This is a genomic window from Pseudomonas rossensis, from assembly GCF_039888995.1.
Classification (GTDB): Bacteria; Pseudomonadota; Gammaproteobacteria; order Pseudomonadales; family Pseudomonadaceae; genus Aquipseudomonas; species Aquipseudomonas rossensis.
Window position 1 is genome coordinate 1 of sequence record NZ_JBBWCB010000035.1, and the last position, 50,144, is coordinate 50,144.

32 protein-coding genes and 1 pseudogene are annotated in these 50,144 nt (G+C 58.8%); 18 read left to right on the plus strand and 15 right to left on the minus strand.

What is annotated here, in order from left to right; translation table 11 throughout:
• The 3 genes and pseudogenes from WLY71_RS11950 to WLY71_RS11960 all read left to right on the plus strand — a co-directional run.
• Positions 1–157: pseudogene (locus tag WLY71_RS11950) on the plus strand (ABC transporter permease); the annotation flags it as partial.
• Positions 154–1,002 carry an ABC transporter permease gene (locus WLY71_RS11955; RefSeq protein ID WP_347803701.1) on the plus strand — a complete coding sequence of 283 codons (849 nt, stop codon included), beginning with the start codon at positions 154–156 and terminating at the stop codon, positions 1,000–1,002. The pseudogene WLY71_RS11950 and the gene WLY71_RS11955, both read left to right, overlap by 4 nt.
• Before the next feature lie 15 nt (positions 1,003–1,017).
• Positions 1,018–2,073 carry an ABC transporter ATP-binding protein gene (locus WLY71_RS11960; RefSeq protein WP_347803702.1) on the plus strand — a complete coding sequence of 352 codons (1,056 nt, stop codon included), beginning with the start codon at positions 1,018–1,020 and terminating at the stop codon, positions 2,071–2,073.
• A 131-nt stretch (positions 2,074–2,204) separates the two neighbouring features.
• Here the strand turns inward: WLY71_RS11960 and WLY71_RS11965 are convergent, their stop codons facing one another.
• Positions 2,205–3,134 carry an AraC family transcriptional regulator gene (locus WLY71_RS11965; RefSeq protein WP_347803703.1) on the minus strand — a complete coding sequence of 310 codons (930 nt, stop codon included), beginning with the start codon at positions 3,132–3,134 and terminating at the stop codon, positions 2,205–2,207.
• 335 nt (positions 3,135–3,469) lie between these two features.
• On the opposite strand from WLY71_RS11965, the gene WLY71_RS11970 reads away from it, so the two are divergent.
• Both WLY71_RS11970 and WLY71_RS11975 read left to right on the plus strand, forming a co-directional pair.
• Positions 3,470–3,823 carry a putative quinol monooxygenase gene (locus tag WLY71_RS11970; protein ID WP_046049698.1) on the plus strand — a complete coding sequence of 118 codons (354 nt, stop codon included), beginning with the start codon at positions 3,470–3,472 and terminating at the stop codon, positions 3,821–3,823.
• 41 nt (positions 3,824–3,864) lie between these two features.
• Positions 3,865–4,095 carry a hypothetical protein gene (locus WLY71_RS11975; RefSeq protein WP_347803704.1) on the plus strand — a complete coding sequence of 77 codons (231 nt, stop codon included), beginning with the start codon at positions 3,865–3,867 and terminating at the stop codon, positions 4,093–4,095.
• Here the strand turns inward: WLY71_RS11975 and WLY71_RS11980 are convergent, their stop codons facing one another.
• From WLY71_RS11980 to WLY71_RS12015, 8 genes are all read right to left on the minus strand, one after another.
• A complete protein-coding gene (locus tag WLY71_RS11980; RefSeq protein ID WP_347803705.1) occupies positions 4,096–4,725 on the minus strand; it encodes a flavin reductase family protein in 630 nt (209 codons plus the stop codon). It abuts the gene before it with no gap.
• A 280-nt stretch (positions 4,726–5,005) separates the two neighbouring features.
• Positions 5,006–5,197, minus strand: a complete 192-nt coding sequence (locus tag WLY71_RS11985; protein WP_283181487.1) for a hypothetical protein — start codon at positions 5,195–5,197, stop codon at positions 5,006–5,008.
• Positions 5,198–5,505: 308 nt separating this feature from the next.
• Positions 5,506–6,825, minus strand: coding sequence for an MFS transporter (locus tag WLY71_RS11990; RefSeq protein ID WP_309678085.1), 1,320 nt, complete (start codon positions 6,823–6,825; stop codon positions 5,506–5,508).
• A 309-nt stretch (positions 6,826–7,134) separates the two neighbouring features.
• Positions 7,135–8,460 carry a sigma-54-dependent transcriptional regulator gene (locus WLY71_RS11995; RefSeq protein WP_347803706.1) on the minus strand — a complete coding sequence of 442 codons (1,326 nt, stop codon included), beginning with the start codon at positions 8,458–8,460 and terminating at the stop codon, positions 7,135–7,137.
• Positions 8,454–10,262 (minus strand): sensor histidine kinase, encoded by a 1,809-nt coding sequence (locus WLY71_RS12000; protein ID WP_347803707.1) that lies wholly within the window; start codon positions 10,260–10,262, stop codon positions 8,454–8,456. Before WLY71_RS12000 ends, WLY71_RS11995 begins: the two co-directional genes overlap by 7 nt.
• A gap of 44 nt (positions 10,263–10,306) precedes the next feature.
• Positions 10,307–13,138 (minus strand): RHS repeat domain-containing protein, encoded by a 2,832-nt coding sequence (locus WLY71_RS12005; protein WP_347803708.1) that lies wholly within the window; start codon positions 13,136–13,138, stop codon positions 10,307–10,309.
• On the minus strand, positions 13,135–17,658 hold the full coding sequence (locus WLY71_RS12010; protein ID WP_347803709.1) for a SpvB/TcaC N-terminal domain-containing protein: 4,524 nt from the start codon (positions 17,656–17,658) through the stop codon (positions 13,135–13,137). The genes WLY71_RS12005 and WLY71_RS12010 overlap by 4 nt, the downstream gene beginning before the upstream one ends.
• 235 nt (positions 17,659–17,893) lie before the next feature.
• On the minus strand, positions 17,894–19,417 hold the full coding sequence (locus tag WLY71_RS12015; protein WP_347803710.1) for a fumarate hydratase: 1,524 nt from the start codon (positions 19,415–19,417) through the stop codon (positions 17,894–17,896).
• A gap of 470 nt (positions 19,418–19,887) precedes the next feature.
• On the opposite strand from WLY71_RS12015, the gene WLY71_RS12020 reads away from it, so the two are divergent.
• From WLY71_RS12020 to WLY71_RS12035, 4 genes are all read left to right on the plus strand, one after another.
• On the plus strand, positions 19,888–20,994 hold the full coding sequence (locus WLY71_RS12020) for a GGDEF domain-containing protein (protein ID WP_347803711.1): 1,107 nt from the start codon (positions 19,888–19,890) through the stop codon (positions 20,992–20,994).
• Positions 20,987–21,922, plus strand: coding sequence for an iron-sulfur-binding ferredoxin reductase (locus WLY71_RS12025; protein ID WP_347803712.1), 936 nt, complete (start codon positions 20,987–20,989; stop codon positions 21,920–21,922). The genes WLY71_RS12020 and WLY71_RS12025 overlap by 8 nt, the downstream gene beginning before the upstream one ends.
• A 28-nt stretch (positions 21,923–21,950) precedes the next feature.
• Positions 21,951–22,700: an enoyl-CoA hydratase-related protein gene (locus tag WLY71_RS12030; RefSeq protein WP_347803713.1), complete on the plus strand. Its 750-nt coding sequence runs from the start codon at positions 21,951–21,953 to the stop codon at positions 22,698–22,700.
• Positions 22,701–22,966: 266 nt separating this feature from the next.
• Positions 22,967–24,226: an NHL repeat-containing protein gene (locus tag WLY71_RS12035; RefSeq protein ID WP_347803714.1), complete on the plus strand. Its 1,260-nt coding sequence runs from the start codon at positions 22,967–22,969 to the stop codon at positions 24,224–24,226.
• Positions 24,227–24,423: 197 nt separating this feature from the next.
• On the opposite strand, the gene pyk is transcribed toward WLY71_RS12035, so the two are convergent.
• Positions 24,424–25,875, minus strand: a complete 1,452-nt coding sequence (pyk, locus tag WLY71_RS12040) for a pyruvate kinase (protein WP_347803715.1) — start codon at positions 25,873–25,875, stop codon at positions 24,424–24,426.
• Between the two features lie 246 nt (positions 25,876–26,121).
• On the opposite strand from pyk, the gene WLY71_RS12045 reads away from it, so the two are divergent.
• The 9 genes from WLY71_RS12045 to WLY71_RS12085 all read left to right on the plus strand — a co-directional run bounded on the left by WLY71_RS12045 (position 26,122) and on the right by WLY71_RS12085 (position 44,553).
• Complete coding sequence (locus WLY71_RS12045) at positions 26,122–26,412, plus strand: hypothetical protein (protein WP_347803716.1); 291 nt, start codon at positions 26,122–26,124, stop codon at positions 26,410–26,412.
• Between the two features lie 219 nt (positions 26,413–26,631).
• A complete protein-coding gene (locus WLY71_RS12050; protein WP_140676880.1) occupies positions 26,632–27,018 on the plus strand; it encodes a tetratricopeptide repeat protein in 387 nt (128 codons plus the stop codon).
• A gap of 231 nt (positions 27,019–27,249) precedes the next feature.
• On the plus strand, positions 27,250–27,609 hold the full coding sequence (locus tag WLY71_RS12055; protein ID WP_347803728.1) for a PilZ domain-containing protein: 360 nt from the start codon (positions 27,250–27,252) through the stop codon (positions 27,607–27,609).
• Positions 27,610–28,307: 698 nt separating this feature from the next.
• The gene (locus WLY71_RS12060; protein WP_347803717.1) at positions 28,308–31,049 is read left to right on the plus strand and encodes a hypothetical protein; all 2,742 of its coding nucleotides are present in this window, start codon (positions 28,308–28,310) and stop codon (positions 31,047–31,049) included.
• Positions 31,050–31,342: 293 nt separating this feature from the next.
• On the plus strand, positions 31,343–34,024 hold the full coding sequence (locus WLY71_RS12065) for a Tc toxin subunit A (RefSeq protein WP_347803718.1): 2,682 nt from the start codon (positions 31,343–31,345) through the stop codon (positions 34,022–34,024).
• 57 nt (positions 34,025–34,081) lie between these two features.
• Entirely contained in the window at positions 34,082–35,989 is a 1,908-nt protein-coding gene (locus WLY71_RS12070; protein ID WP_347803719.1) for an Ig-like domain-containing protein, read from the plus strand.
• A 61-nt stretch (positions 35,990–36,050) separates the two neighbouring features.
• Entirely contained in the window at positions 36,051–40,592 is a 4,542-nt protein-coding gene (locus WLY71_RS12075; protein WP_347803720.1) for a Tc toxin subunit A-related protein, read from the plus strand.
• Between the two features lie 58 nt (positions 40,593–40,650).
• A complete protein-coding gene (locus WLY71_RS12080) occupies positions 40,651–43,533 on the plus strand; it encodes a hypothetical protein (RefSeq protein ID WP_347803721.1) in 2,883 nt (960 codons plus the stop codon).
• A 3-nt stretch (positions 43,534–43,536) separates the two neighbouring features.
• Positions 43,537–44,553: a hypothetical protein gene (locus WLY71_RS12085; RefSeq protein ID WP_347803722.1), complete on the plus strand. Its 1,017-nt coding sequence runs from the start codon at positions 43,537–43,539 to the stop codon at positions 44,551–44,553.
• Positions 44,554–44,577: 24 nt separating this feature from the next.
• Here WLY71_RS12085 and WLY71_RS12090 read toward each other — a convergent pair whose 3' ends face one another.
• The 5 genes from WLY71_RS12090 to WLY71_RS12110 all read right to left on the minus strand — a co-directional run.
• A complete protein-coding gene (locus tag WLY71_RS12090; RefSeq protein WP_347803723.1) occupies positions 44,578–45,909 on the minus strand; it encodes a DUF58 domain-containing protein in 1,332 nt (443 codons plus the stop codon).
• Positions 45,910–46,039: 130 nt separating this feature from the next.
• Positions 46,040–47,041 (minus strand): AAA family ATPase, encoded by a 1,002-nt coding sequence (locus tag WLY71_RS12095; RefSeq protein WP_347803724.1) that lies wholly within the window; start codon positions 47,039–47,041, stop codon positions 46,040–46,042.
• Positions 47,038–48,201 (minus strand): DUF4350 domain-containing protein, encoded by a 1,164-nt coding sequence (locus WLY71_RS12100; RefSeq protein ID WP_347803725.1) that lies wholly within the window; start codon positions 48,199–48,201, stop codon positions 47,038–47,040. Before WLY71_RS12100 ends, WLY71_RS12095 begins: the two co-directional genes overlap by 4 nt.
• The gene (locus WLY71_RS12105) at positions 48,198–49,742 is read right to left on the minus strand and encodes a DUF4129 domain-containing protein (protein ID WP_347803726.1); all 1,545 of its coding nucleotides are present in this window, start codon (positions 49,740–49,742) and stop codon (positions 48,198–48,200) included. The genes WLY71_RS12100 and WLY71_RS12105 overlap by 4 nt, the downstream gene beginning before the upstream one ends.
• On the minus strand, positions 49,729–50,144 hold a 416-nt coding region (locus WLY71_RS12110), incomplete at its 5' end, for a stage II sporulation protein M (RefSeq protein WP_347803727.1). The genes WLY71_RS12105 and WLY71_RS12110, both read right to left, overlap by 14 nt.

Genomic DNA, 50,144 nt, shown 5'->3' on the forward strand with positions numbered 1-50,144 from the left:
GCTGGCCGTGATGGTGCACGACCAGATCGCCCCACTGATGAACTGGCCCGCCGCCTCCGCTGCCGGTGTGGTGCTGATTGTCACCACGCTCGCAATCATGACCTTGTCCGAATACATCACTGGCCGTCGTCGGCGCATGCTGGAGGCTTCCCAATGAGCACCCTGATCAAGAAACGTTATGGGCTGCTGCCCGGCGAGACCGGAAAGTTTGCCGGCATCCTGTCGGGCTTCATCCTGCTGCTGGCGGTGTTGCCGATCCTGACCATGATTGTGATGTCGTTCAGTGGTGCGTCGAACCTCGACTTCCCGCCGAACAGCTACAGCCTGCAATGGTACAAGGCTGCCTGGAACACCTTCGTGTCGCCGGATTCCAGCGATGTGCTGAGCCTCGGTAAAGCCATGACCACCAGCCTGATGGTGGCGTGCCTGACCATGGTGTTTGCGACGATTGTCGCGGTGCCGGCCGCCTATGCCCTGACCCGTTGTGAGTTCCGCGGAAAAGCCGTGGCGCTGCAACTGATGTCGCTGCCATTGGTGTTCCCGATGGTGGTGTTGGGGCTGGCGTTATTGCTGGTGTTCGACAGCCTGCCGTTCCAAATGACCACCTCACGGTTGGTGATTGCTCACGTGATCCTGGCGCTGCCGTTCGTGGTGAAAAACTGCACCGCCGCGATGCTCTCCATCGGCAGCGAAGTCGAAGAAGCCGCGCAGATGCTTGGCGCTTCACCGACCCGGGCGATTATCGATGTGGTGGTGCCGTTGATGAAGTCGGGGATTCTGGCGGGGATGCTGCTGGCGTTCATCGTCTCGTTCAACGAATTCACTGTGACCTACTTCCTCTACACCATCGACGTCATGACCGTGCCGATCTGGATGTACAGCCGCACCGTGTCATCGCTCGACCCTACCGTTTTCTCGTTTGCCGTGCTGATCGTGCTGATCGACTTCGTCCTGATCTGGGCGTTGGAGAAGCTGGTCGGTGAAGGTGGCGTTTCGTTCTGATTCTTGAGGTGCAACATGACTGGTCTGATTCTGGAAAACGTCGAGAAACATTACGGCTCGGCCTGCGCGGTAAAGGATGTAAACCTGCATTTGCCTGAGGGCAAACTGGTGTGTTTTCTCGGCCCGTCGGGCTGCGGCAAAACCACGTTGCTGCGGATGATCGCGGGGCTTGAAACCCTGAGCGGCGGCGAGATTCGCCTGGACGGTGAAGACATCGGCCACACGCCGGCGCATCAACGTAATTTCGGCATGGTGTTTCAATCGCTGGCGCTGTTCCCGCACATGACGGTGGGGGAGAACATCGCCTATCCGCTGAAACTGCGTGGCGTCAGCAAGGCTGCTCAGCAGGCGCGGGTGGTGGAGTTGCTGCAACTGATTCAGTTGCAGGAAATGATCGACCGTCCGGTGTCGAAACTCTCTGGCGGTCAACGTCAGCGCGTGGCAATTGCCCGGGCGATTGCCAATCACCCGAAAATTCTGCTGCTCGACGAACCGCTGTCGGCGCTGGACGCCAAGCTGCGTGAGTCGATGCAGGTGGAAATCCGTCAGCTGCAACAACGCTTGAACATCACCACCATCATGGTGACCCACGACCAGCGTGAAGCCATGACCATGGCGGATATCGTCGTGGTATTGGGTGAGCATCGGGTCCAGCAAGTGGGCACGCCGATTGAAATCTATCGTCACCCGGCCAATGAATTTGTTGCGGACTTTATCGGCTCGGGCAATATTTTCCCGGCCACGGCACTGGGCAATGGGAAGATTGGGCTGCCGGGTGGCGATGCGCTGGAAGTGCCGATCTGCAGCAGCATTGTGGTGGGTGAGAAAGTGAAGATGTTGATTCGTCCTGAGGACCTGCAACTGTCGCATCCGCAGGCGACGGCGGGGAATCGGTTGCTCGGTAAGGTGACGTTTGTGCGTGATATTGGCGCGACGATCGAAACGACAGTGGAGTGTTCCGGGGTGTCGTTTACGGCGTTGAGTACGCCGTGTCAGGGGTTTGGGTTGAGCATTGGCAATCCGGTGTCGGTGACGTTGCCGGCTGAGGCTTGCCGCGTACTCGGCGCCTGACATTAGAAACTGGTCGAATTCACTGGCCTCATCGCGGGCAAGCCCGCTCCCACAGGTTATGTGTACACCGCAATACCTGTGGGAGCGGGCTTGCCCGCGATGAGGCCATCAGCCACACAACAAATGCCGGATCAAACCGACAACCGCAACCGCGCCAAATCCCGCAACGGCGGAGCCCCGAACAATCGGCTGTACTCCCGGCTGAATTGCGAAGGGCTTTCATACCCGACCCGATACCCCGCCGCCGAAGCCTCCAAGCCTTCCGCCAGCATCAACCGTCGCGCTTCTTGCAGGCGCAGTTGCTTCTGATACTGCAACGGACTCATCGCCGTCATCGCCTTGAACCGGTGATGCAACGTCGACACACTCAGGTTCACTTCCTTCGCCAGATCATCGATGCGCAACGGCTGTTCATAGTTGCCGTTGAGCCATTTGATCGCCTGACTGATGCGATGGCTCTGGCTGTTGGCGATAGCGATTTCGTACAGCCGATGGCCCTGCTGGCTGCGCAAAAGTCGATACAGGATTTCCCGGCGAATCAGCGGTGCGAGCATGGCGATGTCTTTCGGCGCATCCAGCAAACGTGCCAGACGCAGCACGGCGTCTAGCATCGCGGTGTCGATCCGTTCGACATACAAGCCTCTTCCCGTTGGCCGGGTGGGCACACCGAGAGGGCCGGCGTCGGCAATCAGCGCGGAGATTTCCGCCGGGTCGATATCCAGCCGCACCGCGAGGATCGGTTCTTCAGACGTGACATTCACCACGCGCCCGCTCAGTGGCATCGAAACCGACACCACCAGGTAATTCAGCGGATCGTAATTGAAGTATTCATCGGCCAGCCTGACCTCTTTACGGCCCTGCGCCATGATGCACAGCGCCGGTTGCGCCAGTACCGGGGCAAACTCATGGGACTTGCTATGGCGCGACATGAACAACGAGCCGACGGCAGTCGCATAAGTGCCATCCTCCGCCGTGTTATGGCGAATGATAGCGGCCAGTTCCGCGCGCTGTTTCTCCATTTCGGCGTCCAGCGGGGCTTCAAAGTGATCGAGCGACGACATGCAAGGCATCCTCGGTGGGGCGTCAGTAATGAGGCGAGCTTAAGTTTGTGCAAGACGAAGCGGTAGACACATCCTGCCTCAACCTTGCCTGATTCTGCACGGAGTGAATTAACGGCACCTCTATGACAGGGCAACCCAAGGAAAACTTGCTTGAAAGCCCTGTTTCATTGGCACGAAAGCTTTAACAGGTTGTTACAGGTTTTTCGAGAAGCCGCGCAGGATTGTGCAACAAGCTGGCAGGAATCGACTAACCGCGCTTCTACCTGCGCGCTTAACCTTTGATCCTGTCGCAGCCCGTCCCACGGCTGCCACTCGAGTACCTGGGAGGGTTGAACATGTCTACGCAGATCCCCGTCAGTCATATGGCTTTTGTTCGTGCCCGCGCCGGGCGTTCGGCGGAACTTGGTGCGCGCCTGAGCGCCTTGATCGAGCCGTCCCGCAGCGCCCCGGGTTGCCTGAATTTTGCCCTGCAACATTCGCAGTGCGATCCGGAGTTGTGGCTGGTGTCCGGTTTCTGGATGAACCAGCAGGCCATGACCGCTTACTTCAGCACCCCGGCCATGCAGATTTTTGCCGGGTTGGTGCAAGACCTGGTGGTCAACAGCCTGGATTTTCATACCTTCAAGGACGTGTCGGCTGCCCAGGCGCTGGGGCAGTCCCAGTCGTGGGTACACAAAATGGCGGGTTGAGGGTTTAATGGCTCAACTCTCAATCAGCCAGGATCCGCGACATGGCACGCAAAGCCTTTGAAACCTTCGAAGCCGTATCTGCCGTAGTACCCCGCGAGGGCGGTTATCACGCCGCAATTGCCACCAAAGCCATCGGTGGTTCGGGTGCACCGCGCTTTCACACGCTGCTCGAAGAACAGACCTTCAAAACTGCCCATGAGGCCGATGAGGCCGCAGCCAAAGAACTGACCCGTCTCAGGGACGTCAGCGAAGACGGCGACCTGATCTGGTAATTACTTGACCGCCCCCGGGCGATACATCTTGAACAATGCCTCAGGCCCCAGCTGGAAATAATCCGCTGGCCCGCCGCCGCGCAGGATCGGTTCTGCCGCGGCGGTGTCGTACACCCCATCCTTCAACAGCCACTTGGCGATATGCACGGCGACCACTTCGCCGAGAATCAGCCAGCTCGGCACCACGTTCCCGTCGGCCCGCTGCAACTGAATGATCTGCGTGACCTTGCACTCGAAGGACACCGGGCTTTCGGCGACGCGCGGCACCTGAATGATTTTCGACGCTGCCGGGGTTAGCCCGGACAGCTCGAACTCGTTGACCTCAGGCCCGACCATGGCAGAGCACTGGTTCATCTGCTCGGCCAGCGGACGGGTCGCCAGGTTCCAGGCGAACTCGCCGGTTCGCTCGATGTTATTCAGGCTGTCTTTGCGCCCGACACTGGAAAAACCAATGATCGGCGGAATGTAGTTGAACGCGTTGAAGAAACTGTAAGGCGCCAGGTTCAGGCGGCCATCGGCATCCTGAGAGGAAATCCAGCCAATGGGACGCGGGCCGACGATGGCATTGAACGGGTCATGCGGCAGGCCGTGGCCGTTGGCGGGTTCGTAGAAATGGATGTCGTCGGGCATGGCGTAAATTCCTGGGGGGCTCGGGAGGCGGTCATGGTGCAAGGACGAACGGATAATTTCCAGCGATGAGATCCAAATGTGGGAGCAAGCTTGGTCCGGGCGGCGTTCCGACGATGACGGCAGCACATCCGACATCTATGTGGCTGACAGACCGCAATCGTCGGAACGCCGCCCTGACCAAGCTCGCTCCCACAGGGGTTCTGTGTAGACTCCGGCATTTATGTTCCTCCAGATATAAGTAAGCCCGGCCGAAGCCGGGCTGTGAACCTTCCTCCAACTATTAGCCGATGGATTCTGCGGTACCGGTTTTATCGAAACCGTCAGCGGCATAGGTATCAGAATGAGCGCGTTCGACGGAGGCGCTGGCTTCGGACGCGAAGGAGGCCGAACCGGTTTTGTCATAACCATCAGCGGCAAAGGTGTTGGCAGCCAATACGGAAAGGGTCAGGGCGAGGATCAGTTGGATTTTCATGATGTGTACTCCAGGTTCGTTCGCAGTGAATACGTACAGGCGCTGATTCGGGGGCCTGTAACGGATATACGTGCGTCACGTTGATTTGGATGCGGTCCGCTGCAGAATGCTGCGGGGGCATTAACCGATCGTTATCTGCTGGAGGGGTCGACCTGGAACCGAGGCGCGCCCATCGCGAGCAAGCTCGCTCCCACATTCGACCGCATTCTCCTGAAAGAACTCGGTCAATGTGGGAGCGAGCTTGCTCCGGGCGGTGTTCCGACGATGAGGCCCTGGCAGTCACCCTTGCAGTGACTGCTGAACGCCTGTCAGTCCGTCTCGATCCGCGAATGCTTGCGGGTGTCTTTCATAGTGATGTACACCAGCAACGACACGGCAATACACGCGGTGACATACCAGTAGTAACCGGTTTCCATGCCGATGCTCTTGAACCACAGTGCGATGTATTCAGCGGTGCCGCCGAAGATCGACACGGTCAGCGCGTACGGCAGGCCAACGCCCAGGGCGCGGATTTCGGTCGGGAACAGTTCGGCTTTGACCACCGCATTGATCGAGGTGTAGCCGCTGACGATGATCAGCGCCGCCATGATCAAGAAGAACGCGCCCCACCAGGTCTGCACGGTGTGCAGGGTGGTCAGGATCGGCACGGTGAACAGCGTCCCGAGAATACCGAAGGCAATCAGGATCGGCCGGCGACCGACTTTATCCGAGAGCCCGCCAATGATCGGTTGCAGGCACATGAACAGGAACAGCGTGGCAGCCGAAATAGTGGTGGAGTCGGAGATGCTCATGCCGACGGTGTTCACCAGGTATTTCTGCATGTACGTGGTGTAGGTGTAGAACGCCAGGGTGCCGCCCATGGTCAGGCCGACCACGGTCATCAGTTCCTTCGGATGACGCATCAAGGTGCGCATCGCGCTTTCCTTGGCCTTCTCTTTCTTGGTGAACGACTCGGTTTCTTCCATGCCACGACGCAAGTACAGCGCGACCACGGCACACAGCGCGCCGATGGCGAACGGGATGCGCCAGCCCCAGGCGTACAGCTCTTCAGTGGTCAGGGTCTGTTGCAGCACGATCAACACCGCCAGGGCGATGAGCTGGCCGGAGATCAGGGTCACGTACTGGAAGCTGGAGTAGAAGCCGCGACGTTCCTTGGTCGCCATCTCGCTGAGGTACGTCGCCGAGGTGCCGTACTCGCCACCGACCGACAGGCCTTGCAGCAAACGGGCGAAAATCAGCAGGATCGGTGCGCCAATGCCAATGGTTTCATAACCCGGGCTCAGGGCGATCAGCAGCGAGCCGAAACACATCAGGTACACCGAAGCCATCAGCGCTTTCTTGCGACCGGCCTTGTCGGCGTAGAGGCCCATCAGCCAGCCACCGATCGGGCGCATCAGGAAGCCCACGGCGAAGATCGCGGCGGTGTTCAGCAGTTGTGCGGTGGTGTCGCCTTTGGGGAAAAAGGCCTTGGCGAAGTACAGGGAGAAGGCGGCGTAGACGTACCAGTCGTACCACTCGACCATGTTGCCGACAGAGCCGCTGAAGATCGATTTGATGCGACTGGCAGTGGTTCTTTCTTTGGCAGGCGAAGCTGCCGACCCAAGAGGCAGGGTTTGTGAGTTATCCATGACGGATCCTTCATTTAATTGTTTTTGTGGAGCGCGTTGAAACGCAGCCTGCTTGGGCTATAGCAGGAGATGTGCCAACGGAGGGAGGGGCGGTTTAGAGGGGGTGACGATGATTAGTGAGCGAAAATCCGCTCATTCCGGACAGGGTGTGAGCGGAAAGGCGCTTATCCAGCTTATGGATTTGCTTTGCCTGTACCGGCCTCTTCGCGGGCAAGCCCGCTCCCACAGTGACCGTGTTGAATACAAACTTTGTGTACGACGCTGTCCACTGTGGGAGCGGGCTTGCCCGCGAAGAGGCCCGATCAGACGCTACAAGAACATCTCGCGGGTCAGGCCATGCCGCTGCATCTTCTCATTGAACGTCCGGCGCGGCAGTTGCAGCTCTTCAAGCACCGCTTTCACATCGCCCTTATGCCGGGTCAACGCCGCGCGCAGACAATGCGCTTCAAACGCTTCCTGCTGCGCCGCCAGCGATTGCCCAGGGTCAATCCCCACCGGTTCCGGCTCACCCAGTCCTAATACTTGCCGCTCAGCAACGTTCGCCAATTCGCGCACATTGCCCGGCCAGTCATGGCTCAGCAGATGGCTCAACTGCGGGCCGCTCAGCGGTGGAAACGTCCGTCCCAAGCGCTCGGCGGCATTTTGTGCAAACGACTCGAACAACAGTGGAATGTCTTCACGCCGCTCGCGCAAAGGTGGCAGCCGCAACTCGGCCACGTTCAACCGATAGGCCAGGTCCTCGCGAAAGCGTCCGGCCCGGGCTTCGTCCAGCAAGTCGGGTTTGGTCGCGGCGATGATCCGCAAATCCACGCGGATGCTCTGATTGGAACCCAATCGCTCCAGCTTCTGCTCCTGCAACACCCGCAGCAATTTCACTTGCTGGGCCAGCGGCATGCTTTCGATTTCATCGAGAAACAGCGTGCCGCCATCGGCGTATTCGAGCTTGCCGATGCGTTTGCCCGAGGCGCCGGTGAACGCGCCGCTCTCGTGGCCGAACAATTCGGCCTCGAACAACTGCTCGGGAATCGCCGCACAGTTCAATGCCACAAACGGTTTGTCGGCACGCGGACCGAAGTCGTGCAGGCAACGGGCAACCAATTCCTTGCCGCTGCCGGTTTCACCACGAATCAACACATTGACCGGCAGCGTCGCCAGGTCCAGCACTTGCCGACGCAGCGTCTGCAAACCACGGGACACGCCCAGCAGCGTCGCATCGAGTTTGGCGCGGTTGTCCGCTTGCTCGTGCAGGGCACGGTTCTCCAGCACCAGCCGCCGCTTGTCCAGCGCACGGCGCAGACTGCCGAGCAGGGTTTCGGGGCTGAAGGGTTTTTCAAGGAAGTCGTAGGCACCATCGCGCATCGCTTCGACCGCCATCGGCACATCGCCGTGACCGGTCAGCAGAATCACCGGCAAGTCGGCATCGCGCCGCTGAACCTCGGCCAGCAGTTTCAGGCCGGTCATGCCAGGCATGCGCACGTCGCTGAGGATCACCCCGGGGAAATGCTTCGGCAGCTGCGCCAGGCATTCATCGGCGCGGCTGAACAACTGCACCTCGAACCCCGACAGGCTCAGCCATTGTTCAACGGCACTGCGAATACTGCTTTCGTCGTCGACCACCATCACTGAATTCAGCATGAGCCAGGGGCCTCCAGGTCGATGGGCAAGGTCACGGTGAACACCGCGCCGTTTGCATGATTGTCGGCGCTCAGGCGTCCACCCGATTCGTGAACGATGGCAAAGGATACGGCCAGCCCGAGGCCCAGGCCATCACCCACCGGTTTGGTGGTGAAGAACGGATCAAACACGTTCGCCAAGTGCTCTTCGGCAATGCCGCCACCGTTGTCGGTGACGGTCAGGCGCCAGAGTTGTTCGTCGGCTTCGAGACGGATTTCCAGGCGCTTGCAGGGTTTGTCCTGCATGGCGTCCAGGGCATTGCGCAGCAAATTGATCAGCACCTGTTCCAGACGAATCGCATCGCCACGCACCCAGGCCGGGCGCGTCAGGTGCAGCACCGTGCTGACCTGTTCATCGCGCAACCGTGTGTCGAGCAGCTGCAACGATTGGTCGACCACCGCTGCCAGGTCCAGGCGTTCGCGTAAACCGCTGGGGCTTTTGCGGGCGAAGGTTTTCAGGTGACCGGTGAGTGCGGCCATGCGCGTCAGCATGTCATCCACCGGTTTGAGCGCCTTGTAGGCGTCGTCGACCCGACCGTGATCGAGCAGCAGCCTCAGAGTAGCAAGCTGCATGCGCTGGGCGGTCAGCGGCTGGTTGATTTCATGGGCCAGCGCGGCGGACATCTGGCCGAGGGCGGCGAGTTTGGCCGATTGCACCAGACCGTCCTGAGCGGTGCGCAGGTCGCGGGTGCGCTCTTCCACCAGTTTTTCCAGCTCTTCACGACTGCGCTGGCGCAGCTTGGCCAGACGCCAGCGCTGATTGAGGAACAGCAACAGAAACACCACGGCCAGCCACAACCCGGCAGCGGCAAGCCCGGCGTTGCGGCTGTCTTCGAAAGCGATTTGCGGACGGCGCAGCAGGTGCAGCGTCCAGCCTTCGGTGCTCAGCGACAGCGATTCCCACAGGTAATTGGCCGTCCCGTCAGGACCCACGACCCGCGTCAGATCACTGTTGTCGTCGAAGCGCCGTACCGATTGATACTCGAGCGGTGTCAGCGGTTGTTTGTCGTATTGGCGGGTGGCCTTGAGTTCGGCGTGATCGCTGTCACTCAGCGGTTTCAACAGGCGATAGCGCCAGCCCGGCTGGTTGGCGATGAAGATAATCCCGCGTGCATCACTGACCAGCAGCGTGTCGCTGCCCTGACGCCACTCGCGCTCCAGTTCCGGAAATTCGAGTTTCACCACCATGGCGCCGAGGAACTGGCCGTCGTCGCCGGTGACCGCGCTGGACAGGAAGTAACCGGGAATGCCGCTGGTCACGCCCACCGCGTAAAAGCGCCCGGTGCCCTGGGTGCGGGTCTGGCTGAAGTAGGGGCGAAAGCCATAGTTGTGGCCGACATAACTGCTGGGCAGACGCCAATTGCTGGCGGCCACTGCCAGGCCGGTGTGGTCGAGCAGTTCCAGGGTCGAGGATTGCGCCGCGCCGTTGATCTTTTCCAGTTTGCGATTCAGTGCGTCCTGCTGTTCAGCGGATACCGAGCCATTGAGGGCTGCACGCAATTCCGGATCCAGTGCGAGCACAGCGGGCAGGGCGCGGTAGCGGTCGATCAGGGTGTGCAAAGAGTTGGCGTATAACGCCAGTTGCTGATTGGCGCGGGCGGCGTCTTCGACCAGGGCCTGGCGTTCGGTGTGGCGCATGGCTAAACCGGCCGCCAACGCTGAGCCGGCAACGATCAGCAAGGTGTACAGCATCAGACGTAACGTCCGGGAGGTCGCAAGCATGGCGTAGTAAACAGTCAGCAATACGGGCGCGCACCATAGCATGCACGCCGCGTGTGGACAGAGTTGCCAGTGTAAAGCTCATCCGTTTATGCAGCGGCTTTACCGCTGTTTCTGTGAGTTCGAATAGTATTCACGAAACTGTACAGCATGCCGGTGATTTCACCCGATTCCTTATCCAGACTTTGAATATCGATCCCATTGATACTGGTGACGGAAAGTGCGTCGGCATACTCGTGAATGCTATCCATGCTGGACTCAATAGCGTCTGCGAGCCCGAGAATACCATTTTCGAACTCATCCATTTTTTCGCTTGATTTCTCCTTGCTGGCCCCAATTGTTTCATTAAATATTTCCGGTAACCCCAGTATGACGCCTACGCCACTGCTGATTGCGCTCACTGCTTCCGAAGGAAGTCCTGTCAGCGTTTTCTTCAATATTTGACTGGAGGCAAGAGCAGTGGCTTCTTTTGTAAGTTTCAACCCCGACTTCTGAGAGCGGAAGTTCATGTTCTGATATTTTGCTTTTAAATATTCACCCGGATCCATGTGCTTATATTCAGCTTTCTGTATTATTTTTTCCGGGCTCAGTCTTGTGGTTTTCAAGTTTACTGACGCGCTCAAGCCTGTTCTTTCGGCAACGTAGTCCACGAGGCCGCTGACAGCAATTTTGGCGCCGAACCCTAACCCTGCACCCACCAGGTTACCGACACCAGGGGCCACTATGCCCAAGGACTGGGCCCCGATGCCGACGGCAATCCCCACGCCATAACTGATGGCTTTACCTGCCACCAGCACCATCGCTCTGCGCGTCGCCGCAAGCGCGATGTCTGAACCTGAGCCCATCGTGCTGAGCTGCTGGCCGGCATCTCGCGTCCGGCGTTTGGTAATCCCGAGTATTTCTATATGACGAGTTATTTGCTTGTTAGTTTGCTGTCTTAAACGGCGTGTCGCTGACGCTTGGCCGTTTTTGGCGTAGCTGGCGTTTTCCGACGCGATCATCCTGTCTACCCCCGCGTTGAAGTCAGCCATACTCGGCCATTTGACTTCGCCATTGATGTCGACATAACAGATTGGATTGTTCCCCACAAACCCATACAGATTCAGCCCATCCACATCACCCGCCGGATCAGCACTGACCCAACGCTGCAACCACGGTGCGTAATAGCGCGCGCCGTAGTAATACAGCCCGCTGTCATCCATTTCCTTGCCCGAATAGCGGATGGTTTTGTAATCGACGTCTACCTCGTTACTGCGTGCGTACCAGGCCGTGGCGCCGAACGGGTAATAACCTTCCTGGCTGATCACCTGCGCATCTTGATCGAGTTCAATTGCGCAGGAACCCAAATGATCGTCGAGGCTGTAGCGCAATTGATCAGCGGCGACTTTGCCGGGTTTGCCGATCTTCCAGTGCAGGCAACGCACGCTGCCGTGCCCGCCGGGCAGGGTGATCACGTGCAGTTCTTCGCCATTGTCGCGGGTGCGGATTTCCAGCCCCGGCAGGTAGATCACCTCCTGAAAGTGGGTCAGCAATGGCGTGTGGGTTTCGTGCCGTTTGTACACGCGCACGCCCTGGCTGTAGCGGTAGAACTCCTGGTCATCGGAGCCGTTGGTGCGTTTGACCAGCGTCACCGATTCCAGTTGGTCCAGGCTGTTCCACTGCAAGGCTTTGCCCGGCTGCAAGTCCTGAAGGTTGCCGTGGCGATCAAACAGCTTGTTGAAGTCGGGTTCGTCACCGGGTGTCCAGCGCACACCGCGATTACTGCCAGGGTCGATGAACATCTCGCGGGTGTGACAGGCCCCCTCACGCTCATGGCACAACTTGATCAGGTTGTTACCGGCGTCGTACTTATAGTGTTGCGTGTAGTTGAGCCGATTGTTCGGGTCGCCGGGTGAGGGGCGCCCTGGAATGTCCGATGGCAGCGCATCGTCGTAACCTGTGGCGCTGATCAGCCGGTACAGCGAGTCATAGGTGAAGTCGCGGTGGCCATCGATGAGCTGGTTGGCGAAGTAAGTCGGTTTGAACGCGTGGTCTTCGATGCGGGTGATGTTGCCAACGCGGTCGTAGAAGTACTCGAGGTTTTGCAGCGCCGGCTCGGCGTTTTTTTGTGCGCGTTGCGTGGACAGGCGCCCATCGACCGGGTCGTAGGTCCAGGTGCTCAGCACGTCGTTGCCAGCGCATTGTTCGATGATCTGGCCGGCGGCGTTGTACTGCGCGTCTTTCAGAACCGATTCCCAACTCAAGCCATCTTTAATCCGCAGATGAACCTGCTGGAGCTGCCCGGTAATGTCGTAGCACAACTGTTGCTGGTGATCACCGGCATCGGTCTGGCTCAACAGCGTACCGAGCGGGCCATAACTTCGGCTGCTGCGGTAGGGCTTGCTCTCGACCAGGGTTCGGGTTTCGCGCAGTGGCTGTCCCAGCAGGCTGTAGCTGTCGAGACTCAGGGTGCCGGAGCGGTCGACCTGCGCGGTCAATTGGCCGCGCCGGTTGAAAGCAGGATTGGCGGAGGAATCGGCATAGGTAAAGGTTTCGACGTTGGGCTCGCCGCTTTCCTCGATGGCGAGCGGGCGCAACAGAAGGTCGTAGGTGGTGCACCAATGACTGCCACGTTGATCCCAACGCTGAAGCTCTTCCCCGGCCAGTCCGGCCAGGCTCAAGCGCCAGCCGGCATCTACAGAGGAGACCTTCAGCGGCTCGCCGGACAGGCGGTAGACCGTGGTCAGGTTGGGGACGATACCGAACAATCGCGGGTCCCATTGTTCGAGCAGTCGCCCGGCAGCGTCGTAGTGCTGGCGGGTTATCAGGTTTTCCACGGGGCCGGCAGTAACCTTGCGCAAGTACGCGATCTGGCGAATCGGTAAGCCCCGGCTATCAATGGCCGTCACATTAGGGGTGCGCCAATGAACGGTGGTTGTCATGGCTTGCCTGCCTTCAGCTCACCTTCAAACGGTGCAACATAGGTGTCATTAAAGTCCAGGCTGGTGGTGTACCAGGGATGGATGACTTCGCGCGCGACATCCCCTTTGGCGTTGATGACTTTGGTCAGGCGACCGAGCACGTCGTAGAACTGTTGATCGTGATGGCCGAACTTACGAAAGGAATGGTCGTTGATGTAGTGGTGCACGTTGGCGAAGTAGGGGCGAAACACTCGAACGGGCAAGCCTTTGTTGTTGTACTCCACACGTTCGCTGACGCGCCAGCGTGGGTTGGCCGGCTCCACGCGCGGCTGGCCTTGGTCAAGAATCAGTGAGCGGTCTTCGGCCACGACAAAAGCCGGGCCTTGCTCGACCAACTGTTTGGTCTGCAGTGGCCGGCCAAAACCATCCACAAAGACTTTGACGATCTGGATTTGCTGCAGCTCATCATCCCAATAGCGGTCGGCGGTGAGGACGACGCTGTGCACCGGTTCGCGGGGAACCGTATGGATCAGGTCGAGCAGCGCTTGTTCAGGCGCGGTCAGGGATTTGAGCCGGGACAGGCGACGGCGGGCGCTGGCGCGAATGTGCAGACTTGGCAACACGTAGCCTTGTGCGACCCAGGTGGTCAGCCAGTCAGGTGTCTGCCTGACGGAATAAGGGAGTTCACCCATCCAGCTGAACAGGTCCTTGCGCAATACGCTGGCCGCTTTTTGCAGGGCGCCTTTCGGATCTTCGATGGCAGGGTCCGGACGATGGTCCATAGGACGTTCGTGTTCGTCTAGGGGGCGAAAACCCATTTCATCGCCGTCTTCAGTTCCATAAAAACTGATGGCAAGGGGTTGTCCGGACGGCTCGTAAAGGGCTTCCTCGACATTGTTATTGGCATCGATGCTGCGCATGAGTTGCAGCGCGTGATAGTCATATTCGAAACGGGCTTCGCACTTGTCCGGCTGCGTGATGCTTTTCGGCAGCAGACAGTAGGCGTCGTAGCAGGCTGTCGTGGTGCCGTAACTGGGCGTTTCGTTGTACTCCATCACTTTGTAAAAACTATCGAACTTGCCGTACTTGGCAAAACCATACCGGGATGACCAAAGATTTCTTTCCTTGTCCTCTTCCTTGTCTGCCTCCTCGTCTACCCCCAGCACCAGGGGCATGAACGAATAGCCGATTTTTTCCAGTTCGTTCCGAATAACGAGCGACGGCACCGTGTCGTAGGCTTGCAGTGCTGTCTTGTCTAGTTGTGCGAGTTCCAACGGTGCCCGCAGTGCCTCGAAATCGGCGTGGCCATCGGTAAGCACTGTTCGATCGTCAGTCTTGAGGTAGCGATAGACCGACTGCGTGGTCAGTAGCCTCTGTGCGGCCCATTCCGGCGTGGCGTACAGCTCGATAAAGCGTTCATACGAGATATCTGCTGGGGTAAGTCCCGCGGGTGCCGTCCCCTTGGGCAAGACCATTGCGTTGCCACGTTGCAGATAGGGCAGACCTAGTCGCCAGCCTTGCAGGTCCTCCGTCAAGTGAATGAACTCGGTGCGGGTTTCGCTCAGGTAATAAGACTGTTGCGCCGGATCATGGGCATCAAGCCACCATTTCTGTTCATCGACATCGTCAAAGGGCGGTTTATCAATGGAGGTTCTGCGCCGTGCATAGCTGACCGTAATACCATGCACAGGCAGACCGAACTCGTCATGGCCCAACGTGATTTCATGTCGGCACAGCGGGTCATCAATGAAGCGTTCGTACTGGTAGCTGATCTTTTCCAGCGGCAAGGGCAGCATGATCGGGTAAGCGTCATGGTCGCCCTTTTTGCGCAGCTCGCGGACCTTGTAACGGTTTTCCTCCACCGCGAAAGGCACCGCCATGCCCAGGTCATCGTCGGCGGCGTAGGTCTCCACACGCAGCACTGAACCTGCGAGGGCGCGGGCGATTTCGTGGGCGGTGGCTTCATCGGGCGGCGGGATCGGGTCATCGAAAGCGTCGTTGCGGTGATACTGGCAGAACAGCGTGGGTTTCAAATCACACGCTTCGGAGTCACGGTTGAAATAGCCATCGCGTGGCAGATCGATTTGCCGTCCGGTGTGAAACCAGGTGCAGACCAGCGCCGGGGCGGTAAAACCAATGTCATCTTCAATTGCACCGGTTTCACTGTCGGTCTGACGCAGCAATCCGAAGCCGCGAAACTCGCGGTTCAGGCCATCGTAATAGCCCTGCAAATACTGGAAAAACTGGTTCAGGCAGTTGCCGGTGATTTCATCGAGTTGGCTTTGTTGCTTGACCACCGGTACCGGGAACGGCAGGTAGCAAATCGGCAAGCGTTTGAACGTGAGTATCCGTTGCTTTTCATCCAGCCATTCCTGTGCCGAACTGCGATACACCACCTGCGTACTGCAACCCATGTTGTTGTTACTGGCGATGAGCATGTAAGGCTTGGCGCTGACGAAATCGTAGCGCCAGTGCCGTGGCTTCATATGCGGCACGGTCAGGATCAGGCTCGCGCAACCCAGGCCTTGCAGGTCGGCGAGGGTGACCTGGCACAGGTTGTCGTAGCGAATGCCGTCGGGCCAAGGGACCGTGACAGGGATCTGCTCCAGACCATTGCCGCCGCGATTGAAATAGATCTGGAAACAGTCGGACTTCAGATAAATCAGTGCCGGTGCGCCAGAGCCGTCGAGGTCGGCAATCCGCACTCGCGCCGCGTCGAATGTCGCGTAATCGAAGGGCAGGGCACTCATGACAAAACCCTCGCCGAACCGACCGTGACCGATGTTCGGCCAGCATTTGATTTCGTCGTGCCGGATGCGGCACAGCTCGGTCATGTCGCTGCCCAGCAAGTTGCTCAGCATCACCAGTTCGGTGCGGGAGTTGCTGAACAGCGGCAGGCGATCGGTGTCCGGTTTGTGCTCGACCTCCTGGCCCTGCGCGAAACCTTCCTCACGCCTGTTGGCGTACAGGCGCACGGTTCGCGGACCGATCAGCGCCATCGAGCTGAGCCCGTCGCCCATCAAGTCGCCAGACTGTGAAAGCGTGTGGAAGAACTCCACCGGGAACGCCGTAAAGGGAATGAACCCTGACCAGCTGCGATCGGGGTTGAGGGTATGGAAACCGCTCATGCCGGGCGAGGCGAGGATCCAGTCGAGCCGGCCGTCGCCGGTCAGATCGGTCAGCGCCTGATAGGTCGGTTGATTGCGATCGGCCACGGGAATGCGGGTCAGTTCTGTCCATGGGCCATAGTGGATGTCATCCGCCCCCGTCGGCGCGCGCAAGGGTTCGCGGTAATACCAGCTCTGGTCGTAACGACAGAGAAACCCCGGCACGCCTTCACCGAACAAATCAACGCATTGGTGGCTCGCGCCGTCCTCGATGCCGGGCATGTTTTCGAAGGGGAAGAACGGGCTCGACTGCTTATTGAGTTCGAAGCCTGAATAGTCGAACTCCACCGGCGGCATGTTTTCCACGGCGCCGCTGGCGTCGTACGCTTGATAGTGAGCCGCTACGATTTGACTATAGGACCAGAGCGCTGTGCTGCGCGGGTAATCGAGTACCAGGCGTCGAACCAGCACCGGATTGGCCCCTAAATCGGGAAACTGATGAAACATCAATACTTGTTGGCAGAGGCGGCGAGTGCCCACTTCAAAGCCTTGACCATAGGAGGAAAAGGGGTCTGAGCGTGTCAGCCACGGATTAAGTGTGTCGCCGTCATAGACCGGTTTTTCCGTCAGGGCTTTAGTGCGCTCGCCGTAGTCGAATACCAGATGGAAGTGCCATGAAGGCGCTAATGTCAGTATGTTCCAGCCATACAAGTGCTGACTCGCTGCGAAGTTGCCATACAGCACGCGATGCAAGTAACGCTGAGCCCGGTAGTCGTGTGGCAGACCCGGGTCCTCAGACGAGTCCTCTGCTTTGTATTCGAAGCAAATGTGTTCACCGTGGGTGTTCATGCTTTCCTGCAACAACCAGGCAGCAACGCGTTGCGGGCCCTGCGGATCAGCCCGACGCGAGGTATCGGATTTACCGAACAGGTGAAGACTGCCATCGGCCCCATGCACCAGCCAGAAACCCTCGGGAGTGGTGTCGGAGCGCCAGAGTTCAATCAGATCGAACGAACTCTCGACCCGTGGCCAGTAGCGCACAACGCGGTGCTCGCCAATGGGGAGCTTGCGGTATTGAGTCTCGATTCTGGACTTGGGCTTGCCCTTGTCATCCAACTCGGGCATCAACTCCTCACCGCCGGGGCCGACCATGATGTCGACGTCGAGGTAATCAGGCACGCCCTTGCTGGTCCGGCGAGTGATGGCCCTGGTGCCCAAACGCCAGCCGATGCCGAACGGACCGTTACCGCCCTGGCTGTCATAGGCCAGCGCCATGGCGGGATCGAAACCGCGCCCTGCTGAAAGGGGCAGCGGCAACTCGAACGAGGCACTGCCCGTCACGCCGACCGATCCCCAGCTTTTGCCAATCGTGGCAATGGAAGCACTCTTGGCGATGGAGGGTTCAGTGATGCTCAGGGAGGCTTGCTCTTCCATGGGGCTGATCCTGTGTCGGCTTTGCGCTCTCCCGTAGCAACGGTGTCGCGTGATAGAGCGACGCTAACAAAATCAGGGGAAGGTGTGACCTGTCAGATCTGACAGGTGAGGCCGGTTTTTTTAGACCGAATACCGTGGGAAACACTGCGTTATATAGCGAATAGTAAAAGTGACACCCAAAAAAACGGCCGGGCCATCTAAAAGACGACCCGGCCGTATTGGCAGGCTGAAGCGCTTATTGCACTTCCACCGCCAGGCTTTCACTGATCTTTTTCTGCCAGATGGCAGGACCGGTGATGTGTACTGACTCGCCCTTGCTGTCGACCGCAACAGTCACTGGCATGTCTTTGACGTCGAACTCGTAGATCGCTTCCATGCCCAGTTCGGCGAAAGCCACCACGCGGGATTTCTTGATGGCTTGCGCCACCAGATAAGCCGCGCCGCCGACCGCCATCAGGTAGACAGCTTTGTGGTCCTTGATCGCTTCGATCGCGGTCGGGCCGCGCTCGGATTTGCCGATCATGCCCAACAGGCCGGTTTGCTCGAGGATCTGACGGGTGAACTTGTCCATCCGCGTGGCCGTGGTCGGACCGGCAGGGCCCACCACTTCTTCGCGCACCGGATCAACCGGGCCGACGTAGTAGATGAAGCGACCCTTGAGGTCCACCGGCAGGGTTTCACCCTTGTTCAGCATCTCGACCATGCGCTTGTGCGCAGCGTCGCGACCGGTGAGCATCTTGCCGTTGAGCAGGACGGTTTCGCCCGGCTTCCAGCTCTGCACGTCTTCCGGGGTCAGGGTGTCGAGGTTGACGCGACGGGCCGATGGGCCGGCTTCCCAGACGATTTCCGGGTAGGCGTCCAGCGGTGGCGCTTCAAGGGATGCCGGGCCGGAACCGTCGAGCACGAAGTGCGCGTGACGGGTGGCGGCGCAGTTCGGGATCATGCACACCGGCAACGAAGCGGCGTGGGTCGGGTAATCCATGATCTTCACGTCGAGTACGGTGGTCAGGCCACCCAGGCCCTGGGCGCCGATGCCCAGTTGGTTGACCTTCTCGAACAGCTCCAGACGCATCTCTTCGATACGATTCTGCGGGCCGCGTGCTTTCAGCTCGTGAATGTCGATGGACTCCATCAACACTTCCTTGGCCATGACGGCGGCTTTCTCGGCGGTACCGCCGATGCCGATGCCGAGCATGCCCGGTGGGCACCAGCCAGCGCCCATTTCTGGAACGGTTTTCAGCACCCAGTCGACGATCGAGTCGGACGGGTTGAGCATGGCCATTTTCGACTTGTTCTCGGAACCGCCGCCCTTGGCCGCCACGTCCACTTCCACGATGTTACCCGGAACGATGGAGTAGTGGATAACGGCCGGGGTGTTGTCCTTGGTGTTTTTACGAGCGCCCGCCGGGTCGGCAAGGATCGAGGCACGCAGGACGTTTTCCGGCAGGTTGTAAGCCCGGCGCACGCCTTCGTTGATCATGTCGTCCAGGCCCATGGTGGCGCCATCCCAACGCACGTCCATGCCCACGCGAACGAAGACGGTAACGATGCCGGTGTCCTGGCAGATCGGGCGGTGGCCGGTGGCGCACATCCGCGAGTTGATCAGGATTTGCGCCATGGAGTCACGGGCCGCTGGCGATTCTTCGCGCAGGTAGGCTTCGTGCATCGCCTGGATGAAGTCAACGGGGTGGTAATAGGAAATGAACTGCAGGGCGTCGGCAACGCTCTGAATCAGGTCGTCTTGCTTGATCACGGTCATGAGTCGCGCTCCTCTAAAAGACGGGAACATTCAATAAGGTGCTTGCAGCTTGGGTGCATCGGTCGGTTGCAAGCACCTTTCAAGGCACGCCGGGGCTGCTGGCGCGACGCTAAAAAGGCGCGGCAGTATAACGCGCCTCGGTTCCGGGCACACCCGCCGGTAGTCAATCGTTGGTCGCATACGCAAGTCGGTCGTGTGAATCCGATCCCTGTAGGAGCTGTCGAGTGAAACGAGGCTGCGATCTTTTGACTTTGCTTTTTAAAGGCAAGATCAAAAGATCGCAGCCTCGTTTCACTCGACAGCTCCTACATAGCTCTACACAGCTCCTACAATGGAAATCAGTCAGCGTTCTGACGCCAGTTTTCCGCTCTTAAAATTGAATGGTCATTTATCAGGCACGCTACTAAAGTGGCATTCGGTCTGTAGAGTAGGACACTCAAGCAGCCTCCCTTCGCACGGTGAGTCAACGATTGACCCATAACGCCATCCAGCGCTTGTTGCTCAAACGCTTTGCCCTCGCAGCCGGCACCTACGCCCTGGCCTTGCTGCTGTTGTGGCTGGCGTTTTTCACCGGTCATTACGATGAATCCCTGCCCAACGTGGCCATCGGCAGTGCGCTGGTGGTCATCAGTCAGGCGGCGTTGTTTGCGGTGTTTTACAGCGGCTGCAACCTGCGTTTTTCCGACCCCAGCCTGACCGAAGCGCAAGTGTTGCTGGGGCTGGGTTGGCAAACCTGGCTGATCGCCAATCTGGACGAGGCACGCGGCGCGTTCCTGGTGTTCTACGTGCTGATTCTGCTGTTCGGGTTGTTCCATCTTTCGCGCTTGGCCTTTTTGCGGTGCGCGCTGTTGGTGTTTTTCAGTTTCAGCGCGATCACGCTGTGGGAGGGCTACCACTTCCAGTTACCCGACCCGGCGCTGGCCGCGTTGCAGGTGTGCGTGCTGCTGATCGTGTTGGTCTGGCTGGAGCTTTATGCCCGTTACGTCCAGGCCTCCCGTCAACGCATGCGTCAGCGCCGATTTGCCTTGCAGGCGCATCAGGACACTCTGCGCGGGATGATGCGCCAGCTCGAAGACCTGGTGGCCACCGACGAACTCACCGGGCTGTTCAATCGCCGACATTTCCTGCGCCTGGCCTCCCGTGAGCTGAAGGCCATGGACGCTGGCGTCATGCATGGCCTGGCGCTGATCGACCTCGACCATTTCAAGCGGATCAACGATGTGCACGGTCATGCCGCCGGCGATCAGGTGCTGCAAGCCTTTGCTGGTGTGGCCACCGCCTGCTTGCGCGAGGGCGATGTGCTGGCCCGTTACGGTGGCGAAGAATTCGTCGTGCTGTTGCCCGATTGCAACGCCGAGCGCTTGACCTCCTGTTGCGAGCGGCTGCGCATTGCGTTCACGGATGTAGAACTGATCGGACTCAACGTCGCCCATCTCAGCTTGTCGGCGGGCATGACGTTGCTCGAACTGGGCGACGATCTCGATGAAGCCTTGCAGCGCGCCGATCAGGCGCTCTATCGCGCCAAGCGTGACGGCCGCAATCGTTGCGCGGCCGCGTGGGAGAACGTCGATGCCTGAGTTACGGGTCGGCGAACGCCAATGGTCGGTGGCGGCGGGCAGCAACCTGCTCGATGCGTTGAATCAGAACGGCGTGTCTGTGCCCTACAGCTGTCGCGCCGGCAGTTGCCACGCCTGTCTGGTGCAATGTGTCCAAGGGCTGCCGAGTGACAGCCGCCCCGACGCCCTGAGCGCAGACCAACGTCAGCAAGGCTGGCGCCTGGCGTGTCAGTGTCAGGTGGTCGAGGACTTGCAGGTGCACACCTTCGATCCTCAGCAGGACGGCCGCCCGGCCGAGGTGGCGGCTGTCGATTGGTTGAGCGCCAATGTGTTGCGTTTGCGCCTGACCCCTCAAAGCTCTTTGCGCTACAGCGCCGGGCAGCATCTGGTGTTGTGGGCGGGCAATGTGGCGCGGCCGTATTCATTGGCCAGCCTGCCGGAAGAAGACCGATTTCTGGAGTTCCACCTCGATTGTCGCCAGCCGGGGGAATTCAGCGACGCGGCCCGTCAGCTGAAAATCGGCGATTCGATCCGCCTCGGCGAGTTGCGCGGCGGGGCATTGCATTATGACCCGGACTGGAACACCCGACCGCTTTGGCTGATGGCTGCCGGCACGGGGTTGGGGCCGTTGTTCGGTATCTTGCGTGAGGCGCTACGGCAAGATCACCAAGGTGCCATTCGTGTCATTCACCTGGCCCATGATGCCGAGGAACATTACCTGGCCAAACCGCTGCAAGCCATGGCAGCCAGCCGCCCGAACCTGAGCATTGAGCTGTGGACAGCGGCCGAGTTGCCAGAGGCTTTGGCGCAACTGCGGCTTGTCTCCCGGCAAACCCTGGCCTTACTCTGCGGGGCCCCCGATAGCGTCGACGCCTTTGCCCGGCGCTTGTACCTGGCGGGATTGCCGCGCAATCAACTGCTGGCGGATGTCTTTGTTCTCCGTGGTTGAGCGCTGATTTTCAGACACCGAGACCACCATGAGCGATGCCATCCAGTTTGAACGTGAGCGCGGCCTGCTGACCCTGCGCCTCAACCGCCCCGACAAGAAAAACGCCCTGACCCGCGCCATGTACAGTCACTTGGCCGAAGCGCTGAAACAGGCGGATAGCGACCCCGAAATCAACGCCGTGCTGATCACCGGTTCTACCGAGTGCTTCACCGCTGGCAACGACATCGCCGACTTCATCCAGCAACCACCGAGCAACCTCGACAGCCCGGTGTTTCAGTTCATGCTCACCCTGCTCGAATGCCGCAAACCGGTGATCGCTGCCGTGGCCGGCGCGGCGGTGGGCATTGGCACGACGATGCTGCTGCATTGCGATCTGGTGTATGTCAGCCGCGATGCCCGCCTTCGCATGCCGTTCGTTAATCTTGGGTTATGCCCGGAGTTCGGCTCCAGCCTGCTTCTGCCGCGGTTGCTCGGGCAGGCCAAAGCCGCCGAGTTGTTGCTGCTGGGCGAAGGTTTCAGTGGTGAACAAGCCGCGCAGTGGGGCATTGCAACCGAAGCCTTGGGCAGTGGCGAAGCGGCGTTGGCCAAGGCGCGGGAGATGGCGTTGCGTTTCGAGTCGCTGCCACCGGAAGCGGTGCGCATCAGCAAGCAATTGATGAAAGCCCCGGACCGGGAACAACTGCGCAAGGCAATAGAAGAAGAGAGCGCACAGTTCACCCAACGGTTGCGCTCGCCGGAAGCGATTGCGGCGTTGACCGGGTTCATCAAACGCCATTAATTCGCGTTGACCGGGCGGGCCTCATCGTCGGAACGCCGCCCGGAGCAAGTCCGCTCCCACAGGATCCGCGCCTTAGCTGACCGGCATTGGCCATTCATGGTGGGTTTTTGCGTTTTCGGGGGGGATGAAACAGACCAGCGGTCACTTCTACTGTCAGTTCTGACAGTAGATTTTGCAGCCATCGAGGGGTTTAACTGTTCAAGTCACAAGGACGCAGACCGAGCCTGTTGCTTCGGTCTTCACTCATGGTTTGAAGGAGCAAGAACATGTCAGCACAACCTCACCTCGCCGGCAGTCTGGACCCTACCTTTGGTGATTCCGGCAAATTTTTCCCGGACTTTCCCGGCGCCGAGCTACTTAGTGTTAGCGCCTTGAAGACGGCCACGGATGGAAAAATCTATTTCGCCGGCGTTTACAGCACCGACGGTTTTGATGGGTACATGCTCGGACGCCTTGGTGCCGATGGTGCGCCAGACCTGACGTTCGGTAATGGTGGCTTGGTCACCGACACGTTTGCGGGGCATGCCGATTCGAAAGTCAGTTCCATCTTGCTGCAGGAAGACGGGAAAATCCTGTTGCTGGGCTCAGCCTGTTTTGGTCGGTTGAGCACGTTGGCTCGTTATAACCACAATGGCACCCTGGATGTGGGCTTTGGTACGGGCGGACAAACCATTATCGACAGCGCCGATGATGCTGCTCTCGACCAGCAGGATCAGGATGCGAAAACCAATGCCGGTGGGACATCTGCCCCTGCACAACTGTTGCCGGACGGGAAAATCCTGCTATGCAGCTATCAAACTTATGTTCGTCCCTTTCAGGGCCGGATTTACAGACTCCAGAGCAACGGTGCGCTTGATTCGAGCTTCAATGGTGTCGGCTACATTGTCGTCAGCCTCCCCGATGGCTCGGATTCCATGGTTTACATCCGTAATGTATTGGTTCAAGCGGATGGTAAATACTTGGCGTGCGGCAATTACAAATCAGCGGAGCTTGCCTTCGTCGCTCGCTACACCCCTGACGGCCGTCTGGATCAGTCCTTTGGCGATAAAGGTTTCGTCAGTGTCAAGTCAGACTCAGGCAAGCTAATGCGCTTTATCGACATGGCGCTACAGCCCAATCAGCGAATTCTTGCTATCGGCACCACTCTTACCGAACCCTTCGAAGGGTTGATGGTCAGCCTTGAACCCGATGGCAGCCCCAACATTCAGTTCAACAGCGGCCGTCCGCTGTATACCCGGCTAGATAACAAACAGACCGAGTGGGGCAATGCAGTATTGCAAGCCGACGGCAAGATCCTGGTCTCTGGCGCCATAGAAAACCAGGACGTCAATTTCTACGACGCGGTGCTGGCCCGCTATGATTTCAATGGCACGCTGGATCCAGTGTTCAACGGCAACGGTTGGCTTCGTACAAGGTTCAGCGCAGACAACCAAAACGTCGCCATGACATCGCAACGCGACGGGAGGATTCTGATCGCTGCTAGGGATAAGAATAGCCGTCCGGTGATTCTGCGTTATCTGCCCTAGTGTTCGATGGGCGATGAAGTCGCCTTTTGAATGAAAAGTTGCGCAGCCCAGGCTGCGCCACTTTGCTTGCCAGCGTCATTGCTGCTACGTATTCAGTGCGATGACTTCAATAACGTTGTGTCCGGAGACCCGGAGTAAGACGAAAAAAAGCCCCATCATTCACATGACGGGGCTTTTGTTTTTCAGCAACAGGTCACTCAGACCATCGGGTCGCCAACGTGCAGGATTTTCATCCCGTTGGTGCCGCCGATGGTGTGGTAGCTGTCGCCCTTGGTCAGGATGACCCAGTCGCCTTTCTCGACTACGCCGCGTTTGAGCAACTCGTCGATCGCAGCCTGGCTGACTTGCTCAGGCGGCAGGGACGCCGGGTCGAACGGTACGGTGTAGACGCCACGGAACATGGCCGCGCGGGCCTGGGTTTCGCGGTGCGGGGAGAACGCGTAGATCGGCACCGAAGAACGGATGCGCGACATGATCAACGGCGTGTAGCCACTTTCGGTCAGGGCGATGATCGCTTTCACGCCCGGGAAGTGGTTGGCGGTGTACATGGCCGCCAGGGCGATGCTCTGGTCGCAGCTTTCGAAGACCTTGCCGATGCGGTGGCTGGAGGTCTTGCTGGTCGGGTGCTTTTCAGCGCCGATGCAGATGCGCGCCATGGCTTGCACCGCTTCCAGCGGGTACAGACCGGCAGCACTTTCAGCCGAGAGCATCACGGCGTCGGTGTAGTCGAGCACGGCGTTGGCCACATCGGACACTTCGGCGCGGGTCGGCATCGGGTTCTGGATCATCGACTCCATCATCTGGGTCGCCACGATCACAGCCTTGTTGTGGCGGCGTGCGTGCAGAATGATTTTCTTCTGAATGCCCACCAGCTCGGCATCGCCGATTTCCACACCCAGGTCACCACGAGCCACCATGACGGCGTCGGAGGCATTGATCAGCGCGTCGAGGGTTTCGTCATCGGCCACGGCTTCGGCGCGTTCGATCTTCGCCACCAGCCAGGCAGTACCGCCGGCTTCGTCGCGCAGTTGACGGGCGTATGCCATGTCGGCGGCGTCACGCGGGAAGGACACGGCGAGGTAGTCGACCTGCATCTCGGCAGCGAGCTTGATGTCGGCCTTGTCTTTTTCAGTCAGGGCCGGTGCGGTCAGGCCGCCACCGCGACGGTTGATGCCTTTATGGTCGGACAGCGGGCCGCCGATCAGCACGGTGCAATTCAGTTCGGTGGCATTGGCGGTATCAACGCGCATCACCACGCGGCCGTCGTCGAGCAGCAGCTCGTCGCCCACGCCGCAGTCCTTGACCAGATCCGGGTAGTCGATGCCGACGACGGTCTGGGTGCCTTCGGTCAGAGGATGGCTGGTGGAGAAGGTGAATTGATCACCGATCTTCAGCTCGATCTTCTTGTTGGCGAATTTGGCGATACGGATTTTCGGGCCTTGCAGGTCACCCAGCAGGGCGACGAAGCGGCCGTGCTTGGCCGCGAGGTCACGCACCAGCTTCGCGCGAGCCTTGTGCTCGTCGGGGGTGCCGTGGGAGAAGTTCAGGCGGGCGACGTCCAGGCCAGCCAGAATCAGCTGTTCGAGAACTTCCGGCGAGTTACTGGCCGGGCCAAGGGTAGCGACGATTTTGGTGCGACGGACGGACATGCATAGACTCCTGAGTTCAAGCGCTGAGTGAGGCTACTATGGTCCGATGTTGTAGTCATTGTTCGTTTGCACTACTTATTCGTTTGTTTATTGAAACGAACATTCCTGAAAGTTTTCAGCCCCGCCGATTTCAATAAACCTACCGTTTGTCGGCACTGTTATTTCTAACAGGTAGGCAGGCGCTTGGGGGCGGGGTTGAATGCGCTGGAGCCTCGTCAAAGGGTGACGAGTCAAGGAGATGACAACATGACCACGGATACTCAGGTACTGCTTGCGCCGGTAATCACTGAACCGAAAGAGGGCGCAAGAGTGGAACGCAGCTACAGGCTCATGGGAACCGGCAAGTCAGGGGCCGAAGTTGTCGTTACAGCGGAAGGAAGCAACGTTGAGGTTTTGCGAACCATCGTATCGGATGGTAAATGGTCAGGTACCCCTGATAAAGATCTGCCCGAGGGTACGAATAGAATTACTGCATCCCAGCGCGTTAACAGCGACTATTCGATTCCGTCGCCGGTTCGAGCATTTACGGTCAAATGACCGGAACGTCTTCGTTCATTTGCAAGCCCACTGAGCCTTGGCGGTTCAGTGGGTTTTTTCGTTCGGTCCAGACTGAGTGCCGCACCTTCAGTTGATACTCCGAAGCGGTTGGTTCGATACCCCATGTCTTTTGCTGCTACTACACGTTCAACTCCATCACCCGATCATTGAAGATTTCCGCCAACGGGTCGATACAGAGCTCAAGACAGGAGAACCCCCATGCGATTCGTGCTCATTGCCGCCCTTGCCATCAGTGCCCTCAGCGTCACGGGCTGCACCCGTTGGTCGATGAACCATCATTTGAATAACGCCTACAGCGCCTATGACCGTGGCAATTGCGAGCAAGTAACGCTCGAGCTGTCCAAAGTCGAACGCGCCAGCCGCGCGCGCCCTTACGTGTGGCCGGAAGTGTCGATGCTGCGCGGGCTGTGTCTGGAGCGGCAGAAGCTGTTTGTCGATGCGGCTCAAACCTACCAGTTCATCATCGCCTCGTACCCGCAAAGTGAATACGCCTACCGCGCCCGCGCCCGCCTGGAAACCTTGCAGTCGCTGGGCCACTATCCGCTGCGCAGTGCTGCTGCGGTCGTGCGCCCGACGCAGTTCTGATTGTCAAAGGCTGGCTCACCGGTGGTGGTGAGCTATAGTCGAATAGTCGGTTTAGAGCCTTGCCTCTCATCGACGCAACACCTGTGATCGGCAGGAGTAAGCGGCAGCGGCTTTATGGACTGTCGCACCGGGATCGGGGAGAGCGCGCCCATGCCTCTGTATAAAAAGAAGCAGGCCCGTTCCGAAGCATTAGTGCGGCTCTGCTTAAGAGCCTTGCTGGGCCATTTGCGCATGTTCACTGACCGCCGGATCGAGCGGCATCAACTGCCGTATTTTCTAAAAGTGTTCAACAGCGTCACCGACAAACCCATCGGCTTTCTGGGCAACGTGTCCGAAGACGGGCTGATGCTGATCAGTCAGTTGCCGATGATGATCGGCGCCGATTTCGATTTGCGCCTGAAAATCCCCGCCAGCGATGGCTGCATGCAGGTCATTGATCTTCAGGCGTGTTGCCTGTGGTGCCATGAAGACACGACCCCTCACCACTATGACGCCGGGTTCAGCCTGCAACGGGCACCGCCGGAGTATGGGCAACTGGTCAGCGCCTTGAAGCAATACTTCAGTTTTCAGCCGTTGCCTGCTTCTGCCTGAAATCTACGCAATCTTGGCGATCGCCATCGCGAGCAAGCTCGCTCCCACAGGGTCTGGCGTTGTTCACAAAACGTGTGTTCACCGCAGATCCCTGTGGGAGCGAGCTTGCTCGCGATGGCGTCAGTGCAGACAACCAATAACTAACAGCTAAGCCGTAGCAATCGCCTGCTCGTTCTCCAACGACCTCTCCACCAGCCTCAACGCCTCAGTCCGCGGCTACATTTCCTTGCGCCGCAGGAAAGTGACGGGGTGTAGGGTGACCGCTCGTCGGGACTGTCATATCTGACAGGTAGGCAGGGTTATCTCGGTTTGGCTTAAATGTCTCCAGACAAATGGCGGTTTTCCCACCACTGGAGACATCGATCATGTTGGATCAACCAGATCAACCAGATCAACCAGATCAGACCATTAATCTCCAATACCGACCTCTAACCCGGCCTCTTCCTGGCGCTGGGGTTTCGCGTCTGGATTTCTCCATTAAGGGGCCTTCCGGACAGTCTTCAAGCGACGTTCAAGTTGACTTGCATTTCAAGCGTAACGGTACTCATGTCGGTAACGATAAGATAAATATCTACACCAACCCTTTTGAAACTAAGAGCGTGTTTACACGGCCAGGAATTTATAATGTCCATTACACGTACCTGAATAGGGACTCTGATAGGTGGTCTTATTGGTACGATTCAGGGGCTTTTTGCGTCATGGACCCGGTCGCTATTAATCAGATACCGCCGATTTTGTATGAAAGAAGGCCCACGTTTCCAGGAAGTGGCCAGGTATACTCGTTTGTGCAACTTGTCAGGGCGGACAATCATTCTGTTGTTCTAAGCAATCGCAGTTTGGTTTCTTCATTTGGGCGTTGGGAGCTGTCGCTCAATCAGGATCTGCCCCTAGGCAATAACTCGATTAAGGTTAGCCAGTGGGAAGCCGGTTACACCCCGATCTACTCTGCTGCACGCAACTTCTTTGTACTCAGGAGGACGGTCATCACCTCACCCACTGCGAATCAGCTCGTGGCGAGTCACGAGATAGTCTTCAGGGGCGAAACCCACCCAGACGCCAGGCTTGTTGTGGTCAGGGCGACCAATCATTGGAATGAGTTCAGCCCGGCCATTCCCGCTCCAGGCTCCGGCAATTGGGAAGCGCCGCTGAATGTAACGCTGCCAAGTGGCGACGTGAGTGTGCAGGCTCAATATATAGTGAGCGGTGCCCCTCTCGGCTATTCGGATGCCGTGACTTTTAAAGTGTTAGGTGTGCCGGCCATCAGTACTCCCGCTGCCAGTAGCGAGCAAGAGCAGATATTTACCGTTACTGGTAACAATGGGCTAACCGGTGCCAAGGTCGAAATATACAAGGACGCGTTGAGCGGCAAGGTCGGTGAAAGCGGCGTGTTAACGGGGGCGAACTGGACCGCTGAAGTCACTGTGGACCCGGGGAGCCAATCTCTGGTTGCGTTACAAAAACATAGCGGGAAACAGTCACTACGCGGCGCCCCCCGCACCTTCAAAGTCCGACCACCCCAGTTATCGCCAATCACTGTTACGCACCACAACAACAACTCAACCGTCCGGTTGTCCGGCACAGGGTATCCGGGGGCGCTCGTCCACATCCATTACAGCAGCAATACCTCCCCCCCATTTGAGGGAGTTCCCGTTGCCGATAACAGGACATGGTCAAAGGACATCGTGGGTTTTTTGCCAAGCCTTGCTCTATATAAATTCGGCGCACAGCAGAGCGTTTCTGACGGCGGCAGTGGTCAGATCAGGAGCACGGGGTGGACGTTGGTGTCGGTGACGGTGATTACGCCCAAACCGACCGTCGACGCTCCGACGCTGAGCGGACAGATCCCTACGTTCAGTGGCAGGCGCAATGTTTGGGGCGATAACAGGGTCGCTATCCAGATCACGCTCAACGACGCCGCAAACCCGAATATTCCGGATCTCATTGCCGTGTCGGGCGAGCCATGGCGCACCACGGCGACCGGCAAAATTGCCCCAGGCAGTTACACCGTCAAGGCGCGGCAAGGAGTAAATAACCGCTGGTCGGAGTTTACGGTGCTGACTGAGAAGCTGATTATCCAGCCCGATCTGCCGGAGCTTTTCTCCCCGGCCGCTGGAGTTGAAACGCAACAGACTGTGCAGTTTCATGGCAAGACCTGGCCCAATGCCCAGGTCGTCGTGCGCTTTAAAAATGGCGAGCCGATCAGGACGGTGAGCGCCAATGGAAGTACGGGCGAATGGAGCTTCAACTACACATTACCTCTGGGGCTGGTCGAGGTTCAGGTGCTATCGACGTTTGGTGGACAGACGTCGGAGGTGAAGAATCAATCCTTCCCGGTCAAGACCCCACCCCCGACGATTAACTTTCCGACCGCCAACAACAATGAAGTCCCTCCGAAACCGGTCATAGAAGGCACCGGGATTGCAGGCTGCTGGGTTCATGTTTACTCGTGGAACACGGATCTCCAGTTAGGCCGAGACCAAGTGGGCACGGACAACACATGGAAGGTGACTCTCGACGAACAAAACCTCGGTGATTTGCGTATTTATGCCAGGCAGATCTTCAATACGACCTATGCATCCAATGGGACTGATGCACTGCTGATCAAGGTGGTTGTGCCGTCCCCCTCCATTGAGGCGCCTGTAAATGGTACGAGACCCGCGCGGACCTTTACCGTCAGCGGCGAGGGTGGTTGGCCGGGGGGTGTCATCGACCTGACACTCAATGGGCAGCCGTCGACCTATAAGGACATTCAAGTGCAAACCGACGGTTCATGGCAGGAGGAGGTGACCTCCGTGGTGGGTTTGCTCGAGATCAAGGCAATCCAACGGTACAAGGGCGTTCCCTCCAAAGACAGTCTCACCTGTTCGGTGACAGTGGTGCCTGCCGTGCCGGTGATTGATACGCCCAGAGAAGGCGAACTGATGTCTGAGACGGTTGTGTTTTCCGGGTTCGGTTATGCAGGGGATTCGGTGAGGCTTTATCGCAGGGGACTCCCGTTCGAGACGCATGGCCCTGTCCCTGTCAGCCCACGGGGAACATGGTCGTTTCCCCTTCGTTGGGCAGAGCCCGGAAAGCCCTTTACCGTTACCGTGGAACAGATCGCGCCCGGTAATTATGTATCGGACATGTCCCCAAGCCGTAACTTCACGCTGCTCTCGACAGCCCCGACCATCACCGCCCCTGTAGAGGGCGATTGGGTCGGTGTCAGACCAGAGTTCAGTGGTTTGGCAACGCCTGGGGCCACCATCAGCGTCGCCTCATGGTTTGACACCGCTAACCTGCTGGCGCCGCCAAAGGCAGCTGATGACAAGGGCGTATGGAAAGTGACGGGCAACCAGAGTCTGCCCGTCGGCGCGGCGTGGGTGGTCGTGCGCCAGACCCTGCCGGACGGTACGGCATCGGAGTGGGCCGAGAGTGGGCGTTTTATGGTGGAGGAATAGCCACCGGTTTGAAGCGCCCGCGAGGGTGATTGATTTCGGTTGATACCTCGCTGTCCCCCTATGGCCCTCTTGTGAGGGCCATTTTTTTCTGCTTTCGCTGGCTTTCAAGGGCCATGCATCCCGACCAGCGGTCATCACAACTGTCAGTTATGACAGTAGACCGCACCTCATCAGCAAGCGCTAAATCGAGTTGTCTAGAGCACCCACCCACTCACGGGTGAAGTTCGGCATTGGTTTTTGCCTGAGGGGGAAATACCGCAATGAATACATCTGACAATCGGCCGATTCATCAATTGATCAAGGCGGTGCTGGGGGAGCGGCGCATTGGCATGTTCGGGCCTTTCGATGACTACATCGCGCAAAACCCCAGCGTGTTCGACCTGATAAAACTAGGGCCTACCGGGTTAGAGAAGCTTGGCCTGAGTCAGGAAGAAGCCCACTCCCTGATAGTCCGAGGCGATGCCCTGGCCCTGTACATCGCCAGGGCGTTTCGTGAACAGAGGCTGAGGCCGGGCGGCCCGAATGCGCAGAGCGCAGGGTGGGTGATAACCAAGGTTCCGACCTACGCAGAGTTGTTCAAGCCTGATTTCTCCGCCTGCAGCCCGGTCGATGCTCTTGAGTCCAGCGCCTCGACGACTGCCTATATGGTAGAGCTGCGCGAGTGGGTGCACGACAAGCTTGTCCCCCTCGGCGATGTAAATCGAACGCTACCGCTGGGGGTACGACGGCCGGATGTGGACAAGCATCTGATCGACCCTATGGCGGTGAACCGCACCTTGTCCGCGCTTGAGATCGTCAATCGGGTACTCGAAGCTCAAATCAGCGCGAAACATTCGAATGACAGCATCGATGATTTGCTGCGCAGCACCCGCTATCACAATGGCCTGCCCTTTGACCCGGATTGGGCAAGCATTACCTACGTCATCAAGGCTGCGCTGGGCAACGACTCGTTGGGTGAACTCATTGCTCGTACGGACACGGATTATCCGTATTTCAAGAACCCGGGGGCACGCGGCAGCAAGTCCGATATTGCACTGCGCCAGAGTACCGATTTCGGGCCCATCCGGCAGGCGCTGTTGTTGGAGGCTCCGTACTTCCCGCTCAACGACACTCAGGCCGCGAAGCCGTTACGACGGGTCGATCCCCGGACTCGGTTAATCGATCCAGCCCCTGACAAGTCTGCCGGGGATTTTTACCTGAAGAATTTTGGTCGTATCGGCCGTATTGATGTGCGCCAGTTATGGGTTTTTTCCATGGCGACACAACTTTCCCCGGCAGGTGTCGAGGCGCTTTTGGGATTGGCAGCCTTTGCCCCCACACTCTCTGAAAATGCCCCTGCGCTGGAGGATCCGGATAAACCTGATTCCGGCGCGTATTTCGGGGCGGCGTTTATCCATGCGGAGCAAGGCCCTGCGATTACCTTGGTCCGGGGCGGGCTGGGGAACAATTTCGAGCTACACAATGTGGGCGAGGATTCCAGCAAGCTCCTTGAGCACCGCATGGACCGCATCAACCGCAAGTGTCGTCTGGACCGCTGGCTGGGTTTGCCCAGTCACGAGGTCGACCAACTGCTGATGGCGGCAATCCACGCCGAACGGCGTGAGGGCCTTACCACCTCGGTGTGGATCACCGATAACACACTGCGGGCCCTGGGGCTGTTTCAAGTGTTGCGCACGGACTATGAATGCAGCGCCGAAGAATTCGCCGCGTTCATCGATGTGATGTCGGTGTACGGGCGGGACGAGGTGCTGTCCCACTTCGACCGTGTGTATAACCGGCAGTCGCTGTACCTCGAGCCCTTGAAGATCGATGACGTCGAGTTCGCGATCATCCCGAGGACCGAGGCCGATGAGCGCACGGTGCAGCAGATTTGCAGCGGGTTGGAGATCAACTTCGAGACCTACCGTTACCTGGCGACCGTGATTGCCAAGGCCTTTGACCTCAAGACCCATCTGATACGCAACCTGAAAGTGTTCTCCAGGTTTTATCGGTTGGTCAGGCTGGCTCGGCTGTTAGGGGTCACCCCGGTCGAGGCGACGGCGTTGCTGCAAACCCTGGGCAAAGGGGATGACTGGGTGGCGCAGCTGGCGGGTGCCCCGCGAGTGGCGACCTACATGGGCGGTGAAAGCACGGATGTGTTGAGTGTGATACGCGCCCTGATGGACTGCGTGCGATGGTGTCGCAGTTACGATATCAGCGTGTTATGGCTGGTGCAGAACGTGAACCCGGTGGTGGTGCCGGCGGTCTGGTCCGAGGGGCAGGAGCGCTTGTTCCAGCAACTGCACAGCCAGGTGAAACCGGTGCGGTTGGTCGAGGCCATGTTGCTGGAAGAGGGGGTACCGGCACTTGTCGACAAAACAACGGGCGAAAGCAGAAGCTGGTTGCCGCTGTTTGACGCCTTGGTGGATGAGCACGGCCTGGTGATGGGGGAGCACGATGAAACCGAGGAGCAGTATCTGGAGTACGCGCAGGACCAGATCATGGAAGTGCTTGAAGACGAGATGCCCGGTGAGGATGCAGGCGGGCCTATCACACGTGAGCGCGAGCGTATTCAGGCACTCCTCCTGTCGGTGCTGCTGCGCAGCCGGGCCGAGCAGCACTCTGTGGTGCAAGAAGGATTTGCAGTGTTTCTCGGCCTGCGCTCGGAGCTGGTGCCGTGGGTGCTGTTCTGGGCTCAGGGCCACGCGTATCCGTTGTTGCAACAGGCCATGACGATGGGCCCGGGCGACAAGCGCCGCTCACTGGAAGAGCCGGACCCGGCAGATCCCTTTCTTGAAATGCTGGCAGAGCTGGAGCGGCGCAGCAAAGTGGCGACCGGACTGGCGCTGAGCCCCGAGATGCTCGCCACGCTCCTGACGGGCGATCAGTACCAATGGTTCAGCCTGGAGAGCCCCTATGAGATGTCGATCAAGACCGTCTATTTTCTGGCGTTCTATGGCCGAATGATGACCTTGGCCCGGCAGCCTGAAGCTTAGATACTCGACTACCTGCGTCAGGTCAATCAACTGCCTGATGATCTCTCTGAAGACGGGATGCGCCTGGTGCGCGATGCCGCGGCCGACAAGCTGGCCGCGTATTTTGGCTGCGGGATCCGGCATGTGCTCGAATGCGCGGATCAGGCGAACCCGGTAGACCCGGACAGTGAGGTTCCGGCAAGACCGCTGCTGCGCACGCTTGCCCATCTGGACCTGTTGGTTCGCACCCTGGAGCTGTCGAGGCAAGGGCTGGATGCAACCACCGGGTTTATGTTGGGCCGTCTCACACCCAGGGATCTGGAGTCGGTCTATACCGCCGCCGCACAAACCGCGCTGGAGAGCCTGGCCAAATCAGCCACCTTGAAAATCGTCGAGGAGTCTGGCGAGGTCGGGCAGAGCGTCACTACGCGTTGCACCGTCGATTCGACCATCTTGATTGCCAACCTGGCGCAAGAGGTCGCCGTGTTCGACATCACCTTGCTCGATTTCTACGGTGAACCGCTCAAGGGTGTTGATATCGAATGGACCACGGATCTGGGGTATCTGCTCGACTCCACAACCAGGACCGACCACCTGGGACGCGCCACGGCCCGTCTGCAGGCGGGCGCGCGAATGGGCACGGCCCATGTCCGCTTCAACCTGCTGATGCGCGATCCAAGCTATGCACCGTCGGTGGTGATTGGCTGCGATGAAGCATCGCTCAACTTCCCATCGGAGTTCATGTCGAAGCTGCCCAATGATCCGGTTCTGGCAGGGCACCTCACAGAAGTTGAGGTCGACGCAACGCTGGTCGACATGTACGGCAATCGTGCCGCCTTACGACCGGTTGCCTGGGCGACCACCCATGGCCGCATCCGCCCCAGTGAGACCTTTACCGATAAAAATGGCGTCACCCGCGTGAGGATCTCCAGCCTGAGCGCAGGTGAGGCCAGGGTCTCGGTGACGTACCCGAATACTGAACACAGCGCGAACTTCAACGGGAAAATCACCTTTGAGGAGCGTCCGCGGATTCTTGATAAGCCTTACGCCATTAGTCAGGCGGTGCAGGGTCAGGTGCTAAAAATGCAGTGCAAGGTGGTCGGGCTCGGTGGGCAGCCGGTAGAGGGCGAGACCGTCAATTGGTGGACTAGCGAGTCAACTACCAGACACCCTGTAGATAGTTCTGACGATGGACTGTGTACATTCGAACTCACGCCGCGGGCGGGCGGGCTGACCGTCTATGCGCAACGGGGCACTGACTCCGTTATGAGCGTTGAAATTTGGGTGGCGAATGACGTCTTCATCCCGAGTTACTCCGTGGACTATCGGCTTCCAGTTGCCGGTGCTCGTGAGCCCAGCATGCTCTGGATTGATGTCAAGGTGCAGAACACCCCGGCAGCACTGGGCGTCGCCAACTATCCGATCGAATGGAAGGTCGATAGCGACCCGACAGATACAGGTTTCCCAACCACCGAACTCATCGCGACCAATGCCGAAGGCCGTTCGAGCTTCCCGTTCAAACAGCCAAAGCCTGGCAAGTACAAGGTCATGGCAACGCTGGTCGGCAAAGAAATCGAGACCCAGTCGTTCGAGTTGACGGTCATTCCGGCCTTCGTATGGAGGGTCAAACTGACCAATATCTCCACCGGGCAAGAGCAGACCTCCGGTCAACTCGATCTGTTCCGAGGCGAAGAGTATGAGCTCGAGATCGTTCCCGCTGATCTTGTGCCACTCGAGGGCACCCGAGGCGCGTTGGGCTGGAGTTCCGATTACACGAGGAAAGCCCTGGGGCTGGAGTTCGATCCGCCACTCGCCGAGCACTTTACGTTTGAGGGCGATCAGAAGCAGACCTGGACCATCAAGGCGGGCGACCTCAAGAGCGGCACGTTCCAGCTGGGCTTGCTCTGTGACCGGCTCAATGAGGCCTTGATCCTGGAGGGGACATTGAGTAAGCGCCCATTGCCCAAACGACCGCGCTCGGCCTGAGGCCCGGCACTATCGAATCATTGATCGGGCGGTGCCTGCCCGAACCTACTGTTGGCCTGCCGTGGCGTTGCGTCGCCACGGGTCTGGCCCCTCAAGCGTCGCGACAGGGAGCAAGAACGTGGACAAACTCCATATCGATGAACTGGCGGAACTGCGCAGGGATGCGCTGGTGCAATACATCCTGGGTCAGAAAGTCTGGGCGGAGAGCCCGGTAGTCCTGCTGACACCCAATGATCTGTATGAATACCTGATGACCGACCCACAGGACAGCGCCAAGCTGCAGGCGACCTGGGTTTCGGCCCTCGTCAGGTGCCTGCAACAGCATATTCAAGCGGTCTACAGCGGCATGGAACCCGGTTACGAGGACAGCCACTTCGACGAGGAGGATTTGCAACACTGGTATCAGATTCTCAGTCACTACGGCACCTGGGCCGGTAACCAGATGCTTATGGACTATGCGGAGAACTACATCGTCCCGTCGCTGCGCCTGAAAAAAACCGCATTGTTCAAGGCCCTTGAAAACAGCCTGAACCAGATGCGCCTCAGTACCGGCTCCGTGCAGTTGGCCCTGCAAGAGTACTTGCAGAGCTTCCAGCGCACCTGTGATCTTGAAGTGATCAGTGGCTACATCGATGGCGGCAATTACCAGAACGCGCCGTACTACTTTATCGGCAGAGAAAGAACCCCTCCCCACGCGTATTACTGGCGCAAGGCTCGGGTCGAGCTGACCGATACCACCCCAACGCTCAACCCCACGGCCTGGGGCGAGTGGCAGTTGATCGATACGGGGGCGACGGGCAAGGTGCTGGATATCCGTCCGGTGCATTGCGGGGGCCGCCTGATGCTGGTCTGGTGTGAATGGCGAGATCGGCAGCTGGATAGTGAGGGGCGGGTGAGCGTGCCTTGGTCTCTGGAGATAAAGGTCACGCATGCCGGCCTGAATGGCCAGTGGTCACCGCCCATGACCTTGCATCAGCGTGACTGTGATCACGATGTCTCCAAGGGCCGGATGACCGCGGTGGTCTTTGGCGGCGGTGACCCTCGTGCTGACCGCCTGGCGGTTTGCTACACCAATAGTTCATCCCTGACAGCGGTCTCTGCGCCCAATGACGTAGAGATTCATGTCAACGTCGATACGATGTTTCGCAAGGTCGCGGATGACCGGCTGGCGATGCTGGCGTTGACCTTTGCCCGCTTTCAGTCGCCGGACACCTTGCAGCACAAAATCCTTGCGACAGATCTCTCGCCCATCACTATCGGGTTTACGAAGGAGGTTGAAGGCAGCATCAATGATCAGCTGTCGCTGGAGGTGATCCACACGCGCGAAGCTGATGGGGGTAAGGTCTGGGACGTCTTGCGGGTTCGCGGACGTTGCGATGCCGTGATCGAAGCCCGGCGTGCGATCAAGACGCTGTCCATTGGCTGGCAAGGGCGTGTTTCAATGACCACTCCGGTGTTTGATATCCGGCTGGTCGAAGCGGGGGAGGATCGGCTCACGGTCACGATCAGCACGTCCGAAAAGCCGACCGCCAGTCTTGAACTGATGTTTCAGAAGGCGCTATTTCATTCGTTTGCCGCTAATGATTTCAAGGAAACGGAGGTCGGTTCGGATGTCTGGGTCGCAACCGTCACTAAAAAGTTGTCAGCAGTGCAATTGTCGGCACTGATGGCAATGACGCCAGAACAGATTTTGACCGGCGCAGGTTTTTCGGTGTCGTCGTTGGGGGAGACCCTGGCGAACGACACCAACCAGCTCGTGCCGAAGATTTTTTACGCAGCGGTGCCTTTCATACTGAGGTTTCCTGCCAGAAGCGAGATCGACGTTCTCGACTGGACCGCGACCGGTGAATTGAACGGTGACTTCGCAACGCCCTGGTTGACTTACCGTCGGGACATTGCAGCCCTCTCAACTCTCGCCTTGTTCCCCATTGATGCGCCGATAGAATTCATCTTCGGTGTCACGGACTTAGCTCCGGGATACGGGCGAAATAAATATGCGGTGAAACTGAACGCGTACTCGACGCTGTATGTCATTCCTTCCATCGTCAGCAACTCAGACGCGGCGCAGTTCCTGAGTTTCAATAAATCTGATCAGACCCTTAAATATGTCCGTCTGAACTCCAAGTTCGGCCCGGTGCTGGTAGAGCGCGCAGCGATCTCAACCGACGCGGTGTTGGCCTGGGACATCCAGCATGTCGAAGAACCTCCACTACCGAACGGGACTGTTGAAACGAACGGGCCGTTCGATGGCTGCAATGGCTTGTTTTTTTGGGAGCTGTTTTTCCACCTGCCGGACCTGGTGGGGTCACGCCTGATGGAGGAAGGCCGTTTTCGCGAAGCGCAAGGTTGGTTCGAATACATTTTCAACCCGCTGGCGCGGGCGATAGAGGCGGATCCAGATGATCTTGACGTCATCCCGGCCCCTCCTTTCTGGCGTTGCCGTCCCTTGAACATTCCCCTCAATCCGGCCTATGAGGCGTTTGCCCCCCACGACCCGGATGCGATCGGATATACCGCACCGGTTCACATGCAAATCGCCATTTTCATGCGCTATGTCCGCAACCTGATTGCCTGGGGCGATGGGTTGTATCGCCAGTTGAGCCGCGACAGTATGGTCGCCGCCAAACTGTGCTACGTCAGAGCGTTATCGTTGATGGGCGAGGAGCCGGATGTACGCACGGCCAACGCCTGGACGCCGGCCAAACTGGAGGATTTATTGGAACAGATCCGGGGGCGGGAAGACCTCAAGGCGTTCGAGGCTGCTTTTGACCTCCACCAGGCGGAGGTCCCGTTGGGCATGTCGGCCACGCCTCGGTTGGGTTTGCTGGGCAGCGGTGTTTTCCGGCCTCCGGTCAACGAGCAGTTGATAGCAGTCTGGGCCATTCTCAAGCAACGGCTGGCCAACCTGCGCAACGACCTGACGATCGATGGCAAGCCGCTGTCGATTCCGCTGTTCGACGCGCCGGTCGACCCGCTGGACCTGTTGCGGGCGCAGGGGCAGGGGAACTCGGGCGTGCCACGCAATCCTGGTGGCCAGGTGCAGGTGGTGCCGCATCGCTGGCGTGTCATGCATGAGATGGCCCTGCGTGGAGTACAAGCCCTCGCCGAGTATGGCGATCAGGTTCGCCTGTGCCTGGAGCAACGTGACCGCGGGCAACAAGAGGAACTGCAGCAGAAACAGATGCTTGAGCTGGGGAGCTATGCCAGGACTGTACAGATGGAAACCATCGCTCAGTTGGTGGCGACTGAAGCCTCCTTGAGGCAGAGCGAGGTCATGGTCAAGGCGCGGGCGGATCATTACACCAAATTGGCCGATCCCAAAGAAGGAGGAGGGGTGTCGCAGGCCGAGTATGACGTTCTGGAAAAAATCCTGTTGGCGAAAAGGATTGGCCTGGGTGCAGCGGCCGCGCAGACGGTTGGGGCTGGGCTCGATTTGCTTCCCAATATTTTTGGGGTTGCAGGTGGTGGCTATCGATTGGCGGCTATTCCCTATGCCATCGGCTACGGTATCCAGGTTGCTGTAGATGCCTTGTTGATCGAAGCCGAGGAGACCGGAATCAACGAGCAGTACCGGCGTCGTCAGGTGGAGTGGGAATTGGCCCGCGACCAGGCGGGCCTGGAAGCCCAGACGCTACGCAAGCAGATCGAGGCCCAGCGACATGCCATCAACGCAGCCCGGGCCAGCCTGGAGCAAACCGACCTCGCCAATGCCCACGCCCAGCAACTGTTTGCGTTCTACAAGAACCGTAGCACCAGTCAGGCGCTTTACAGCTGGATGCTGGGGCAAATGAAAACCTTGTACTTTCAACTCTACGATGCCGTGGTTGCGCTGTGCCTGAGTGCCGAGACGTGCTGGCAGTATGAAATGGGCGATTACCAGGAGCGTTTCATCCGCCCGGATGTCTGGCTGGACACCTTCCATGGCTTGACCGCCGCCTACTCGTTGAAACTGGACCTGCTCAAAATGGAGTCGGCCTACCTCAAACGCAACGAGCGCCGGATCGAATTGGTCAAGACGATCTCCCTCAAGACGCTGCTGGAAGGGGGGAGTGAGGATGATAAAAAACATTGGAAGGAGCTTTTGGCAGGCGACCGCGGGACGCTCGACTTTACGCTTGGACAGAAATGCTTCGATGAGGACTACCCAGGGCATTACTGCCGACAGATCAGTTCGGTGGCGATTACCTTTCCGGCAGTGTTGGCCCCTTATCAGGACGTTCGCGCCCTCCTGATGCAGGTGGGCAGCTATACGGCAACCCAACCGACCCTCGATTCAGTGAAGTACCTGCACGAGCTGCCCTCCAGTGATCCGATACCGCTGGGGGTGATTCTGAATGTGCGCCCCCACCAGCAAATCGGTGTGTCAAAGGGGCTGGAAGATAACGGTATCGTCATGGATTTCGACAATAGCCGCTACCAACCTTTCGAAGGCACTGGCGCGGTGTCAACGTGGAGATTGACGTTTCCACGGCATGGGGACACGCCACAACAAACACTGCTCAACTCGTTGACAGACATCATCCTCCACCTCAGTTACACGGCTAAAGACGGTGGGACGGCCTTCGCTGCGGCGGTTGAAGGCAAACTTGGATCTGCGACGTGACCGGGGCGCAGCCCGGTAAGGGCAGAGCACATCAATTGCACTTGAAGAGGGTGTGCTCATGAGCGAGCCAACGATCACTGCCAATCACAACTTTATTGTCAATGGGCAGTTCCTCGAGACCTTGGAGGCTCCCTGGATAGTTAATGATGATGCAAAGGTCATCATCGCTGAAGAGCAGTGGAACGGCGCTGCCACCAAGCATCTGCGCCTGGTCAACCAGGGGACTGCCGAACAAGCCATTACGCTGGTGGACCTTCCGAAACCAACGGCGGGTAGGGCTGACTATCGACTGAGTTTCTGGTACGAGGCCACTCAGGGCGCGGAGTGTAAGGTGCAGATTTCCTCTGGATCGAGCGGAACGAAGACGGAGCTTCTTGTGCCAACGCGCCTTGGCGAACTGGAGCGCGGCGATGAGTCCGAGGAACCCTTTGATCTGGATCTTCAGCGGCGTGAATATAACCTCGACTGGTTGAAACCGGAGGAGACCACCGTCACCATCACGTTCATCAGTCCGGCAAATGATCGTCCGGGTATGTCTCGGGGATTACGTGTCACCCAGGTGATGATTGAACTGGTCCTTGAAGACTTGAAACTGAAGAGCTGGACACTGGACCCGCTTGTCCACACGCTCGATAAACCATTGCGTCTATGCTTCGGTGCCACTGGCGAAGAGGCTTTTGCGTTCAAGATGAAACCGGTCGATGACAGCGTGTGGAACGGGACGAAGGTGGGGTTGCTGGTGAATGAGCAGACCACCGACCCCAGAGACATGATCGGTACATCGCCGCCCTTGGGATCGGAGCAGTCCATAACAGGGACGTGGTTGATCAGTTGCGCGGACGCGGACGGTGACGAAGAGGACATTGAAAGCGTACTGAACGTTCGCAGTCAGTACACCGCGCCAATCTATTCGATACCGGTTTTGTTGGGTAATTACCGGCTCGATGTCGTCGCGGTGAGAGAGGCCGATTACTACCCGGTGGTTGATCTTAAGCAAGAGGTGAGGCTGACCGTACGTGTGGAGTCCCACTATACGAAAAGACCCATGGCCAATCGTGAGGTCACCTGGACCCTGAAAGATCCGAACGTCAAGGACGATATTGTGTTGCTCAGGCAACCCACTGACGGTGAGGGTGAAGCCAGTTACACCTACACACCGGATAAGGAGGGCGAGTATGAAATCGTCGCCTCCGTCGACAGTCATTATAAAAAGGACGACGCCAGGTACGCGTTCAATGTGCGTGTCCTGAAGGAGGATCCATGGCTGAGCGCAACATTTTCGCTTGATGGTCCGCCCCGTTCCTGGACGTGGGGAGAGCAGACCGCCTACCCAGGTCGCGGCGCGACTCATGGGGTGACGCTGGCGTTCCCGACCAGCCACGCATTGGCCGATACCGACCTGGCGTTGCATTGGACGGGGGACGATACGCCCGATGGTCTGGGCGTGACATTCGAGCCCGAGCTTGATGCCTTGATCCCTATCGCGGGGCAGGGTCTGACGTGGAAAATGGCGTGTGAGAATCGAAGAAACAGCCGTTTCGAGTTCAGCGTCCGTTGTTCGAAACTGTTGGAACCGTCCCCTTTGCAGACGCTGGAACTGGCCCATAACTGGTTGGCTCTTGGGGAGGTGAAGCAGTCGTCGAGATTTTCGGCGGTGGGCGGTGCCGACCTCCAGTTGGAAGTTCAAATACTGTCGCAGGTTCCCGATGTGGGGGGCGTGTCAGGGGTTGATGTCCAGTGGAGTATCAACGAGTCGCCCGACGAGACATTGCGGACGGGCATGGACGGTTGGTGTGTGTACCCCTTCAGTCCTGTCGAGGAAGGTGCTTTCAAGATCACAGCCGAAGCATTCAGCCCTTATGAGCCCCCGAATCCCAAGTATGAATTCGATGTCACGGTTTTGGCTGAAAATCCATGGAACAAGCTGGTAACCGTGACACTGAATAGCCGCCAAGAAGAAAGGGTCGGACTGCTCTGTTTTCGCAATGTTGAGCCGGTAGACCTGCTGATCATGCCGGCTGAAGACACCCTTTTGTGCGAAGAAATCTATCTGGATCTGACGAGTGCAGGCGATTCGAGTCTGGGCTTTTTCTTCAACCCTCCGATGGAAAACAAGCGTCGATTGACCGAGAACGGGTTGACTTGGAAGGTTCATTCAACCTCCGAAATCAGTGCTCGTTTCCAGTTGAACGTGTGCCATGACGATTTGTCGCCTTTTGAGTTGCAGGGGCGACTGCTGTCGAAAACACTTGAGGAAGAGGGAACGTTCGAGTTCGACGACAAGAAGCTGGCCTTCGGAAGCACGGCGTATCCCTGTCTGGGAGGTGAGCACACCTTACGCTTTACTCCCAATCCCAGCAGCCTGTTGATCGGGCTTGAGGTCACGGCAAAGTTGGCCGATGCGTCAAGCCATGCACTCAATCTGGAGCTTGAACCTAAAACTCCGCGGGAACTCACAAGTGACGGCCTGGAGTGGACGCTGGACGGTCGCGACAGCACCGAAAGCGGGATGTCGGGGCTCTCGCTGGAGCTCAATCAGGCCGGGTTTACTTTCCCAGCGGTGCCTATGTCGTTGGGGCACAACCGAGTCAAGATAGCAAAGGTGCGTGAGGCCAGTTTTGATCCGGAGGTGGGGCAGACCGTCACACTGTGGCTCAATGCAGAGTCTTTCTATACCCGTCAGGCAGTGGCAGATGTCGAGGTGAGTTTTAAGCACGGAGGCACTTCAACACCGATTTTTACCGAGAATGACGGCTGGGCAAAATTTGATTACCCCGCCACACAACCGGGTGAAGACTGCGTTATCGCCACGGTGCGAAGCCCATACGATGAGCCTGATGCTTTCCCTTCTCATACCTTTGAAATCAAGGTGATAGCCGCTGGCACCGAAGAGTCGGGCACCCGTGTGTCGACTTCAACAACGCAGACGAAAAAGGGATAACTCATGGTCGACCAAAAAGATCTGCAGAATAACCGTGTTGAGATTGGCCAAGTGCGTGAAGCCACTTTTGATCCGGTAGTCGGTGAAAGCGTTGTCCTGGCGCTCAGGGTGCGCTCGTCCAGCACCCAGTTGGCGGCGTCGAATATAGAGGTGATCTTTACGGTCGAACAAACGCCTTGGCGGGTGGGTACCGACGACACTGGCTGGGCAAGTTTTACCTATAAGGCCGACAGACCAGGGGACGTTGTAGTGGTCGCTACGCTGGACAGCGTAAACGATGGCCCCGAGGCTGCTCCATTACATACATTCCGCTTCAAGGCACTGGCCGCGGGTGTCTGGGACGATGCCCAGATCCAACTGAACACCGATTCGGTAACCGTCTGGGGCGCCGAGACCCGGTTCCCCCGGCTCACTCAGTCGCATACCGTCAAATTGTCGGTAGCCAATGCGAATAGCCCTTTGCTCGGTCGCGACGTTTGCCTGGGATTGAAGGGCTACTTCTCGGCCAGTGAACTGGGATTGACCGTGACGCCAGCGTTGGGTGAGTCCCGACGATTGACCTCAGCCGGTTTGAGTTGGCAGTGCACCGGCACGATCGGCGGCGCTTATGCATTGCAACTGGCGGCCTCTCGCCTGCTCATGAAGTCACCGGTCAATGCGATGTCGTTGGGGGCATTCATCCCCACGACCGGGTTGCCTGCCGGTATTACTTACCGGGTGGGTGATCAACTGTCCGAGGTGAAGGGTTCCGAGATTGTCGTGAGGATTCCGTTGGGAGCCTCTGTTGTGTTCAGCATTTCGGTTCCTTCCGAGATGCTGAATGGGATGGCGTCGTTCGAATTGCTTGAGGGGCGGGACGTAGGTTTTTCCTCGATGCTTGATTCCCCACAGCAGTTCAGCCAACGGACTAAAGAATGGAAAGTTCTGGCTTCGGTGTGGGGACTTGACGAGTACATCTTTCGGTTGACGTACTCCGCTTTCCCGGATTCTCCACAGATACTGAAATTTCTGGTCGAGTAATCTGACGTTGACCCCGATCAATGGTCAGAAGGCTCCCGCTTTTTTCCAGCTCAAATACCGCGTCACCAACTCGGCCCCCAGTTCTGCGGGCCGAGCATCCACCACCTGCACTCCATGAGCACTCAACCGCTCATGGAGTTCAGCCCGGTCATTCAAGTAATCCACCGTCCCGCAATAGGCCAGCGCCTCCGGCAAGGTTTGCACCGGCGTGTGTCGCAGGTTGTCGAGCAGGTCTTCGCGCAGGCTCGCCACCAACACCCGATGCTGCTTGCTCAGGCGCTTGACGGCGGTGAGCAGTTCGTCATCGTCTTCGTCCCGCAGGTTGGTCACCAGCACCACCAGAGCCCGGCGTTTTTGCCGGGCCAATAATTGGTTGGCGGCGGCCTGGTAATCGGCGGGGCGCTGGGTGCTGTTGAGGTCGTAGACGGTGTTGAGCAGGACCTTGAGTTGTTGAGTGCCTTTGACCGGGGCGAGGTAATGCGGGCGGTCGCTGGCGAAGGTACTCAGGCCTACCGCATCGCCTTGGCGCAGGGCGATGTAGCTGAGCAGCAGACAAGCATTGAGCGCATGGTCGAAATGCGCCAGTTCACCGTCCTGGCTGCGCATGCGGCGACCGCAGTCGAGCATGAAGATGATTTGCTGATCGCGCTCGTCCTGGTACTCGCGAGCAATCGGCGTGCGTTGTCGGGCGGTGGCTTTCCAGTCGATCTGGCGCAGGCTGTCGCCTTCACGAAATTCACGCAGCTGATGAAACTCCATACCCAACCCGCGACGCTGGCGCTGGCGGACGCCGAGCTGGCTGAGCCAGTTGTCTACCGCCAACAGTTGGCCGCCGTAGAGGCGGGCGAAGTCCGGGTAGACGCGGGTATTGTCGACCACGTTAAGCAGGCGTTTGCCGGACCATAATCCCAAGGGGCTCGGCAGGCTGATTTCGCACTGTTCGAAAGTGAAGTGGCCGCGCTTCAGAGGGCGTAGACGATAGCCGATCTGGCTGTGCTGGCCAGGTTGCAGGTCGACCGACAGGGGCAGGTTTTCGAAGCTCAAACCTTCCGGAACATGGTCGAAGATCTGAATGTTTAGTGGTTGAGTAAAGTCATGCTCGACTTCCAATCGCACTTCACCCCATCTGCCGAGTGCAAGGCTGCCGGGCATTTGTCGTTGGAGGCGGGGCGAGGGCAGTCGTTTGAGACGGACACCGTCGAGTACTGCCAAGGCCAGCAGTGCCAGCAGCAATCCCCAGTTGATCGACAACAGGCTCGAGGGAACCGAAATGTCCAGTGCCTGCAACGCGCCCAGCACGATGCCGATGGCCAGCAACACGGCGAGCCAGATCAACAGAAGCCGGGACGGTTTCATTGCGTGACACCGTGTGGCCTGTTGAAAAGATCGCAGCCTACGGCAGCTCCTACGCCAAACACAAACCCCCGTAGGAGCTGCCGAAGGCTGCGATCTTTTCTGGTGTCGACGCGAATCTCGAGCACGGCGTTCACACTCTTGGCGCCGGCACTTGATCGAGCAGTTGCTTGAGTACTTGATCGACGTCCAGCCCTTCTATGTCGAGTTCCGGCGCAATCCGTACACGATGGCGCAACACCGCCAGGGCGCAGCCTTTGATGTCATCCGGAATCACAAACTCGCCGCCACGCAACAACGCTCGCGCCCTTGCGCAGCGCACCAGGGCAATGGAGGCCCGAGGCCCGGCGCCGAGGATCAGGCCCGGCCAGTTGCGGGTGGTGCGGGCCAGGCGCACGGCATAGTCGAGCACTTGATCGTCCAGCGGCAGATCACTGGCAATGCGCTGCAAGGCCAGCACGTCCTTGGCTTGCAACACGGTGCGCAGCGGTTGCACATCGAGCATGTCGGCCCGGGTCGAGCGGCTGACCTGGCGGACCATGTTCAGCTCCTGATCGGCGTCGGGGTAATCCATGCGCACCTTGAGCATGAAGCGGTCGAGCTCGGCTTCGGGCAGCGGGTAAGTGCCTTCTTGTTCGATGGGGTTTTGTGTGGCGAGCACCATGAACGGTTGCACGATGGGCAGGGCGCGGCCTTCGAGGGTGACTTGCCGTTCCTGCATGGCTTCGAGCAGCGCGGCCTGGGTTTTCGCCGGGGCGCGGTTGATTTCGTCGGCGAGTAAAAGGTTGGTGAACAACGGACCTTTGCGCAGTTTGAATTGCTCGGTCTGCAAGTCGTATACCGCATGCCCGGTGACGTCGCTGGGCATCAGGTCCGGGGTGAACTGGATGCGCGCGAATTCACCGCTGAAGCAGCGAGCGAGGGCGCGCACCAACAATGTTTTGCCCAACCCCGGCACGCCTTCGAGCAGTACGTGGCCACCGGCGATCAGCGCGGTGAGGACGTCGTCGATCACGGTGTTCTGGCCGATCACGGCTTTTTGCAGTTCAGTTCTTACTGCTTGGGCCAACTGGCTGGCGCGTTGGCGCTGCTGGGCGGCGTGGGTCTGTGTGCCGGGCTCGATCTGTTCACTCATAAGGCGTTCCTCAAGGTTTGCAGGTGGGCGACCTGGCGGCTGAATTCAGCGCTGGACTGCCGCTGCTTCGGTCGCGGGCTCATGGCCTGGCTAATAGCGCGTGTGGGTTGGCCGGTCAGGCGTGCGAGCACCAGCCATTGTTCGGCAACGCCGAGTTGTTCATAACCTTGATGACGGCGCCGCACGCGCCGCAGGATGTCTTGCTGCAAGGCGTGCAGCAGGTGGTCCTGACCGTTGCGGCGCAACATGAAATCGGCGCTGGCGCGCAGGTGTTCCTGAAGTTGACGACGGGCCCTTGGGGCTGGTTCCAGCAGCGGACCCTGGCGCACGCCGACGTGCCAGACGCCAAGACCGATCAGGGCAAAAAGTGCGACCAGAGCCTGTGGGAAATAGCGCAGAAGCAAGGTCAGCAGATCGTCGTGATCGGTATTGAACAGCACGGTCACGTTCGTGTCCGCGGTCAGGTACCAGAGCAGCCAGGCGTTGTCGTACTGGTCGATGGCCGGGGTTTTCCACAGGTCGGCGTCGGTGACCACGGTGATCGAACCGAGCCCTTGATTGAGCTGCATCATGTGCGTGGCCTTGCCGCTGTTGGCCCAGGCTTGCGCGAGGTTTTTCGGGTCTTCGAGATGGAATGCGGTATCAAAACCGGCGTAGGCCGGCGCGTTTTCGTCTTCCAGATACAGCTTGGTCAGCTTGGGGTAAGGATCGTTGTCGATAGCGGGCGGCGGGTCCTTGAGGTCTTTGCTCAGCGACTGGTGCAGCTGCACCCGGTCGAGCAGCAGGTCATTGCTTTGGCCGGTCTTTTCATCCCACAGCGACTGGGCAACAAACAAAAGTCGCCCGCCGGCCCGGGTCCAGTTCAACAGCTGATCGATCTGGCGCGGGGTCATGTTGTACCGGTCCCCGAGCAATAACAGGCTGTGCTGATGCGGTTCCAGGGTGGGCAGAATGTCGAGGCTGTTGGCGTGGCTGACGGTCAGGTTCTGTTTGCGCAGAAAATGCTCGGCAGCAAGGTAAGGATTGGCCTGGGCTTCGGGCGAGGGGCCGTGATCGATGTCTGCCTGATAGGGCGTCGCCTTGACGTACAGATAAACACTCAGCGCGATCAATAGCACGGCGATGAACACGCCGACCGCCAGCCAGCGTTGCCGGTTCAACGCAACGCTCCCGGGCCGAACAGGGCTCGCCAGCCGTCACAGAGTTCCTGTTGCAAATGCGCGGGCGGCAGGCGATGCCCGTAGGCCATGTTCTGCCAGTGCCCGGTCAGGTTTTTACTGAAGGCCAGCAAGGCAGGTTGTTGCAATTGTTCAATGCGCGCCAGGACCTGGCCTTCGGTGTCGGCGGGTTTCAACGCCATGTTGAAGTCGTGCAGCAAGTGGCTGAGCAAGCCGCGATAGAGCAATCCGAGCGCCTCGCGAGGGTGGGTTTGCCAGAGGCGTTCGGCGCTGGCGGCGATGTCGGCGGGCAGGGTTTCGCGGTTGAGGTCCAGGCCGAAAGCCTGTTGCGGTAACGGCCGCGCGACCTTGCTGTTCAAGGCCGGTCGACGGCTGACGAAGGCCTGCAACCAGTCACGGTAATGCCAGATCAATAAACCAATGGCACCGATCACGACACCCCACAACACAACTTCAATCAGCGTGGCCGCTGCGCCGAAGCGTTGGTTGTCCAGAAGCTTGAGCAGCGCCTCCAGCCATTCGGGTGTTTGGTCATCGTCCGCCGTATCGGCGGCGGGTTTGTCCTCGCCAAACCGATAGCGCGTGACCGATTCCTTGTTCCTGAATGGAGGCTGATCGAGGATCGCCTTGATGCTGTCCCGGGACGCCTGACTGGTCAGTGGCTGGTCCAGCAGGCGTGGGCTGTCGGGTGAAATGACCGGCTCGGCGGCCCACACGGTTTGCGCTGTCGGCATCAACAGGAACGCCGCCAGCAGCAGGGTGACGGCGGCGCTGCTCAAGCGTTGGCGCATGCGGCGGAACACCAGCTCGATATCCCAGGCCTCCAGCACCGTGCGCCGATTCAGATAAAGGCTGAAGCCGCAGGCGACATAAACCGGTTCCCAGACAATGAGCACCAGTGCGTAAAAGGCATTGGTCAGGTGTTCCAGCCAACGCCAGTCCTGTGTAGCGGCGGTGATCAAGGTCTGCCAGCTCCAGTCGAGTTCGACCTGTTGCGGCAAGAACATGTAGAACAGCACCATCAGGCCGATCCATAACGCGCTTTCCAGATGCACGCCGATGATCGTCAGCCACTGCGCGGCGCCGGCATTGCGTTGCAGCAGCACCCGCAAGCGCTGTTGTCGCGCTTGCCCACTCAGCCCTTCGAGTTGCACCACCGGCATCAGGAAACTGCGACTCAGGCTCAGTCGTCGCCAGGTCAGACTCGCCAGCAGTTGCGGTTTGAGCAGCCGCGGAAATTGGCGCAACGCCTGCTTCAGCGTGGGCGTTTCGCCGAACATGGCTTTGGAGAGTATGTACAGCGGCAGGCGGTCGAACACCGGTTTCAGCCACCAGAAAATGAACACGGCGAGGGAGGGCGAATCCCACAGCACCCAGCTGAGCAGGGCGAAAACCGGCAAGGTCACGATGGCCCAACTGGTCATCAACAGGCGTCGATGGCGCTGACTCAGCAGCACCCCCAGGTCCATGGCTTCCCAGGTAGTGCGCGGGCGGATGACAACCGTGGCGTCACTCAGGCGCATGGCGGGTCCGTCCGGCAAACAGCAGGTAAGTCGCCACCAACAACCAGAGCGCTGCACCGACCAGGTATTTGGTCATTGGCGAGACCCCGATCGTGGACGACCAGTACGCTTCGATAAATGCCGCAATCAGCAGAAACAGCATGACCCCGCAAATCAGCAGCACGCTCTTGCGTGCCGCCAATCGCAGGGCTTCGGAGCGGGGCAGGCGCCCCGGCGCGATCAATGCCCAACCCAATTGCAGGCCGGCGGCACCGGCCAGTGCGATAGCACTCAGTTCGAAGGCCCCGTGGCCAACCACGAATGACCAGAAGGTTTGCCCGTAGCCGATGTGCGTCAGGTGCCCGGCCACCGCACCAATCATCAAACCGTTGAAGAACAGGAAAAACGCGCTGCCCAGGCCAA

What these genes read in the sequence shown, in the direction of transcription:
- WLY71_RS11955 (WP_347803701.1), top strand. Translation starts at nt 154, where the DNA reads ATGAGCACCCTGATCAAGAAACGTTATGGGCTGCTGCCCGGCGAGACC.
- WLY71_RS11960 (WP_347803702.1), top strand. Translation starts at nt 1,018, where the DNA reads ATGACTGGTCTGATTCTGGAAAACGTCGAGAAACATTACGGCTCGGCC.
- WLY71_RS11965 (WP_347803703.1), bottom strand. Translation starts at nt 3,134, where the DNA reads ATGTCGTCGCTCGATCACTTTGAAGCCCCGCTGGACGCCGAAATGGAG.
- WLY71_RS11970 (WP_046049698.1), top strand. Translation starts at nt 3,470, where the DNA reads ATGTCTACGCAGATCCCCGTCAGTCATATGGCTTTTGTTCGTGCCCGC.
- WLY71_RS11975 (WP_347803704.1), top strand. Translation starts at nt 3,865, where the DNA reads ATGGCACGCAAAGCCTTTGAAACCTTCGAAGCCGTATCTGCCGTAGTA.
- WLY71_RS11980 (WP_347803705.1), bottom strand. Translation starts at nt 4,725, where the DNA reads ATGCCCGACGACATCCATTTCTACGAACCCGCCAACGGCCACGGCCTG.
- WLY71_RS11985 (WP_283181487.1), bottom strand. Translation starts at nt 5,197, where the DNA reads ATGAAAATCCAACTGATCCTCGCCCTGACCCTTTCCGTATTGGCTGCC.
- WLY71_RS11990 (WP_309678085.1), bottom strand. Translation starts at nt 6,825, where the DNA reads ATGGATAACTCACAAACCCTGCCTCTTGGGTCGGCAGCTTCGCCTGCC.
- WLY71_RS11995 (WP_347803706.1), bottom strand. Translation starts at nt 8,460, where the DNA reads ATGCTGAATTCAGTGATGGTGGTCGACGACGAAAGCAGTATTCGCAGT.
- WLY71_RS12000 (WP_347803707.1), bottom strand. Translation starts at nt 10,262, where the DNA reads ATGCTATGGTGCGCGCCCGTATTGCTGACTGTTTACTACGCCATGCTT.
- WLY71_RS12005 (WP_347803708.1), bottom strand. Translation starts at nt 13,138, where the DNA reads ATGACAACCACCGTTCATTGGCGCACCCCTAATGTGACGGCCATTGAT.
- WLY71_RS12010 (WP_347803709.1), bottom strand. Translation starts at nt 17,658, where the DNA reads ATGGAAGAGCAAGCCTCCCTGAGCATCACTGAACCCTCCATCGCCAAG.
- WLY71_RS12015 (WP_347803710.1), bottom strand. Translation starts at nt 19,417, where the DNA reads ATGACCGTGATCAAGCAAGACGACCTGATTCAGAGCGTTGCCGACGCC.
- WLY71_RS12025 (WP_347803712.1), top strand. Translation starts at nt 20,987, where the DNA reads ATGCCTGAGTTACGGGTCGGCGAACGCCAATGGTCGGTGGCGGCGGGC.
- WLY71_RS12030 (WP_347803713.1), top strand. Translation starts at nt 21,951, where the DNA reads ATGAGCGATGCCATCCAGTTTGAACGTGAGCGCGGCCTGCTGACCCTG.
- WLY71_RS12035 (WP_347803714.1), top strand. Translation starts at nt 22,967, where the DNA reads ATGTCAGCACAACCTCACCTCGCCGGCAGTCTGGACCCTACCTTTGGT.
- pyk (WP_347803715.1), bottom strand. Translation starts at nt 25,875, where the DNA reads ATGTCCGTCCGTCGCACCAAAATCGTCGCTACCCTTGGCCCGGCCAGT.
- WLY71_RS12045 (WP_347803716.1), top strand. Translation starts at nt 26,122, where the DNA reads ATGACCACGGATACTCAGGTACTGCTTGCGCCGGTAATCACTGAACCG.
- WLY71_RS12050 (WP_140676880.1), top strand. Translation starts at nt 26,632, where the DNA reads ATGCGATTCGTGCTCATTGCCGCCCTTGCCATCAGTGCCCTCAGCGTC.
- WLY71_RS12055 (WP_347803728.1), top strand. Translation starts at nt 27,250, where the DNA reads ATGTTCACTGACCGCCGGATCGAGCGGCATCAACTGCCGTATTTTCTA.
- WLY71_RS12060 (WP_347803717.1), top strand. Translation starts at nt 28,308, where the DNA reads ATGGACCCGGTCGCTATTAATCAGATACCGCCGATTTTGTATGAAAGA.
- WLY71_RS12070 (WP_347803719.1), top strand. Translation starts at nt 34,082, where the DNA reads ATGCGCCTGGTGCGCGATGCCGCGGCCGACAAGCTGGCCGCGTATTTT.
- WLY71_RS12080 (WP_347803721.1), top strand. Translation starts at nt 40,651, where the DNA reads ATGAGCGAGCCAACGATCACTGCCAATCACAACTTTATTGTCAATGGG.
- WLY71_RS12085 (WP_347803722.1), top strand. Translation starts at nt 43,537, where the DNA reads ATGGTCGACCAAAAAGATCTGCAGAATAACCGTGTTGAGATTGGCCAA.
- WLY71_RS12090 (WP_347803723.1), bottom strand. Translation starts at nt 45,909, where the DNA reads ATGAAACCGTCCCGGCTTCTGTTGATCTGGCTCGCCGTGTTGCTGGCC.
- WLY71_RS12095 (WP_347803724.1), bottom strand. Translation starts at nt 47,041, where the DNA reads ATGAGTGAACAGATCGAGCCCGGCACACAGACCCACGCCGCCCAGCAG.
- WLY71_RS12105 (WP_347803726.1), bottom strand. Translation starts at nt 49,742, where the DNA reads ATGCGCCTGAGTGACGCCACGGTTGTCATCCGCCCGCGCACTACCTGG.